Raw genomic sequence first — 46,965 nt, 5'->3', positions numbered from 1 at the left:
AGGTGTATAGAGAATAACTCGATTCAGGATAAATACTAATTAGGTCGGGGATAACTCCGGCCATTTTGTGATGAAAGAAAACCTGCTATTAAGAGTCAGATTTTTGCTTGACTTTTCTTAGCAGGTTTTAGTGCCTGGAATTGATCGTATTTTTGGAATTTGGGCAGGGAAATCGGCAGTCGCATGTATCAAAGATAAAACCGGAGAGATCATCAATTTTAATCCATTTGAAAATTTTAAGGTTGTGTGTATCACACGTCAAATCCATCTCTGTTTGCTCTTACGTTTGGAAAAGTGTATAAAGTGATGGGTCGAGATAGTGAAAAGCGGCAGCGGGATTTTCTCAGGGATGTTGCAAAATTCTAAAGTCGGGAGCAAAGAACAGCGATAATATATGGGAAATTTTTTAAAGTTCCACTTTTTCTGCAAGATGCGCGGGGATTCGCTATAATAAAGACAAGAACAATTGGGGGGCAACCATGGCAAGCAATTTTGATTTTTTAGGGGATCAACAGGATTTAAAACATTACGAGGCGTCGGCAAAGAATCTGGAGCAGCTTTACGGCATCGGTGCCTATGCCGCGGTGCTCACCGAGTCACGCACAATTGCGGAAAATCTCGCGAAGGAGATGCTTGAGCGGGCGCGGATTCCGGTGGGCGAGCGGGCCACATTTAACGACAATCTGAAGGCGCTGCGCGGGACGAACACGCCGAAAAAAGTCATAGATGTGTTTTTCGCCGTCAAAGGGTGGGGGAATAAAGCAGCCCACACTCTCGATCAAAGGACACAAGCCGAGGCGCTCAAGGCGATTCGAGCGATTTATGCGCTGCTGGGCTGGCAGTTTGTGGCCCGCGGTGGCGATCGCGCGGCGATTGCGCGTTTTGAGCCGCCGCATGCGTTGTATCAAACGGCGGAGCGCAAGCTGATTTACGTGCAGACGGCGGACAATGTAGACGGCCGGTGGCCGGCCTACGACGGCGCGGAGAAAATCGGCGAGGCTTCTGTGCCGGAGGGCGATTTCGAGGCGAATTGGGAACCCGGCAGCGATTATCTGCTGGGCGTGGCCCAAAGACGCATCAACCAATACATGACAACGGCCGGGGTGCCCGGGGTGGCGCAGTGGAGTGAGTTGGCCTACCGCAAGCAGGATAAAAGCTGGTTTCGCGATCACGATGTGCATCGGGTGCTCGACCGTTCGGGGATTAGGCACCAGCCGGGGCTCACGGGCAATGAATGGTATCATATGGATCTGGCGACGGCCAAGCGCGCCATTGCCGCCGTGAAGGCGGGGCAGGCCGCCATCGATCAGCCGGCGAAAGCCGCGGCGATTGCCCTGCGTCCGGAGCAGCGGGCGGCCATCGATCAAACGAAGAAGGTCTTTAAAAAAACCGACAAAATGCTCTGGAATGCCAAGATGCGCTTCGGCAAAACCATCACGGCGCTGCAGCTCATCAAGGAGGCGCGGTATCCCCATGTGCTGATCATGACCCATCGGCCGGTGGTGGATGACGGCTGGTTCGACGATTTTAAAAAGTTAGACCTTGCGGCGGCCGGCTATCATTATGGTTCGAAAAAATCCAGCGAGCCCTTCGACCATCTGGCCAGCGGCGGCGGGCCTTTTGTTTATTTTGCAAGCCTGCAGGATCTGCGCGGGTCCGAGAGGGTCGGCGGCAAGGCGGGAAGCAAAAATGAGATGCTTTTTGCCACGGATTGGGATTTGGTGATTGTGGACGAGGCCCACGAGGGCACCCAGACGGAACTGGCCCAAAATGTGCTGGGTCAGGTGGTGCGGCCCGGGGCGACCCGTGTGCTCACGCTTTCCGGCACGCCCTTTAATCTGCTGGATCAATACGAGAAGGAGCAGGTCTACACCTGGGATTATGTGATGGAGCAGCAGGCCAAGGCGGACTGGAGCCAGGCGCATCCGGATTTGCCCAATCCCTATGAAGGGCTCCCCCAGGTTAGCATGTTCACCTTTGAAATGAGCCGCCAGTTTAAGGATGCCCTTTTTCAAAGTGACGACAAGCGGGCCTTTAATTTCAAGGCGTTTTTTGAAGTGAATGCGGCCGGCCGTTTTGTGCACGAGGCCAAGGTGAAACAATTTCTCGACAACATCACCACACCGGACCCGGCCACGAACTATCCCTTTTCGACCCCGGCCTTTCGGGACTGTCTGCGCCACACGCTGTGGATTTTGCCCGGGGTGAAGGAAGCCTCTGCGCTGGAGCGGCTGCTCAAGGGGCATCCGGTTTTCGGCATGGATTACAAGATTGTGAATGTGGTGGCCCAGGGGGATAACGGCGGCGTCGCGTCGGAGGGCGATGTGGCCCAGGTGAAGGCGGCCATAGGCGAGGATCCCGCGGCCACCAAAACCATCACCCTGACTGTGCGCAAGCTCACCACCGGGGTGACCATTGCCCCCTGGACGGGGGTGCTCTTTTTGGCCAACACCACCAGCGCCATGCAATACCTGCAGGCGGCCTTTCGCGCTCAGACGCCCTATGCCAGCGAGACCTTTGGCCAAAAGACCCGGTGCTATATCTTCGACTTTGCGCCGGATCGGGCGCTCACCGTGATGACCGAGGCCACAAGACTCGGCACCGGCGCCCAGCGCGACAAGATGGCCCAGCTCATGAATTTTCTGCCCATCATCGGGGAGGGCGGACAGGGCATGCGGCCCTACTGCTGACCCGGCTCAAGCGGGTCTATGCCGAAAAGGCCGTGAAGAGCGGCTTCGACGACGATTCGCTCTACAGCGACGAGCTGCTCATGCTCAGGGCCGGCGATCTTTTGGCGTTTAACGATTTAAAGGCCATTGTGGGCACCACCAAAAAAGACAAACGCCCCATGGTGATCGACGTGAACCATCAGGGGCTCACCGATGAACAATACGACAAAGCCACGGCCGCCGAGCAAAAGCCCCGCCGCGCCCGCACCGCCGAGGAGCAGGCCGCCATCGACCAGATGAATGCGCTCAAAAAACAGCGCAAGACCATGATTTCGATTCTGCGGGGGATCTCCATTCGCATTCCGCTGATGCTTTACGGGCTGGATGTGCCTGTTGGTGATGACGTGCGCGTGGAGAAATTTGTGGATGCGGTGGACGACGCCTCCTGGGCCGAGTTCATGCCGGCGGGGGTGACCAAGGCATTGTTTCGGAAGTTCACCAAATATTACGATGCGGAGGTCTTTGTCGAGGCCGGGCGCATCATTCGGCGCCAGGTGAAGGCGCTGGACGATCTGCCCCCGATCGAGCGGGCCGAGGCCCTCGTGCCCATTTTGGCCACCTTCTGCAACCCGGATAAAGAAACGGTGCTCACGCCCTGGCGGGTGGTGAACCTGCAGCTGGGCCAAACCATCGGCGGGCTCTCTTTTTATGACGAGGCCTACGAACACCAGACGGTGGCCGGCCGGCCAGCGCGCCACTGGATCCAAACGCCGGTCAGCTCCCGGGTCTATCACTGGGACACAAGGATTTTGGAGATTAACGCGAAAACGGGCCTCTACCCGCTTTATGCCGCGCTGTCGTGTTTTGATGAGGGGCGGCGGCGGCTTGCGGGCTCCTTGCCCGCGGCCGAGCAGATCAAACTTTGGCAGCAGGTGCTCGCGAAAAATATTTTTGTGGTGGCGAAGACCCCCATGGCCGCCGCCATTGCCAGACGCACCCTGGCCGGCTATCACCCTTGGAAGACGCAGATTGTTTATGTCGATGGCCTGGTGGCCCTCGCCCGGGCGGATGCCGCGGCCGCCGCCGAAAGGATTGGAAGGGAATTTGGAAAGATGAAATTTGATGTGGTGATCGGCAACCCGCCGTATCAAGAGGAAGTGGCAAAGAAAGAAACGGATAACGGCCAAAAGCGCGTGACAAATATATTTCACTACTTTCAAATTTTAGCAGATAAATTAGCGAAAGATTGTACCGCACTTATTTATCCCGGTGGGCGGTGGATCCAAAGATCGGGCAAAGGTATGAGCAAATTTGGCTTAGAACAAATTAACGATCCACATTTGTCAAAATTGATTTATTTTGATGACGCAAGGGATGTATTTGATCAAGTGGAAATTTCGGATGGAATTTCTATTGTCCTCAAAGAAATGAAAAAAACAAATAAAGTTTTTGACTATGAATTTATCAAAGATGGCAAATCCCAATGCATTAAATTGGCAGCGCCTGGTGAGAAAATTTTAGTTTTGAATCCGCTTGAGGGAAAAATAACTCAAAAGATTGATCAATTTGTTGAGAAAAATGGTTTGAAATATATTGCTGACAGTGAAGCAATCAATCAAAAACTTTTTAGAATCGAGAGTGATTTTGTAGAAAAGAATCCGGAAAAAGTAGAATTATTAGAAGAGAGTGAAAGCATCGATTATTCAAAATATATCAAACTCTTTACAAATGATAAAGCGGGAAAAACAGGTAGGGCAAAATGGTATGTTGTAAAAAGAGAAGTGATTAAATATAATGCTGATTTTATAGATAAATGGAAAGTAACGGTATCAAGTGCAAATGCCGGTGGACAAAAAAGGGATAATCAAATCTCTGTAATGGACAATCATTCAGCATTTGGAAGATCGCGCATCGCCCTTAAGACATTCAAGACACAACAAGAGGCTAAAAACTTTTTAAAATATGCAAAAAGTAAATTTATTCGCTTTGCATTTTTGCTGACAGACGAATCTCTTACATCTTTGGGAAAAGAAGTTCCGGATATTCTTGAATATCATAATGAAAATGCTTTGATTGATTTTTCACAAAACATAGATCAACAGTTGGCTGAGTTGCTGGAGTTGACTGAGGAAGAAATAAAATATATTAGCAATCGTATTGAAAGTTTAAGATAATGAAAAAAGGCTTAATCAAATCCAAAGCCCGGGTGCAGCAACACGGCGAGGTGTTCACCCCGGCGGCCGTGGTCGAGCGGATGCTCGACCTGCCCGGGGTGCGCGCGGCCTGCGAGACGCTCACGGCCACCTTTCTGGAGCCTTCCGCCGGAGAGGGCGCCTTTCTCGTGGCGATTTTGCGGCGCAAGCTCGCCGCCGCCCGGCGGGAGAGCACAAGCGCTGCGGCTTGGCATCAAAAGGCCCTTTTCGCGCTCACCACGCTCTATGGCATCGAACTCTTGGAAGACAATGTGGAGATGCTCGTGATGAACCTGATGGAGGCCTTTCGCACCGGCTATGAAGCGGGGCTGGCCGATTTTGACGCCGCGCCCGATCCCCGGGTGACGGCGGCCGCCCGGGTCATCATCCAACGCAATATGATCCAGGGCAACGCCCTGACCGGCGTTACCGGTGCCGGCGAGCCCATCGTCTTTACCCAGTGGCGCCTGCTGCCCCCTGATGCGGCCGATCTCGAAACCCTGTGCGTGGCCGTGAGCCACCACGAAATGGACGAGCTGCTTGCAGCCGAAGAAGAAGATGCGGCGCTTGCGCCCGAAACGGAGGAGCAGGTAGCCATGGACCTTTCCGCACTCATGCCGGGGGCGGCCGCCGGGGCGCCTGACGAGAGGGTGGTGCCGATTTTATCGATTGGGGAAAGAGCATCACCGCAGTGAAAATCCAATCTGCCAGCTTTTGCTCAATCCCAAAAGTTGGCTGATTTTTTTGTGTAATGGATCTTTTCCTATATTCGCGAACGTTTCATCAAACAAGATATTTCAAGCAATCGGATTAAAATGAACACCTCCGGTGCATCAACAAGTTGAGACTTCCTATTAAATAGGGTATAATATCCTCGAAAAAGGAACCGCCAATGAACAGCAGAACATTTATCCAAACATTTGAATTTATCAAGCAGTGGAAAAGATTGGGATTTGATGATGAGGATTTGCGCAGGCTTGAACTTGAAATTATGCGCCATCCCGAGGCGGCGTCGATCATGGAAGGAACCGGTGGTCTCAGAAAGATGCGATTTGCTTTTGACGGACTTGGAAAAAGCGACAGCTCGCGCGTTTGCTATGTGGATTTCTTGCTATATAAAACGGTCTATCTGGTTACGGCCTATCCCAAAAATAAGAAAGAAAATCTGACAAAGCACGAAAGAAATGAGATCAAAAAGGTTATCGCGTTGCTCGAAGAACAGATCAGAGAGAAGGTCGGAGGTGAAGGTGATGAGTGAACTTTACAACAGCATTATGGCAGGATTAAATGAGGCGGCCAAAGACGCACAGGGGAAAACGTCTTTAAAGCGAAATACGGTGACGGTCGTTCCGGTTAAACGATATTCTGCGGAAGAGGTAAAAAATATTCGAAAAGATACAGGCATGTCTCAACGCGTTTTTGCTGAATATATGGGTGTCTCTAACAAAACGGTGGAAGCGTGGGAAGCTGGAAAAAACCACCCGTCTGGTGCAGCAAGCCGCATTTTGAGCATGATGGAAATCAATCATCAGCTGATTAAGGAATATCCGTTTGTGACGATGGGGTAAAAAGTGTCATGGGGGACCTTTGGTTTGAGCACATATCAACGGCGGGTTTAGCGTCAAAAAGGATTCGCGCAAAGGAAAGGCAATATCACGCAAAAGTTCACCATCAACAAGAGGTTGTGGCCGATTCCGGGCGAACGGGCGTTTCCGGCGGGGCTGGCGCCGAAAATGTCGGCGGCAGCTCCGGTGATGGATCCGGCAGCACGGAATAAAAAATTCAAGCCATCAAAAAAGGACCTTTGCGGTCCTTTTTTGGTGCCCGGCTACCTTCGAATAAAATGGGTGGCGTGGCCGCGTTCCATTTCAGGGGCGGCCAGGTGATGCTTTTGTCCGAGTTCGATGCATTTGAGCAGCCAAGCCATGTTGCGGCCGAGATTGCGCAGGGTCTGCAGGCCCTCGGCGTCCTGCTCCACGTCTGCGGCGGTGAAGCCATGGACCTCGTTCCAATAGGACGAGCCCACAACGGGCATATTAAACAAGCCGTAATAATGGTTCATCTGGTCGAGGGTGGAGACATCCCTGGCCCTTCGGCAGGAAGCGACCGAGGCTACGGGCTTGTGATCGAAAATGCCGTTCTTCGCGTTGTAGCAGCTGTAGAACACGCGGTCCATGAAGGCCGTCATCTGGCCCGAGGCCGAGGCGAAATACACCGGCGAACCGAAGACAAAGCCGTCGAAAAACTTGGCGACGTTCACAAAGTGATTGATGAGATCGTCGTAGACACAGCGGCCCTTTTTCCGGCAGACGCCGCAGGCCAGACAGCCGGGCACCGGTTTGTTTTCGATCCAGAAAAAATCCGTACTCACGCCGCCGGCTTCAAGCGCCGCGGCCACTTCCCGAAGTGCGCGGTCGGTGCAGCCGTGGGCGTGCGGGCTCCCGTTGACCAGTAAAACTTTCATTTTTCCCCTCCTCCTTGCCATTGGCCATTGAATTTATTATAGAAAGGGCGCGGGGCGCGCGCCAAAAAAGAAATTTGTGCAGATGTGCGAAAATTCGCGCGCAAAACCGGCCGGTGCCGTTTGGGGCATCGGCCGGGCAGAGGGGGCCATAAGATCAGGCGTAGAAATCAGAGACGGCTTTAAAAAAGGCGTCGATGTTTTCCCAGGGGGAAAGCGGCGGCACGTCGCAGCCCGAAGAGATCACAAAATTTTTGTAGCCGCTGCATTTTTTGAGCAGTTCGGTGGTCGCCTCGTAAACGCCGTCCGGCGTGCCGTTTCTGAACTGGCTGGCCGGGTCGACATTGCCCATGGCCACGCAGTTTTCCGGAATCAGCGGCATCATTTCGGCCATGTCGATGGCATTGCCGAAATGGAACATCCGGCAGCCGTTGTTGACGATGGTGTCGATGGTCTGGATCGCGGAGTTGCCGCAGTTGTGATACACCACGAGGAAGTTTTCATCCTGAACCGCGTCGACGATCTGCTTCACATAAGTTTCGGAGAATTCCTCGGCGAGATCGTCCGATAGCAGACCGGCCAGCGGTTCGGCCATGACGACGCCGTTGGCGCCGGCTTCTTTAAAGGCTTCGATATAGGCGATTTGGAATTCCGTGACCTTTTTCAGCGTTTCATGCACCAGTTCCGGCTCGTCAAAGCAGAGCATCAGCGAGGTGGAGACGTCCAACAGGCGGCCGGCCAAAGAATAGGGCCCGATGACTCCGGCTAAAATCGGCCGGTCGGTAATGAGATCGGCGGCCAGGCGGATGGCCTTCACGCAGACGCCGGTTCTCGCGTCGCCGACCACCGGCACGTTCAGCGCCTTGGCGTCGTCCATGGTTTCGACGATGGAGCCCACGACCGTCGGCACGTCTTCGTCGGAATAGCGCACGTCGGAGCCGAAGGCTTCCGCTTCCACTGAAAGATCCATATAGCTTAGGGACGCGGCGCAGGGGGTGAGATCGGCGATGGTCTTCATCCCCTTGGCCTGCAGCTCGCTGCTGCGAACCAGATCGTTTACCGTGACGCCCATCTTCTGAACGGAGGGGAAGGACAACACCGGCAGGGCGGTCTTCTTGTCCGCGGCGATCATCGCATCGACCCAGTCAAACATATTCATTTCTCGATTCTCCTTTTTCTAAAGTAGTGCTTATAGTATAAAGGGTTGCATGCCTCTGCTTTGGTAAAAGTCTGATATTATTGGTATTTTATTTTGATATTTTTGGAGGAGAAGCGGCGGGAGCACGAGATTTATTTTAAAAATACGTGGTGTTTTGACCGTCTGCGGCGGATGGGATGGGGCCTTTTCGGGCGGCGGGCGGCCAAAAATTTCAGATTTTCATAAAACAATGACCAAAAACGCCAACGGGAGCATTGGACGGCCACGGCAGATGCGAAGGCCTGCGGCGATGAGGCCGATTGAATCGCTGAGAGAAAAAGCAGGACCACGGCGCGAGGGACATCCGTTGGCTTTGGAACAAAAATTATATTATGTATCGGCCAAATACATTCGGCCGTTGCTCGAACAAGGGTTTTTGCAAATGACCATTCCGGATAAACCCAAAAGCCGAAATCAACGGTATTATGCGCGCCGCTAAAAGCATCGGCAAAACCTCTAAATTTTTATGCCAATACAACCGTGGCGCCCGATCCGCCGTGTTATAATAAGCGAAAAGCAATTCCTTCAAATCAGGGATGATGTTCATACGAGTTCAAAATCAGAAGGCACTTATGCAATTTTATTGTCCGGTTAAACTTTATGAAGGGGAAAATGTGGTGCGCGCCCACGCGTCCGAGCTTGCGGCGCTCGGCACCAAAGCGCTGATTGTGACGGGGCGCCACTCGGCAAAGGCCTGCGGCGCTTATGACGACGTGGTCGCGGCGCTGGAGAATGCCGGCATCGGGCACGCGCTGTTTGACGCGGTGGAAGAAAATCCCTCGGTGGAAACGGTGATGGACGGCCGCGACCTGGGGGTGGCCGAAGGGGCGGACTTCGTCATCGGCATCGGGGGCGGCTCGCCGCTCGACGCCTGCAAGGCCATCGCGCTGATGATCCGCCACGCAGATCAAGACGCGGCCTATCTCTATGATGGGGCGGCGTCCTCGGACGCGCTGCCCGTCGTTTGTGTGCCCACCACCTGCGGCACCGGATCCGAGGTCACGGCCATCTCCGTGCTGACGCGCCACGATCTGAAGGTCAAGGGCTCGATTCCCCACCGTATTTTCGCGCGGCTGGCCCTGCTGGACGGGCGCTATCTCGCGGCGGCGCCCCGGCATATCCTGGCCAACACCGGGGTGGATGCCTTCGGTCATATGGTGGAAAGCGTGGTGAACGCCCAGGCCGACGATTACAGTCGGATGTTTGCCTTTGCGGGGCTTAAGCTCTGGCAGAAGAGCAAGGCCGTGTTCGCCGGGGAGCGGGCGGCCACGGCGGCGGATTATGAAAATATGATTAACGCCTCGGCGATGGGCGGCATGGCCATCGCGCATACCGGCACCACCCTGCCCCACGGCTTAAGCTATGCATTGACCTATCACCTCGGGATGGCCCACGGCGCGGCCATCGGCTATTTTGAGGCCCGCTATCTCGACGCGGCCCCGGCGGATCAGCGGGAGGCGGTGCTCGAGGCGTCCGGCTTCGCTTCGACGGCAGAGCTGCAGGCGTTTTACGATGCGGTGTGTGACAGCAGCATGGTCACGTCGGAAATTTTGACCCGGGCGGTGGACGAGCTGATGCAAAGCGAAAAGAAGCTCGCTTTGGCGCCCTTTGACGCGAGCCGGGACGTGGTAGAGCGCATTGCCGGGCTGCGATAATGTTGCGAATTTTTATAGGACGCCGGCCGGCGTCCTTTTTTAATGGAAAAAGCCCGCTGAAGCGGGCTTAAAAACGGCAGGCTATGACCTAATGGAACGCAGCAGACAGGTAAAGGTGATGACGCCGTCCTTCCAGCGGGCAGTGATGCGGCCGTGATATTTGCGGCAGAGACTTTCGGCCAGGGAAAGGCCGATGCCGTAGCCGGCTTGCTCCGGCCCGTCGACGTGATGGGTCGCATCGCCCCGATAAAAACGGTCGAAAAAGCGCTGATAGTCGACACCGGCGCCATCGGCGTAATCGTTGGCGACACTGAGCAGAACTGTTTCCCGGCGGAGGCGGCTCTGGTAGCATTTCAGCCGCAGGCGGATGGTGCCGCCGTCGTCACAGTATTTGACGGCGTTGTCCAGCAGGACGGAAACGAGCTTGTGCATATCGCCTTCGCCGCCGGTCAGGGTGATGTCGGATTGAATATCCGTCTCAAGATGTTTGCCGCTTTGCCGGGCCAGACCGCTCAAGGCCTCGGCCGTCTCGCGCGTTACAGCCGAAAGATCCACGGGGACGATGCCTTGGGCGTTTTGTTTTTCGTCGGAGCGGGTGATGAGCACAAGCTCCTTTACCAGTTCGTCCATGCGGGCTACCTGTTTGAGGGTGGAGCGTGTCCATTCGTTTTCGCCGCCGAGCATCTCGGAAAATTCCGTATTGGAGCGGATCACGGCCAGGGGCGTTTTGAGCTCGTGGCTGGCATTGGTGATGAATTGTTTTTGACGCTCGGCGTTTTGGATCATTGGGCGGATGGCCAGCCGGGAAAAAGAGCGCACCAGCCAGTAAATGATGAACATTCCGGTCAGACAGATGACGACGGTGATGGCCGCCAGGCGATAGGCGGCGTAGATGCCGTTTTGATAATCGAGGGCGGCGATGACTATGCTGCCGTCGGGCCGCTTTTGGTATTGGTAAAAATAGGTGCCGTATTGCCCGAAGGGCTTTTTCCGGGCGAGCATTTTTTTGGCCAGGATTAGGACGTCGGCCTTTTGGAGGTTATCGGTGCGCACCAGCAGAACGTCCGCCGCGCGTTTTTTGTTCAAGATGACCGTGAAATAAGAGATGCCGGAGAGGTACTCGATGTCAAAAAAATTGAAGCCATCAAAGGGACTGATGGCCGTTTCCCCGTTGGTGCTTTCTTTGGCGTCGGCACTTTTGAGACGGCCGCGATCATCGATGATGGCGCTGAGGGTGTGGCGGATCTGATAGCGGGCGGAGATGGTCTGGGCGATGTTGAGCAAAGAGCCGATGCCCACCATCACCAAAAGGACGGAGAGCATGGTGACCCGGATAAAACGGCTGCGCAGTGCTGTGATTTCGCGTGTTTCCATGGTGATTCTCCGGCGATCAGGACGCCATGATTCGATAACGGCCCGGCTCGGGCTCGGCGATATGCACCCGAGAGGCCACAGCGGCAAGCTTGGCCCGAAGATAAGAGAGGTAGAGGGTGAGGGCCTCGCGGGTCGGAGACGTGTCGTGGCGCCAGACGTGATCCAAAAGATAATCGGCGGGCAGGGCGGTGTCCGGATGCAGGATCAACAGCCGCAGCAGGGCGCATTCCCGCTGAGAAAGGGTGACGGAGTTTTCGGCGGTGAGGGTTTGGGTGTCGGTATCGAGACTCAGATCGCCGAATTCAAGTCGGGGCGACTGCGTCGTTTCCCGGCCGCGAATCATGGCCTTGACCCGGGCTATCAGCTCCTTCAGGGCGAAGGGCTTGGGCAGGTAATCGTCGGCACCTGCTTCGAGCCCGGTCACCCGGTCGTCCACCTCGGCCTTGGCCGTCAGCAGCAAAATCGGGATGGTATCTCCGGCGGCGCGGATCTGCTCGGTCACGACAAGGCCGGAGAGTCCCGGCATCATGATGTCGAGAATCGCCGCGTCGTAAATCTGGGTTTGCAAATGGGATAACGCTTTTTGCCCGTCCATCACGCTGTCGACTTCATAGCCGGCGTGGACGAGTGCCATGGTGACGACGCGGTTGAGATCGGTGGTGTCTTCTGCAAATAATAATTTCATAAAAGATTCTCCTCGTTTTCGGCCGGCGTCATGGACCCAATCATCTCGCGGATGGTCTGCATCAAGATGTCGGCGGCGGCCAATTCGTCGGCACAGCGCTTGAGCTCGCCGGCGATCAATTCGGTGTTGGCAGAGAAGGCGCGCTTATACTGCAGTTTATGCTCCAGCGCGGCCCAGGTATCCATCGAAATGGTGCGCAGCTGGATCTCGGCATCGTAGCCGTCAACGCGCACAATGAGGTGATAGCTGCGGTAGCCGTTGGGCTTGGCGTGGCGGATGTAGTCCTTCTCTTCGACGATGGTGAACTGGTCCGAAGCGGCAATGTAATCCCGGATGAGGAAGACATCGCTTAAAAAGGGACAGACCACCCGCAGACCGACGAGATCGTGCAGCTGGGTCATGACGCTGTCAGTGGTTTCGGGGATGCCCTTGCGCCGGCATTTCTCCCGGGCACTGGCCTCGGACTTGATGCGTGTCAGCAGATGATCGATGGGATCGTCGCCGGTTTCAGCAATGGTCTGCGCCCGCAGCGTTTCAAGGCTTTCAAGCAGGCGATTTCGGGTGGCGGCCAGCGCTTCGGCGTGGCGGCCGTAAAGGGATGATTTTTCAGGCATGATTTTTTCCTTACCCATAAAATAATGATGATGCGCGCGGCGAACGCGCATTTGACGCGGATGGTAGTTAAGTATAGCCGGTCTTTCCGCAAAATGGCTTAAGCCTTCGATGCTTAAGAGGCGAGGCAGGGCTTAGCCATCCATTAGAAAGGACCTTATTCGTCTTGAATGCAGCGGCCTTCTTTCCGGGAGACGCTGAAGCGCCCAAGGAAAGCGGCGGCTTCTTTCAGTGCGCGGAGAATGCAGCCGTGCGCGGGCGGCCCCCGCTAACCGGCAAAACTTTTATTTTTTTCTCCTCACAGACGAACGGATTTTTAATTCATATATAAAAAGGTGGCGCGGCGAGCATCAAGCAGATAAAGTTATGCGTTGGCTGGATTTTGCGTCGGAGCTTTTGGGAAAAGGCGGCTGGTCTGTGGTATACTGAAGGCAAAGCGTGAAAGGAGGCGAAGGGAAGCATCATGAAAGAAAGACGGTGGCTGATCGCGGTTTTGGTGATACTGGCTCTAGGGTTTACCGGCTGCGCTGACTGGACGGCCGAGCGAAACGCGGGAGAGATCGCCCAGTCCAGGGCCAAAAAGCTCATGGACACCCGTGAGGACGTGCGGGTGGTGGACGTGCGCACCGAAGCGGAATATGCCGCGGGCCACATCCGTGGGGCCGTTTCCATCCCGTTGGGGCGCATCACTGGCCGGGCTAGCGTGGCCAAGGCGCTGCCTGATCGGAAGCAATGGATCCTGATCTATTGTCACAGCGGACGCCGCGCCCGGATCGCTGCGGGCAAGCTGGCCGAGCTGGGTTATACAAAGGTTAGAAGCTTCGGCGGCATCACCACCTGGCCCTATGCATTGGTGACGGATCAGGGGGGACAAAAGCGTTCGGAGGAAAACCGATGAACATGACGGATGCGTTGGTGCGCCTCCCTTTTTGGGAGCTTTTGACGGTGAAAGAACAAAAGGTGCTGGCTGTTCGGGCGGTGATTCGCTGGGACGGACCGGGGCAGATTGTCTACGGGGGACAGCACGATTGCCCGGGCTTGTTTTTGGCGCTTTCCGGGGAGCTGCGGGCCGCCATGCTCTCGGAGGCAGGCCGGGAGATCACCCTTTACCGGGTGGGCGCCGGGGAATTTTGTGTGCTTTCGGCCTCCTGCGTCATCAGTCAGATCACTTTTGATACGCAAATCACAGCCGACTCGTCCTGTGAGCGCCTGGTGATCGACACCGTCGCCATCGACGGCCTCGCCGGGAAAAACCTCGCCCTGCGCTGCGCCCTTTATGAGCAGGCCCTCTGCCGATTCTCGGAGGTGATGTGGATCATGCAGCAGATTCTTTTCACGGGGGTGGATTGCCGGCTGGCCACCTTTTTAATAGGGGAAGCCGACCGAATCGACGCCCTCGAGATTGCCATGACCCACGAACAGATCGCCCGGCATATCAGCTCGGCCAGGGAGGTGGTGGCTCGCATGCTTAAGCGCTTTGCCGCTGGGTGCAGCTGCACCGGGGGCGCGTCGCCGTGACGGATCCCGGCGCCCTGCGCCGTCTGGCGGCTGTCGAAAATTAAAAAATGAAAAATGAGACGTGGTCACAGAAGGCCCTATCTTTTTTGATACACTAAGCTCAAACGGCAAAATAACCGGCCCTTGGCCGGGCACCGAAAGGAGATATCATGGGTTTATTGGATTTTTTAAAGGGCTCTGACATTAACGCCGGCGTGGCGGCGTTTAAACAGACGGCGCAGGCGGTGCTTTTGGACGTGCGCACCCCGGAAGAATACCGGCGAGGTCGGATCCCCGGCGCGGTGAACCTGCCTCTGCAGCAGATTGCTTCAGTGGAAAAAAAGGTGGCGGACAAGGAAACCCCGTTGTTCGTGTATTGCCTCAGCGGGGCGCGCAGCGGGCGGGCCGTGGCCAGGCTTAGGGCCATGGGCTACACGCAGGTGCGCAATATCGGCGGGATCAACGGTTACCGCGGTTCCCTCGAAGGATGAGAAAGGAAAAGGTGATCAGATGAAAGTTGTGATTGTGGGCCGGCCAACCGGCGGGCGCGCATCGCGGCGGATAATATCTGCGGCGGCGACAGCCGCTACGACGCCTTCTGGAGATTGTCGATCATCAAGTTTTTCGACCGGACGGGCGGCCGCATCCTTGGCGCACAAATTGTAGGCTTTGAAGGGGTGGACAAGTGCATTGACGTATTGGCCGCGGCTATTCAGGCGGGGATGACCGCCGCCGGGATCAAGGCTCTCGATCTGGCCTACGCCTCGTCCTATTCCTCGGCCGAGGATCCGGTGAACACGGCCGGCTTTATGATTGAGAATCTGCTGACAGGCAAGGCGGAGCAATACCACAGTGACGATGTAGCGGCGCTTCCTCGGGATGGCAGCGTGACCCTGCTGGATACCCGCCCCCAGAGGAATACGCCCGGGGCCATGCAGTGGGATTTATCAATATCCTCCTGAACGATCTGCGGGAGCATCCCGGGGAAATCCCTGCCAACCATCCGGTTTATGTCATATGCCGGAGCGGGCCGCGCAGCTACCTGGCCCGTCGAATTCTTGAACAGGAAGGCTTTGACAGTTGGCATTTAACTGGGACTACGGCTTTTACGCTGCGGTGACCGCTGGCACCCCCGCCGCCCGGGCGGCAGCTATGAAGCCGCCATGAAGATCGTCGCCACCTAGCCGGCACCCCCGCCGCCCGGGCGGCGGGGGACTGCGGACTGGTGCGGGCCTGATACTTGCCGTCGGGTGATGCCGTCGGTTTTTTATGCCTGCGGACCGGCCGGTTTGCAATGGCATCAAGGCCTTTCGAGAAACAGTTACGGATTGAAAACAAAAGCGAGAGGGCATTTAAAGAAATTTAAAATGAAATTTGGATGAAAATAACGGAAAGTGGCTGAAAAAGGCATCAAGATAAGCGATAGTGAATAAAAATGACGGAAAATGCTTGACATTAATCATTAATGCCACTATACTGATATTAAAAGTGAGGAGACCTATGTTAACAAAAGGCAGACAAAAAATTATTCTTCACGTGTTGCAGGAACGGGGATCAGTGACGGTGTCGGAGCTGACGGCGCTTCTGGACAGTTCAGAATCGACCATTCGCCGGGATCTGCACGCGATGGACAGCGAGGGCTTGCTTAACAAGGTGCACGGCGGTGCGACAGCCATTGAGTCTGTCCCCTTTTCCACCCGCGAGAACACCATTGGTCTCAAGCGCACTCAGCAATTAGAGGAGAAACAGGCAATTGGAAAGCTGGCAGCCGGGCTTGTCGGGCGGGAGGATTTCGTCTTTGTGGATTCCGGCTCGACCACCGAAGCGCTGGCGGCAGCCATTGCGAATCCGGCGGCGCTTTCGGCGATCTATGTCACCAATGGCCTCATCCAGGCGGAGCTGCTCCTTCGCAAGGGCTGCACGGTGTATGTACTTGAAGGGCGGCTGCGTGCCGAGACCGAGGCTATCGTCGGCTCCGGGGCTATGCTCAGCCTTGAGAAATACCAGTTTACGATGGGCTTTTTCGGCACCAACGGCATCGATCTCGAGCGGGGCTACACCACACCGGATGTTGAAGAGTCCCAGATCAAAACCTCAGCCTTTGCCCGCTGTGAAAAGCCCTTTGTGCTGGCCGACGCTTCCAAATTTAACCAGATTACGCCGGTGACCTTTGGCGATCTTGCCGGCGCTGCCATCATCACCGATCGCCTGCCGGATGCCCGCTATGGGCGCTACACCACCATTATGGAGGCCAACAAATGATTTATACGGTAACCTTTAATCCTTCGCTGGATTATATTGTCGATGTGGAGCACTTTACGCTGGGGCAGGTCAACCGCACCACGGCAGAGCTGATGTTCCCCGGGGGCAAGGGCATCAACGTGTCCATCGTGCTCAAGAACCTGGGCATCGGCTCGGTGGCTTTGGGCTTTATGGCCGGCTTTACCGGGCGGGAAATCGCCGCCAGGCTCACGGATTATGGCGTGGTCAGCGATTTTATCACCATTAAACACGGCCTGAGCCGCATCAATTTAAAACTGCGCAGCGACGAGGAATCGGAGATTAACGGCATGGGGCCGGCGATTGCCGACGCGGATATCGCGAAGCTTTACGATAAACTGGATGCGCTGAAGGCAGGGGATACCCTGGTGCTTGCAGGCAGCATCCCGGCGAGCATGCCCGGCGATGTGTACGAAAAGATTATGGCGAGGCTGGCAGACCGCGGCATTGCCATCGCGGTGGATGCCACGAAAGATCTGCTGCTCAACGTGCTGCCCTACCATCCTTTTCTCATCAAACCCAATAACCACGAGCTGGGTGAGATGTTCGGCGTCGTGCTGAAAACCGACGATGAGATCGCGGCTTATGCGAAAAAACTGCAGGCGGGAGGCGCCCGCAACGTGCTGGTCTCGATGGCGGGAGACGGGGCGATTTTCGTGCCGGAAGACGGCCCGGTGCTCAAGTCCGCGGCGCCGAAGGGCGTGGTGAAAAATTCCGTGGGCGCCGGCGATTCGATGGTTGCCGGATTTTTGACCGGCTACACCCGAAGCGGCGGCGACATGACGGCCGCCTTTAAAATGGGGCTGGCTACCGGCAGCGCCAGCGCCTTTTCCGATCAGCTGGCCACTGAGGCCGAAGTGAAAAAAGTATTCGATACGATTCCGGCGATCCAAACACTCAGTTAAGAACGTTCCGAAATCACGGCATTATCCAAATTTAAACGCAGGGGGAAACAATGCGCATAACGGATTTACTCAAAAAGGAAGGGATCGAGCTCAATGGGCCGTCCGCTTCCAAAGAAGCGACCATCGCGAAGATGGTTGATCTGATGGCGGCCACCGGTAATTTAAGCGATCCCGAAGGCTACAAAGCCGCGGTGACCAAACGCGAAGGCGAAGGCACCACCGGCATCGGCGACGGCATTGCGATTCCACACGGTAAAACCGCTGCGGTGAAAAGCGCCGGCCTGGCCTGCATGGTCTGCAAGGACGGCACGGAATACGAGGCGATGGACGGTGCGCCCGTCAATTTGATCTTCGCCATCGCGGTGCCGGACAATTCCGACGATACCCATCTTGAGCTGCTATCAAGGCTGTCGATGATGCTGATGGACGAGGGCTTCCGCAAGGATCTGATCGCCTGTACCGACAAGGATCAGTTCCGCGCGATTATCGACGCCAAGGAAACGGAAAAATTCGGCCCGGCCGAACCGAAAGCCGAAGAGACGGCGGCCAAAGCCGGCTACGACATTCTGGCCGTGACCGCCTGTCCCACGGGCATCGCCCACACCTATATGGCGGCGGAAGCTCTGGAAGAAAAGGCGAAGCAGCTGGGTTATACCGTGAAGGTGGAGACCAACGGCTCCGGCGGGATTAAAAACGAACTGTCCGACGAAGACATTGCGAATGCCCGGGGCATCATTGTCGCGGCGGACAAGAAAGTGCCGATGAACCGCTTCGACGGCAAGCGCGTGCTCATCACCAAGGTGGCGGACGGCATCAACAAGCCGGAAACGCTGATTAACGACGCGCTGTCGGGCAAGGCGCCGGTGTTTCACGCGGAAGGCGCAGCCGAAGTGTCTGTCGGCGACGACAGTCAGGAAGAATCCGCCGGACGCGAGATCTATAAAGATCTGATGAACGGCGTTTCCCACATGCTGCCCTTTGTCATCGGCGGCGGGATCATGATGGCGCTGTCCTTCCTGCTTGACGCGGGCAACGCCGGCGCCTCCTTCGGGACGGGCAATTGGTATGCGGCGTTCTTCAATCAGGTGGGCAACGGGGCCTTCGCCTTCATGCTGCCGGTGCTCGCCGGCTACATCGCCATGTCCATTGCGGACCGTCCCGGTCTCGCAGTCGGCTTTGTCGGCGGCTGGCTCGCCAAAGAAGGCATCGTCTTCGGCACCTACAAGGGCCATTTTGCTCTGCTGTATTCCGGGCTTGACGGCGTGACGCTCGTTTCCGCCGGCTTCCTCGGGGCCATGGCCGCCGGTTTTATCGCCGGTTACCTGGTGCTCGGCCTCAAAAAGCTCTGCTCGCATCTGCCCGAATCTCTGGAGGGCATCAAGCCGACGCTGATTTATCCCTTTGTCGGCATCTTGCTCATCGGCATCGTGATGACGATTATCAACGTACCGCTGTCGGCGCTGAACAAAGTGTTATACACCGCCCTTGAAAGCATGGGCAATAGTTCGAAGGTCGTGCTCGGTCTGATCCTCGGCGGGATGATGGCCATTGACATGGGCGGCCCTTTCAACAAAGCGGCTTATCTCTTCGGCACCGGCATGCTTGCCTCCAACAACTTCTCGGTGATGGCGGCCGTTATGATCGGCGGGATGGTGCCGCCGCTGGGCATCGCTCTGGCGACCACCTTCTTCAAGAGCCGTTTCACCAAGCGGGAACGCCAGTCCGGGATCTCCTGCTATGTGATGGGCCTGTCTTTCATCACCGAAGGGGCGATTCCCTTTGCGGCGTCGGATCCGGGCCGCGTGATTCCCAGCTGCATCGTGGGCTCGGCGGCAGCCGGCGCGCTCTCAATGGCGTTTAACTGCACCCTGCGTGCCCCCCACGGCGGCATCTTCGTCTTCCCAGTGGTCGGCAACTGGCCGATGTATCTGGTGGCGCTGCTGGCGGGATCGGTGATCACGATGGCTTTGCTCGGCATCCTCAAAAAGCCGCTGCCGCCGGAAGAATCCGGCCTTGGCCAGTAATCGGATATCGGCCACTCCCCGCGCCTAAAGGGTGGGGAAGTGAACAGAAATAAAAGTGTGCTGATTTTTAAATGTATCAGTTGAAAAACTCTGAAAAAAATTGAAAAAAGATTGGCATTTATTCAGGCACGTGGTAAAATAATGCCAGAACAACACCTTATCGTTTCGAATAATTAAAGTTTAAGGAGAACAACGATGAAAGAATTTACGTACACCATCACAGATCCGGCAGGGATTCACGCACGTCCGGCAGGCATTCTGGTCAAAAAGGCGCAGCCTTACGCATCCGAAATTACCATCGACAAGGACGACAAACAGGCGAATGCCAAAAGCATGCTCTCTGTGATGGGTCTGGGTGCTAAAAACGGCGATGTGATTGTCGTCAAGGCGGACGGGGCCGATGAAGCGGACGCTGCTGCCGATCTGGAAACTTTCTTCAAAGAAAATCTTTAAGCCGATAATCGTCGGAGCTCAGGCTCCGAGATTCACACAGCGCTGAGCGGAAATTATTTCGCCAGCGTTGTTTTTGATTGCAAGAAATACAGAGCATATAAAAACAGGCAGAAGACGTTTTTTTTCCCGTTAGCAGAGCCGAGCTTATGTTACAATAAAGGCTACAAACTCGAGCTGCGGGCAAAATGCGAACACAAAGGGGGGAGAGTCATGCCGAATTCATTTTCATCAGACGGCGACGCCGCGGCGCAAGCCGACATCATGCGGGCGTTGGCGCGGGCGGCCAACCCCGACGGCGCCCGAAACGGCGATGAATACGAACGCATCAAGGCTGAAAAGGCCAATCAGAATCCCGATTCGAAAAAGGAGGCGGAGCAAATCATGGCGGATAAACGGGAGCAGAGAAGACCAACGACGGTGCTGGCCAGCGGGCGCACAGCAGATGAAGTATCGCCGCGCCCCGGCCATATGAGCGGCGCCAGGCACACACGCCTGGCCGGTCAGCCCGGAGACGGCGAACAGAGGACGCCGGACTCCCGGCCGGCTGCCGGCGTGAATCAGCGCATCCGCCGGACGGGGACGACCTTGGCCAGCGGCCGCACGGCGGATGAAGTATCGCCGCGTCCGGAGCATTTGTCAGATTCATCCCATACGCAGCTGGGCAATGCGCCGGCGACCGAAACGCAGCCGGCCGCCGCTCCGCCCCGTCGCCGGCGGCGGAGCGGCACGGTGCTGGCCAGCGGTCACACCCCGGATGAAGTGTCGCCGCAGCCCGGCCATCTGCCCGGCGGCTCGGTCTATACCAATTTGGGCAGCGGCAGCGATGAAGACGATGCGTCGGCGGCGGATGACGGTTATGTCGAAATGCCTTCGCGTCAGGCGGGCATCAAGCGTACGAAAACCGTCCTCTCTTCCGGGCATTCCTTTGCCGAGGTCTATACCCAGGAAGGCGTCTCGCCGGACCTCGACCAATTCCTCACCACGGATCAGGCGGTGAAGGCGGCGGAAGAAGGTCTGGAAGCGGTGGCCCAGGAAGTGATGGGGGATGCGGCGACGGAATCGCAGACGGCAGCGCCTGAATCGCCGGATGACGTCCCGGAAGCCGTGCCGGATGAGGACCCGGAAGAAGTGTCCGACGCCGTTTTGGAAGCAGCGCCGGAAGTGAATGACGCGGCGCCGGCGGCCGAAGACGCCGAAATAGCAACTGAGGAACCGGAAGCATCAGAGCCGGCAATCGGCGTTGCCGCCCCGGCGGGAGCAGATGAAATGGCCGGGGAACCGGCGGCAGCCGAATCGGCAGCAACCTCAGTGGTGCCCCAGAGCGGGCTCAGCTTTTCAGAACAGATTGTGGCGGCGGGGGGATCGGTGCCCGGCGCAGCGGAGCTGGCCGCAGTTCAAAAGGGCAGCGGCCGCATTGACGATACCTGGTCGACCTTGTCGGATTACGAGGTGAAATGCATGACCGACAAGATGATTTTCACCGATGGCAAAGTGCGCGTGCCGGATGTCCTCATCGATTTTTTTGGCGCCGAATACCGGGAAAAGCGTGTGGTTTTTCTTTTCGAGGGGCGGGAATTTCCGTCTTATCTCGAAAGCGCGAGCGGCGAAGGTGCCTATACCCTCACCTTCAGCCGGGCACTCAGCCGTAAGCTCATGGGAATCTTTCCCCAGTATGACGATTTCTTTGCCCAGGTGCCTTCGGCCGAGAAAGACGCGGCCTGGCCCTATCTGGTGATTGAAAAACTGGATGAAGGCGAGTTTGCGGCCAAGCTCATCATGCCGGCCGATGAAGCGCTGATGCGCAAGCAGAAGCTCTTTGATTTTATCGGGCCGGGCAAATCCCTGGCCGGCTTTGCCGATTCTTACGAACTGCTCTTCTTCAAGCAGTATTTGGCGCAGGCCGACAATTTGTGGCGGGCCGATGTCTTTATGGTGGCCGGTGCGGTGCAGCAGTTTTACAAAGAGCGGATTGCGTCGGGCAAAGCCCAGGATCCCAAGGCGGTCCAAACGCTGGATACCATGGCCGATGCAGGCCTCGATGCGGTGCTCGACTTTTTGATGGACGGCCCCTATCAGACCTATGCGGCGGACGGGTTTATTCAGACCAGCCAGGAGGGCGAGCATTTTTACTTTGCGATGGACCGCGACCTGATGGATGAGCTGTCGATGGACGACAAGAATACGATGGCTGCCCTGCTCGGCGAGAAAATCGATTATTATTTCGGGCGCCTGGATGGCCCCAGTCTTCAGGAAAATCTGAACACCTGGCTCGATGGCTACGCCGACTATTTCGAGCGCGATTTCCGTTATTCTTTTAAAGATGTGATCACCGAGCAGATCCCCGGCAGCATCGAGGGTCTCGGCATCATCGATAGCCGCCGCTACAAGGTGGTGGGCTTTGCCGGCGAGGAGGACTGGGCCGAAGTGCCCTGGGTGGAGATCCTCGACAAGCAAATCGCCCGTTTGCCCAACACGGCGGTGGCGGTGAAATATCTGCTGAGCAAGGACAGCCGCAAGCTTTATCTCGCGCTGACCGTGGGCACAAAACAAATCCAAAACGCCATTGTCAAGGCCGGTCAGCTCGATCCGGATGAGAATTGCAAGGCTTTCGAAATGGCCGTCAGCGACGAAGTGGCCCCCCAGGTGGCGCAGCTGCGCAGTTTGATCAATCCGGAAACCTTTAGCGCTGACACCGACGCCATCGACTTCGATGATCTGCAGTTTAAGGACGCCGTGGTTTTCTATCGGGAATACGACGGCGCCGTGCCGGCGGAGGCTATTTTGGAAAGCGATTTGGAGGCTATGCTTGCGGTCTACGACACCTATCTGCACCGCTGTGTGCTGAAGGACGAAGCGGTGCCCGGGCCGGAAGTATCGGCCGAACCGCCGGCAAAAAAAGAAGTGACGCCGGATGTGCAGGCGCCCGACGATTCAGAAGAAACAGACGTGCCGGACGATGCCCTTGACGCGTTGGATGATGACGGCATCGATTTCGATGATTTGGGCGACTTGGATGCGCTCGACGATCTGGAAGACTTGGATGATTTAGATTTAGCGGATGAGGACGAGCTCGACGATGCAGACACATTCGAAGTGACGGCGGAATCTGAGACGGTGCGTGCGGCACCGGCTTCTGAAACGAGCGAGCCGGCAGAAGCCGACATAATAGAAGCGGTGCCGCAAACGAGCGATGAAGCATCGGCGGAACAGCCTGTGTCAGCGGAAGACGCGGCGCCGGCGGCATCCGGATTGCCGGCTGACGGGGAAGTGCCGGCCAATCCCTTCGATCACGTTATTTCCGATGTGATGGCGGCGGCGATCAACGGCAAAGACAGCGAAGAGGAAACCCATTCTATCGCGGCGCATTATGAAGCTCAGGTGCAGCAGGCCCAAACCGTCGCAAAGCCGACAGAGCCCGGCCTGAATGAAGCGCCAGACGTCAAAGCGCCGGAGTCTCATCCGGCAATGGCGGCACAGCCTGAAGCGTCCCGGCCATCGCCGGCTGTCGAATCTGAGGCCGGTGTGATACAGTCCCCAGTGCAGATGGCGGGCACCCCGCAGGCGGCCGTCCCGGGGCAGCCGGTGGTGAATGCGGCGGCCGGGCCGGTGCCCGGCGGTCAGACGCCCTATGCCCAGGCGGCGGTGCAGGTGGTGGCAAGCGGCAGCGGGCTCACGAAGGAAGACCTGATCGCCGTGCAAAAGGCGATGCTTCAAGCTCAGCTCAAGGCACAGAAGGCCATGCTCAAGGCTGAGCGCCGGCGGCAGCTTGCCGCGGAAAAACGGGCGAAGGCTCTGGCGCCGGCGCCCCGGAGCCGGGCGGATCTGCGCACTGATGAAGTCATGCAGGAAACACCCCTGGATATGGCGGGGCTCATGCGGCAGATCACCCACTACATCTCGGTCGGCGGTTTTCAGTGCGATGCGGGCGATGTGGCCGATCTCTTCCTCGCATTGAAAGCCGGATCTCTGGCGTTAATCACCGGCGGGGCCGGCATCGACAAGGCGGCCTTTGTGCGCCTCTTTGCCGAGGCCGTGGGGGCGAACGCGACCAACGGCCGTTTTAAGCTTGTGCCGGTGCGGCCGGGTTGGGAGAACGGCGACGGGCTGCTCGGCGCGTTGGGCGAGGGCGGCAAGTTTGTGCCCGGGGCCATCACCGATGTGGTGGCTGCCGCGACGGAGAATCCGGATAAACCCTACTTTATCGGCCTGGACGAGATGACCCTGGCGCCCACCGAAAAATATTTCTCCGAGATGCTCTCGGTGATGAACAGCGCGCGGCCGCAAAACGGCCGCCTGGTGACGGATCCCTTGCTGGGAGCCGAGGCCTTTGGTGGCGACACCGAGGCCCGGGACTATTATGGCGATTTGACCCTGCCGGACAATCTCTTTTTCATCGGAACCGTCAGCAATGAAGAAGCGCGCCGCGGCGTCAGCAAGCGGCTGATCGAGCGCGCGGCGGTGATCGAGCTCGGCCAGCAGGATCTGTCGCTGGTGCCGCCGCCGGCCACCGTGCCCCAGCCCTACTGTTTGAACAGCGATTGCTTTCGCCGGGATATCTTTTCCCTCTCGGCGGTGGTCAATCATCGCAAGACCATCACGGACATGGTGACCCTGCTCAATGTGATTAACGGGATTTTGCGCCGGGCCGATGCCCAAATCGGATTCCGAGTGCGGGACGAAATCTGTTTCTTCTTGTATTACAATGCGGAATACGGCCTGATGGCGCCGGAAACCGCCATTGATGACACCATTGCCCAGAAGATGATCCCTCGGATTGCCGGGACGGCGGCGGAAATCGAAACGGTGCTGCGGGAATTGTTTAAGATCTGCGCCGGCACCCAGGACGACGACGCGATTGATGAGCCGTTTGATCCGGCATCGGGGCTTTTCCCCAAAAGCGCAACTAAACTGGCCGAGATGGCTGTTCAGCTGAGCGTGTCGGACAAGGCCTCTTATTGGAAATTGGCTTAACGCTTAGCGTCAAAGCTTAAGGCAATCATAACCCGAGGCGTTTTTTCGGGTGATGATTGCTTTTTTTAAGGATTCTGCTTTAGACTAGGAGCATATCAAAAATCAATTTAAGGAGTTTTTTAAAATATGGAAACAAAAGTGGCAAAGAAGAAAAGCTGGAAGCCGATCGTGCTGAATATTCTTGGTATTATTTTCGCCGTGGCCTTTTTCTACGGTATTTTTTATTCAGTGCAGTCCGTTGCATCCACGGTCGCCCAGTATAAAGCCATGGGAACGAATATTCCCGGAAGTTACGTCGTGCAGCAAATTATTTCCGCGATTATGAACGTGGCGTTGCCGTCGTTGTTTTTTAGTGCGGGGTCGTTTTCGATGGCGTATTTGGTCGGCAAAGCGGAACAGGGCGTGGCTCCTGCCGCCGATGAAACAGCGGCAGAACCGATTAAAGCCGCGAAAGCAGTAGTGGAAGAAAACGCTGCAGACGAAGCGGAAAAAGCCGACGATAATGAAGTAGCTAACGAAGCAATCGAAGCAGAAGCAAAAGAAGACGCTGCAGAATAAATAATCAAACGTAATGAAAAGGCGATGCCGTGGGCATCGTCTTTTTTGTTTGTCTTAAAGTTAATAGCTAAACAGGCAAGCCCCAAGGCGCGCCATTCTCTCTGGCGTCTGTTGGGGTTAACGGTATTTTTTACGGAACCCGCTGGGGGAGATCCCGTATTTTTGGTGAAATATCTTGCCAAAATAGCTGCTGCTGTTAAAACCACAGCATTTCCCGATTTCTGTGATCGATTTTGTGGTATTGAGCAGTAGATTACAGGCTTGTTGTAGGCGAATCAGCCGCAAATAGGCAAGCGGTGTGGTGTGCATCTGTATCTGGAACACGCGGTTGCATTCACGGATGCTGCACTGGGCGGCATCCGCAAGCTCTTTTAGGGAAAACTCTTCGCCGAAATGGGCATTGAGAAAGATGACCATGGTTTTAAGTCGGTCAGACGAAGGTTTCTCCTGAATGTTTTTCCTACAATCCTGGGAAGCATCCAAAAATTCTATCCATAATCTGGAAATCTTTTCTCTGATGTAGATCTCAAAATAGGGTTTGCACGTTGTGTAGAGTTCAAAGGCTTCCCGCATGCATGTAGCGGCTCTTTTGGAAGCTTCTGAATTCTGTTCAAACTTGTAGATATATAAATTCCCGTTTGTTACGATCGGCCGCACGTATTTGTCCATGATGTTCGTGTTGATGACGCCGCCGAGAAAAGACGGTTGAAAGAGGTGCTCTTCAAATAGGCAGCGGCTGCCGGGAACGCCCTTGACCATATGGGCGGTATTCGCATTAATAAAGCCCACATCATTTTTCTCAAACCGGTATATGGCACCGGGGACAGAATAATCCAGCGCGCCTCGGATGATGCGAAAAAACTGCAGGGCACTATGCCAGTGCCATGGATATAGGCTATCCGGGTAAGCTTCTAGTCTGCACAAATCCGAAAAATAAGAAAATTTTTCCGTATTCAACTGACTGGTTTCCTCCATAGTCGAAGGATTAATGCTTAAATGACTCAGCTTTCCGAACTCCTGCTCATTGGCAAAATTGTCATAGTTGGTGGCCGATTTATTATTTTGAACGGAAAATCCGGCCAAATCCTTATAATTTTTGTCTGTTTGCATATATCTCCCCACCTTTCATAGCCCTATAATACAAGCATAAACAAACGGTTACAAAAATCAAGCGAAAAATTGTCCACAGCACACAGGGCCCTCCGTGCAGAGAAAGAGAATTGGTCTTGATCAACTTTGAAAGGGGAAGCGCGGTTTGGAGGTGAATCATCAAAAAACAATTATTTGTTGAGCGGTCAATGTGGAGGAGGTTATTTATGGAGAGTGATATGGAGAGGAAAAAAATTAACAAAATTGCCTTTTGGCCGGCAATTATCATTCTGCTCTGTTTTATTGCTGTCGGAATTATTTGGACGGAGCAGGTAGGGGCAATCATGACAAGGCTGTTGTATGGAATGGCCAATTTCTTTGGCGCCTATATCAATATTTTGGCGTTGGTATTTATTATTCTTGCGGTTGTATTTTTGATTGGCAGATATGGCGACGTGGTGATTGGAGGCAAGGATGCAAAACCGGAATACAGTATGCCAGCATGGTGTGCCATGTCGATCTGTTCCGGGATTGGGACCGGGCTCTTGTTTTGGGCAATGGGAGAACCGATCTTTCACTATATGACAACACCCGCGGCGATTGCGGCGGCGGGATCCAGACGAGCGGGGATCTTCGCGGTATCCCAGGCGATGTGGGACTGGAGTTTCGTTCAGTACTGTATGTATGCGATTTGTGGAGCGGCCTTTGCCATTATCTGTTTTAATCGCAAGCGCAGCCTGTCGTTCGCGTCCCTGCTTGAATGTGCGACGGGCAAGAGAAATAAGCATTTGAATACGCTGATTACAGCGGTTGTGATTTTCTGCCTGATGGGGGCGACATCCAATTCTATGGGAGTCGGGCTGATGCAAATTGGTGCCGGCCTGGAAGCGGCGTTCGGGATTCCGCAGTCAAGCATCACCTGGCTGATCGCGGCGGTAGGCATCACCATCGTTTTCGTCCTTTCCTGTGTATCCGGAATCGGCAAGGGACTAAAATATATTTCCACCGCCTGTATGTATTTCTTTATCTTCCTGCTTGTTTATGTCTTCATCTGTGGAAATACAGAGTTTATCACCAAGATCACATCAGAGTCCATCGGATTTATGGTGGATAACTTTGGCACCATGACGACCATGATGAATGCCATGGCTCCAAAAGATAAATGGTTTGCGGATTGGATCGTGCAGTACTGGTCGTCTTTTATCGTATACGCGCCGGTCATTGGTTTATTCCTTGCCCGCATGGGAAAAGGGAGGACGATCCGAACCTTCATGCTGGTGCAGATCCTGGTTCCTTCAATCTTTTGTATTTTGTGGATCGGTATTTTCGGCGGGCAGACCATATTCCTGCAGACATCAGGAACGCTTAGCATCTGGGAAGCGGTTAACATATCCGGTATGCAGGCGACGGTATTTCAGATTTTGGGAACCTTGCCGGGGAGTAAACTGATCATCGTCATGTTCCTCATCACGGTGACCCTGAGCTTTTGCACGCTGGCGGATCCAATGGCATCCGTTGCCGCGACGCTTTCTGTTGATGGTATGAACGCAGATGATGAAGCACCGAGGAAGCAAAAGATCTTGGTTGGCTGTATTCTGGGCGGAACGGCCTATACGCTGGTTGCCACGGGAGGTATTAATTCCGTAAGAGGGATGTTTACCTTGGTGGGACTGCTGCAAAGCGTTGCCCTGATCTTATGCGCGGTTGTATTATTTAGATACGCCAAACGATGTTACAGATTGCCTAATTGCGGCTGTTTGAAAAAAAGTGAGGCGGAGATGACGGAAGAGGAAATAGAAACAGAGGAAGCGGTAATCAAGAAAAATGAATCGATGAGCATCCGATAGCGGCAGGGCGGCTTCGTATCTAGTCTGATATTTATAGGTTTTATTCAATAAAAATAGCTAAATGGAATGAGGAGGCAAATAATGAGTTTTAAAAGAGTGATTAATGTCGTTGAAACACATGACGGGGAACCGATGAGAGTTGTAACCGGTGGCGTTGGACACATTCCGGGGGATTCGGTTTATGAAATGGAAGAGTATCTGCGCACGAAATCGGACGGTCTGCGTAAATTCCTGCTTCGCGAACCCAGAGGATATCCGCCGCTTTGCTGCAATATACTCGTTCCGCCGAAGGACCCTAAGGCCGATGCCGGCTTCATCATCATGGAGCAAACGGAATATCCGATGATGTCCGGCGGTAACGTCATCTCTGTGGCAACGGTGCTGATTGAGACGGGCATCCTTCCGACGAAAGAGGGAATCAATACGTTTACGCTGGAGGCGCCTGCCGGGCTGATCGGCATCACAGCTAAGGTAGAGAATGGAAAAGCAACGGCGGTAACATTTAAAAACGTTCCGGCTTTCGCGGTTTATACAGACAAAGAGATTGAAGTACCTCATATCGGGCATGGGGTCGAAAAGGTTAAAGTTGACGTGGCCTGGGGCGGTATGTTCTATGCAATGGCAGATGTGCGCCAGTTCCCGTGGATAGAGTTAAAACCGGAAAACGGCAGAGAGATCACCAGGGTGTCCTCTCTAATTCTTAAAGCGGCGCAGGATCAGCTGCCGGTTGCTCACCCGAATTATCCGGGCGTAGGCATCACGATTTCACAGCTGTTCGGGCCATCCGCGCATCCGGAGAAATCCGATGTTCAGAATGCGGTGATGGTTGCCAGTGGCGCGGTTGATTTCGATAATCCTTCCACATGGATCGGAGCGCTGGACCGCTGCCCGTGCGGAACAGGAACCTGCGCAAGAATGGCGGCGATGTATGCCAAAGGAGAGCTTGACCTGAATCAGTCATTCCGCCACGAAGGTTTGCTTGGGGTTGTTTATGAGGGTCATTTGATCGAAAAGACAAAGATTGGTGATTATGCCGCAGTGGTACCGACAATTACCGGTCAGTCTTGGATTTATGGCTATGGCAATTTGGTGCTTGATCCGACGGATCCATTTGAAGAAGGATTTACCATCGGAGATATTTGGGCATAAAGCGACGGCTAAACGCGGATAACAAAGCGACCTCTCCCGGCGTTCCGAGAGAGGTCGCGGATGCTGGGACGAAAAAGGAGGAGGAAAAAACAAATGGCGAAGGCAAAAGCAGATACAGATCTCTGTAAGGGATGCCGCTTGTGTGTTGGTGTATGCCCGGTAAAAGCGATTGAGCCTTTAATAGAAGTAAACAAAAAGGGCTATGAGATTATTAGAATTGATGAAAAAGTCTGTATCGGATGCGGACAGTGCTATGTGATGTGCCCGGATTATGTGTTCACAGTCGAATAATCAGTCAAGAGGAAAACAATGAGCAGAGATTATAAATTGATGAAGGGAAACGAGGCGATCGCGGAAGCGGCGCTGCGTGCAGGCTGTCGGTTTTATGCCGGGTATCCGATTACGCCACAAAGCGAGATTTTGGAATATATGTCAGCCCATATGGCCGATAGAGGCGGCACGTTCATCCAGGGAGAAAGCGAGATCGCCAGCATGAGCATGCTTTGGGGGGCGGCGGCCTGTGGGGAAAGGGTTATGTCCAGTTCATCCGGCCCAGGATACGATCTCAAGCAGGAGGGAATTTCCTATCTTTCTTCTTATAACCTGCCGGCTGCCGGCGGTCATTGCGGACGTGATGCGCTACGGGGTCGGCGATGGCGAAATCACAGAAGGTCAGGATTCTTATTGGCTGGCTACAAAAGGCGGCGGCCATGGGGATTCCAGACAGATCGTTTTATATCCGGCTTCTGTTCAGGAATGCGCGGATCTGACCTATCTCGCCTTTGATCTGGCAGAAAAATATCGGACCGTGGTTATCCTGCTAAGTGACGGCGGGATCAGCCAGATGATCGAAAAGGTGGTGTTTCCGGAGGCGAAAGAGCACGATAAGACCAAATTTGATTGGGCCATTAAATCTTATAAAAAGGCAGAGGAGCCAAAGGTAAAGGTTACAAATCTAGACCGGTCCATGGATGATGACGCATATGACCAGATGATGCGCGATAAATTTGCCGCGATGCATGATGCGGAGCAGCGATGGGAAAGCGTGCAGACAGAAGATGCGGAGTTAATCCTGGTTGCCTGCGGTATCTCATCAAGAGTTTGTCAGTCCGCCGTTCGCCAGGCAAGGGCGCAGGGAATAAAGCTGGGGTTGATCCGGCCGATTTCTTGCTGGCCGTATCTTAAAAAAGCATTTGCGGACCTTCCGGAAGGTTTGAAAGGCTTTGTGACCGTTGAGATGAGCCTTTCGGCACAGATGGGCCAGGATCTGATGCTTGCGACGAAATGCCAGTATCCGGTCTATGGATACCTGACCAGCAAATATGTTGCAAAGACAACCGAATTGGTGACGTATTGCAAAAGTGTGCTCGCTGGCAACGAGAAAGAACTGGGGGTGCTTTAAAGTGGCAATTGCAAGAAAAAAACCAGCAATGATTGGACGGCAGGTTGGCTGGTGCGGCGGCTGTGGCCACGGAATCATCCAAAGATTGATTGCAGAGTGCTGTGAGGAACTTGGTTTGGCAAAGAAAACGGTTCAGGTGGTGGACATTGCCTGTGCCTACTGGTCGATTGATGCGTTGAATGTTGATGGGATTGCAGGTCCTCACGGCAGATGCGCCGCCGTGGCGACCGGGATTAAAAAAATCCTTCCCGATGCGAATGTCTATGTTCATGCCGGTGATGGATGCTCCTATGTGATCGGCTTGTCAGAGACTTGTTTTGCAGCGGAGAGGGATATCCCGATCACGATGATCGTCGTCAACAACGGTATTTTTGGGATGACCGGAGGTCAGATGTGTCCAGCGACCACATTGATCGGGGACAAGACGGTTTCATCAAAAAAGGGACGCGACAAAGACATCAACGGTAAGCCTTTTGACATGCTAAACATTATCTCTAATTACGATATTGCCTATGCGGCAAGGGGGGGCCTCTATGATCCAAAGCACATCAATGAGACTAAGAAAATGATTAAAAAGGGATTTGAATATCAACGGGATAAGAAAGGATTTTCAATCATCGAAGTCCTTTCGACATGTCCGACAAATTGGAAACTCAGTCCTGTTGACGCAATGGCGAAAGTCAAAAATGAAAACGAAAAAATTTTCCCGGTGAAAATCTATGTGGATAATGGAGGAAATAGATAATGGCTGATGTAATGTTTGCCGGTATCGGTGGCCAGGGCGTCTTAACGGCTGGAAAAATGCTTATCCAGATCGCTGCGGAAGAAGGCAAAAATGTGTGCTGGACAAGTGAATATTCCGCAGAGATGCGCGGAGGTAGCGCACTTTGCAGAGTGGTTGTGGAAGATGGAGAAGAAACGATTGGAAGTCCTTACCCGGACCGTCTGGATATCTTGTGCTGCATGACAGAGCATGCCTATGACACCTATTGTGACCAGCTCAGAGATGGCGGACTGGTGGTTGTCAACACGACGCTGTTTGGCGAGCGGCAATATCCGGATAATGTGAAGGTGCTTGGAATTGACACGCAGGCGGTAACGGAATCAGTCGGCAATGCGCGTGGGGCAAACCTGGCTTTGCTTGGGGCCATGGCAAAAGGCTGTGACCTGATTGATGTGTCAAACGAGGAACTATTGCTCGGTTGTCTGAATAAAAAGTTTAAAGGCAACTATGAATGCTTTAAGGGCGGATACGATCGGGCGATAAAGATCAAATAAAGAACAGGAGCAGGCGGGGAAGAACGGGATATGAAAGATAAGACGTTTTTGAGAAACGAATTAAAAAACATCTTTAAAATAATGATAGGATGCTTTATCTACTCGCTCTCGGTTGTGCTGTTTATTGATCCGGCACATATCATTCCCGGATCGGTCACAGGAATCGGGGTCGTCGTCAAAGCCCTCACGGGTTTTCCGATTGGAATGTTGAACCTGATCGTCAATATTCCGCTGGTCATTTGGGCTACGGTCATATTGGGGAAAAGAATTTTGATTTATACCGGCCTGACGGTACTGCTTAATTCCCTGATGATGGATGGGTTAGCGTTTTTGCCCGCTTTTACCAATAATGTTTTGTTGGCGTCAATTTTTGGCGGCGTTGTGATGGGCGTGGGCCTTGGCATGCTTTTAGACGCTGGCGGCAGCACTGGCGGAACAACGATTATCGGGCACATTGTCAATCATAAACGGCCGGATATTCCGATGGGAAATATTCTGATGGTGGGCGATTTTATCATTATCACGATCGGTTCCTTTTTCCTTAAGGATTGGGATCTTCTGCTTTATTCACTGATAGACCTGTACGTGTGTGTCGTCGTGATCAACCTGGTGATGTACAGCGGCAAGGTGCAGAGCATAGCGGTGATCTGTTCTGAGAAGGTTTCCGAGATCGTTAATGAGATTCATGGAGCGGTAAATGGAGATGTGATCGCGGAGGATTCGGAGAAAGTCATTGTGGTAGCCAGAAAACAGGATATCAGCAAAATTCAGCATGCTGTAGAAGCAACGGATCAGAAGGCCACCTGCCTAGCATTTTATGCGGATCATGCCTTTGGCAGGTTTTATAAAAATCTCGCGGCAGCGCCACAAACAGATAGGGAAGACCAGACAGGCGTTGCTCCTGATACGCGGCGAGCGAAGGAATTAAAGGAGAGTAAAAAATCATGACTTACGTAGAGAAACCTTTGGCGGGCGTAAAGGTATTGGATCTGACCCAGGCTTACAGCGGACCGTTTGCAACCATGCATCTGGCCGATCATGGTGCGGATGTCATCAAGGTAGAGGTTCCCGGAAGGGGCGACCAGACCAGGGACTGGTCGCCACTTCGCAACGGCGCCAGCGGATATTTCGGCTATATCAACCGCAATAAAAAAGGAATTACCCTTAATCTGAAATCGGAGGAAGGAAAGGAAATATTTAAGGATTTGGTCAGAAAGATCGACGTAGTTTGTGAAAATTTCCGCGTGGATACAATGGAAAAACTGGGACTGGGCTACGAGGTGCTTAAGGAGGTTAATCCGGGTCTGATCTATGCCTCTATTTCCGGATTCGGGTTGGAAGGGCCAATGGCGAAGCTGCCCTGCTATGATGTTGTGGCACAGGCGGAAGGCGGTATGATCAGCATGACGGGCTTCCCCGGCGAGCCGGTGAAGGTGGGGCCGGCGATCGCGGATAATTACTCCGGGACCTATCTTGCTTTGGGAATAATTATGGCTCTTTACCAAAAACAAAAAACAGGAATGGGGCGCCGCTTGGATGTATCGATGGTTGATACAATCTTTTCGATACTGGAAAGCGGTGTGGTAGAGTATACGGTCAATGACAACGTGATAGGCCCATCCGGGAATCGGGATCCGAGTATCGCGCCATTTGATTCCTTCCCGGCCGAGGATGGGGAATTTGTAATGGCATGCGGAACAGACAAATTTTGGAAACGACTCTGTGAGGTAATGGAGAAACCAGAATTGGCAGAAGATGAACGTTACAATTCGAATGCCCAGCGTTTAGCTAATTGTGCAGAACTGAAGAAAGAAATCGTATCCTGGTCGGAAAGATTTACAGTCGGTGAAGTTGAAGAGCAGATCGTCGGGGCAGGGATTCCTTTCGGGCGGATCAAAAACATGCAGCAGGTCTGCGAGTCAGAGCTGGTTAAGAGTCGGAATATGCTCTGGGCAGTGCATGACCATGGAATCGGAGAGAACATCCGAATCCCGGGCACACCAATCAAATTCCATGGCAGCGAAGATGAAGTTCGCTTCTCGGCACCGATTCTGGGCGAAAATACCAAAGAGGTCTTGACTGATCTTGTGGGATACTCAGAGGAAAAGATTAAGAAATTGCAGAAAGATGCTGTGATCTAAAGATGTTGATTTTTTCTGAGGTTTGGTGTTGCGTGGCCCGATTGTTTGCTCACAGCGTCTATGAAAAAGAGTTAGAGGATGATATCATCAGTGTTATTGATCGAATTAAAATAATCGGCATATAGGTTGTACAAAAAAACATCTCAAAAGAGATGTTTTTTTGCGTATGATCTATGATGGCTTTCCCCAAACGGCTTCCGTCGCGTGGATGGTGCGCGCCATCAGCTCGCGTTCCCGCGCGGTGTCGCCGGTGAGACTCAAGTAGCCGAAGAGCGCCTCAAGTCCCGTGGCATAGCGGTAATCCATCTTATCCGCATGCTTCGGGGGAATGCTCTTGGTGTTGCGCCCCCGGCGGATCAGATCCTGTTCCGACTCGGTTAGAATCGGCAGCAGCTGGCGGATGGCCGCGGCCTGGGCGCTGGCCCGCACATAGCGCGCCGCCAGACGGGTCAGGTGGTTGACGTTTTGCAGGCCCCGGGCGATCAGGTAGCGGCGGATATAATCCGAATAGACCGCGTCGCCGATATAGGCCAGGGTTAATGGACTCAGCCGGCGGGCCTCTTCGGGGGCGTAAATCCGAGTGAGGTGCGCCGCGATATCGGTTCTCTCGCTTACACCTTGTGCCATTTGACACCTTCCCGGGTATCCTCCAGAACGATGCCGCGGGCGGCAAGCTCGTTGCGGATGGCGTCGGCACGGGCAAAGTCTTTGGCCCTGCGAGCGGCCTGCCGCTCGTCAATGAGCGCCTCCACTTTGCTTTCGAGATTGCTGTCCGGTTCCTTTTCGGCCAGGCCGATCACGCCGGCAAGCTCCCGGAAAAGCCCGAGGGCGGCAGTGACGGCGCTTCTGGGCGAGGCTTCTGACAGGGCGGTGTTGGCCGCGCGCACCAGCTCAAACATGGCGGCGATGGCGTCGGCAGTATTGAGGTCGTCGTTCATCGCGGCGATAAAGCCGTCTTTGTATTGGGCAAGGCCTTGGATCCAGGCGGCTTCGTCGGGGGAGGGCTTGCGGTTTTTGGTGTGGTCCGTCAGATAAATCATCTGGTTCTTCGCGTTGTAAAGGCGCTCGAGGGCGTTTTGCGCCGAGGCCAAAAGCGCGTCGGAGAAGTTGACCGGGCTGCGGTAGTGGGCCATCAGCATGAACATGCGCACCGCCTCGAGGTCGTATTTGGCAGCAATGTCTCGAACGGTGAAGAAATTGCCCTTGGACTTGGACATTTTTTCGTTGTTGATGTTGATGTAGCCGTTATGCACCCAGTAACGGGCGAATTCGCAGCCGCAGCTTCCTTCGGACTGGGCGATCTCGTTTTCGTGGTGGGGAAAGATCAGATCCTGGCCGCCGCCGTGGATATCGATGGTTTCCCCCAGAAATTTGCGGCTCATGGCCGAGCATTCGATGTGCCAGCCCGGCCGGCCCTGGCCCCAGGGGCTGTCCCAATAGGGCTCGCCCGGCTTGGCCTTCTTCCACAGGGCGAAGTCGAGAGGGCTGTGCTTTTCATCGTTGACGTCGATGCGGGCGCCGGCCTCGAGATCGGCGACGTTTTGCCCCGAGAGCTTGCCGTAATCCGGGAAGCGGTCCACCGCGTAATACACATTGCCGCCGATGTTATAGGCCAGGCCCTTGTCTTCGAGGGTCTTGACCATCGCGATGATCTCCGGCATCGTGTCGGAGACCCGGGGATGCACCGTCGCGCGGTGAATGCCCAGGGCGTCGGCATCCTTGAAATATTCGGCGATGTATTTATCGGCGATCTCCCTGGCGGTGCAGTTTTCTTCGTGGCTGCGGTGAATGATTTTGTCGTCCACGTCGGTGAAATTCTGCACGAAGGTCACATCGTAGCCGATGTATTCGAGAAAGCGGCGCAGCACGTCAAAAACGATGAAGGGGCGGGCGTTGCCGATGTGAAAATAATTGTAGACCGTGGGCCCGCAGGAATACATGCGGACCTTGCCCGGCTCGATGGGCACGAAAGTTTCCTTTCGTTGGGTCATCGTGTTGTATAATTTCATTGAGTGCTCCTAAAAATAAATTCGAAGGCGCAGCGGGCAAACGCTTGCCGAGGCAGCGCCGATCGTCAGCCTGATGCGCGGCGGATGAGCACCAGCGCGTTCGGCGGCTGAATTTTTTTTATTATAACATAAGGCCGGGGCATTCCCACGACAAATCCAGAGAAAAACGGTTTAACTTGTGACAGTGAAGTGGTATAATAGTAAATATTTTTAATTGTGAAGAAACAGAGGTAAGTTTATGGAAGTCAAAAGAGAGGCTCTGGTGCAGGCGCTTTTATCGATAGAGGATGCGCAGATGGCAAATGATCTGCTTGACGACATGTGCACGATCAAGGAAATTGAGGACATGGCCAATCGGCTGACCATCGCCGAGCTTTTGGCAGCCGGCAAAACCTTTATCGATGTGGAAAAAGCCACCGGCGCGAGCTCGGCCACCATCAGCCGCGTCAACAAGTGCCTCAAGCACGGCCGGGGCTATCGCCGGGTGATCGACCGCATGAACAAAGCCGAACCTTGCGAGTGATCGGCGCGCATCGCAGGCAGATCAATGATCAGAACAATCGTCCAATAAAGCCAGATGGAACCATATTAGGATCGTTATAGAAAGAAGTCAGTCAATTATGAGAAAATTTTATAAATCCCACAAGCTGGACAACGTGTGCTACGATATTCGCGGACCGGTGGTGGAGGAAGCCAACCGGATGATGCGCGACGGCATCGACATCGTGATGCTCAACACCGGCAACCCGCCGTCCTTCCAGATGAACGCCCCGGACGAAGTGATTCGCGACGTGCGCCTGCATTTAAAGGATTCCGAGCCCTATTGTCATTCCAAGGGGCTGTTTCCGGCGCGCAAGGCCATCGTGCAGTATTATCAAACTGAAGGCCTCATGGACCTCACCGAAGAGGATGTGTATATCGGCAACGGCTCCAGCGAATTGGTGACCATGTGCATGCAGGGACTGCTCGACGACGGGGACGAAATGCTCATCCCCACGCCGGACTATCCGCTGTGGACGGCCTCGACAGCGTTGTCCGGTGGCAAACCGGTGCACTATTTGTGTGATGAAGCCAGCAATTGGTATCCGGATCTCGACGATATCCGCGCCAAGATCACGCCGAAGACCAAGGGCATTGTCGTCATCAACCCGAACAACCCCACCGGGGCGGTCTATCCCAAGGAGATCCTTGAGGATATCGTGAAGATTGCCGTGGAAAATGATCTGATTATTTTTTCCGATGAAATTTACGATCACATTATCTACGACGACAAGCCTTTTTATCATCTGGGCAATATGACCGACGAAACCTTGGTGGTCACCCTCAACGGGCTCTCCAAGAGTCACCGGGTGCCGGGCTTTCGCGTGGGGTGGATGGTGCTCTCCGGGAATCGTGACGACGCCAGAGATTATATCGAGGGCATCGACATTCTCACCTCGATGCGGCTGTGTGCCAACGTGCCGGCGCAGTACGCGATTCAAACCTCGCTGGGCGGCTACCAAAGCGTGGGGGATCTGGTGGCGCCGGAAGGCCGACTGCACCAGCAGCGGGACATTGTTTACGAAGGGATCAACGCGATTCCGGGGCTGTCCTGTGTGAAGCCCGACGGCGCGATGTATGCTTTTGTGAAGATCGACACGCCGCGCTTTAATATCACTGATGACGTGCAGTTTGCCCTGGATCTGCTCAAGCGGGAAAAGGTACTCATCGTGCAGGGCTCCGGGTTTAACTGGCCGGAACCCGATCATTTCCGCATCGTATTTCTGCCGAGTCCCATCCAGCTCAAGGACACCATGGGCCGCATCGGGCACTTCATGGGCCACTACATTCAGGAGTGACCCATGCGCCGCTTCAAGGGGCTGCACCGCAACCGCGAGCAGGGTGTTTTGACCGGTGTGTGTCAGGGGCTCGGAGAGTACTTTGATATTTCTCCCTGGCTCATCCGGCTGGTGTTCGTCGTGGTGACGCTGCCCTGGGTGCTCAATGTGGCATCGACGGTGGCGGCGATCGCTGTTTATATCGCTTTGTCGTTTATCATACCGAGCGGCCGCAAAGATCCGCCGGGGGATGGCGGCCGCCACAACACGGTGGACGCAGATTACACGGTGATCGACGAAGACGATCCGACAGATGGCAAAGCCGTGTGAAAAAGAATGCTCTGTTTGAGAAAAGAACGGGGAATCAAAATTTCGTGAGAGTTTATGGAAAAATTTTTTAAAACCACATCGCCGGAAGCGACGGCCGATTTGGGCGAAGTCCTGGGCCGCGCACTGACGGGCAGGAACGGACTGGTGTATCTCACCGGGGATTTGGGCGCCGGCAAAACCACGTTGATGCGGGGCATTGCATCGGGGCTTGGGCTTGACGTCCGGGTGACCAGTCCGACCTTTGCCCTGGTGAACGCATACGGCCGTGATGAGGATGCGGTGTATCATATGGATCTGTATCGGCTGGAGGATATGGACGAGTTGATGGAGATCGGCTTTGAGGATTTTCTGGCAGATGAAACCCTGATCTTTGTGGAATGGCCGGATCTGCTGCTCAATGAAGGCTACGCACCGCTGGCGGCCATTGACCTGCGCCGGGATCCGGCGGATGCCGCGAATCGAATCATTTGCTTTGAGACGGCAGATGCCTCTTTAACAGAAAGGGTGGCCAAATTTGAAAGCTGAGCGCGTTGAAAATACGGCAAGGGCTGGAACGGCAGACGGCAAGCGGCATTTTATCACGGCAGTGATTCCCGCTGCAGGGCAGGGAAGCCGCATGAAGGCCGCGATGAACAAGCAATATCTGACCCTTGCCGGAAAGCCGATCCTCTCTTACGCGATCGATGCCTTCGAGGCCTGTGAACTGGTGAACGAAATTGTCGTCGTCATCAACGCGAACGAGCGGGATATTTTTCGCCGGGAGGTCATGGCGAGACGGCGTTACCGAAAACTAAAGACCGTGGTCGGCGGAGACTGCCGTCAAGCATCGGTGCTCAACGGGCTTAAGGGAGCGGACCCTCGCTGCGATCTCGTGATGATCCACGACGGGGCGCGCCCGCTGATCAGCCAGCAGCTCATTTTGAAGTGCATTGCAGAGACGCTGCGCACCAAAGCGACGGTGGTGGCGGTGCCAGCCAAAAACACCATCAAGGTGGTGCGTCGGGAGAATGACACAGCGGTTGTGGATCACACCCCGGACCGGGAAACCCTTTACGAGGTGCAGACTCCGCAGTCCTTTGATTATGCACTCATCATGGCGGCCTATGCCAAGGCCGCAGCCGACGGGGTGGCCGCAACAGACGATGCATCTTTGGTCGAGCATTACGGCGAGCCGGTAACCATCGTCCGCGGCTATTACAATAACATCAAAATCACGACGCCGGAGGATCTGATGATCGCTGGCGCCGTGTTGGCCGTTCGGCCATAGCTCTGACGCGACAGGCTCAGGCATATCCAACAACGCAATGCGCAATGCGCAGCGAATCAGTGAACAAGACAGTCATACGACAGTCAATGGGAGGTCCTGCTATGGAATTAAATGAAGAATTATTGGCGAGAATGGATTACCGCATGAACCAGGTGCGGTTCTTTGAAGAGAAAATCCGGGAATTGGTGGCTGACGGCGCTTTAAACGGCTCGGTGCATCTGGCCATCGGACAGGAAGCCTCGGACATCGGCGCGTGCCTGGCGCTGGATGCCGGCGACTGGGTAACGATGACCCATCGCTGTCACGGACAGGCCATCGCCTCTGGGATGGAGGTGCGCAGGATGATGGCCGAGGTGCTGGGCAAAAAGAGCGGTCTCTGCGGCGGCAAAGCCGGCTCGCTTCACCTGGCGGATGCCTCGGTGCGGAATCTGGGCGCGGCGGATGTGCCGGGTCAGGGATTTAGCGTGGCCTGCGGCGCGGCGCTAACCCAGAAACTTCAGAAAACCGGCAACGCCGTGCTCTGTTTTGGCGGAGACGGGGCAGCCGATGAAGGCAGTTTTCACGAAGCGCTCAATCTCGCGGCGGTGTGGCAGCTGCCGGTGATCTTCTTCATCGAAAATAATTTTTACAGCGGAACCACCGCCATTGAAGACCATATGAAAGGTGAACACATTGCCGACCGCGCCCATGCCTATGGCATGCCCGGCATTACTGTGGACGGCAATGATGTGGTGGCGGTGTTTACCGCAGTGGATCAGGCGCGGGCCCATGTGAAAGAAGGCAACGGCCCGGCGCTGATCGAAGCGCAGACCTATCGCCTTTGCGGCCACGACACGGCGGACCTCCAGCTTTACCGCCCCAAGGAAGAAGTGGAAGCCTGGGTGGAGAACGACCCCATTGTCCGATTTGAAGAACAGCTGCAGTCGGATTTTCAAATGGCCCCTGAAGTGATTGATCAGCTTAAGAAAAACGCCAAGCGTTCGGTGGAGGAAGCAGCGGATTTTGCAAAAAATGCCGATGAACCGACGGTGAGCGAAGTGATCACAGATGTTTTCGCATAAGGAGGCAGGACGATGGAACTCAAAGAAATGACCTATAAAGAAGCGCTGAAATTGGCGCTGAAAGAAGTGATGACTGCTGACGACGCCGTGGTGATCTTTGGTGAAGATGTGCGCCAAGGCGGCGGTGTGACGCTGGGGCTCGTTCAGGAATTCGGCGAAGCTCGAGTGATGGATACCCCGGTCAGCGAATCGGCAATGGTGGGTTGTGCCGTGGGGGCGGCCATGACGGGGCTGATCCCGGTGGTGGCGCTGCGCTCGATGGATCAGGCAGCGCTGGCATTGGGCGAAATCATTGACGCAGCCGCGCGCACCGCTTATACCTCTGGCGGCCAGTATCATGTGCCGCTGACATTGCTCATTCCGGCGGGGCTTGGCGACGGCGTGCGTCAGGCCGGTCAGACCTTGGAAGGGCTTCTCGCGCAGATCCCCGGGCTTAAAATCGTGGCGGCCTCGACGCCGGCCCAGGCCAAGGGGCTGCTCAAATCGGCGATTGCCGACCCTAATCCGGTTGTATTTTTGATGAATCAGGACTTAATGGCCCTTAAAAGTCAGGTGCCGGCCAATGCGGATTATACCCTGCCGCTGGAAACGGCCTATGTGGAACATTCCGGTGACGACATGACCATTGTGACCTGGGGCGCCTCGCTGGTGACGGTGCTCAAAGCGATGGCTGAGCGGGACGATGTTTCGGCGGAAGTAATCAATCCGATGACCCTTGCGCCGATGGATATCGGCGCGGTGCTCGCCTCGGTGAAGCGGACTGGGCACTTGCTGATCGTGCACGAAGGCAGTAAGACGGGCGGTATTGGCGCGGAAATAGCGGCGTCGGTGATCGAAAGCGACACCTTCGACTATCTCGAGGCGCCCATTATCCGCCTGTGTGGTCTCGATACGCCAATGCCCTACAACCGCAGACTGCAGGATGTGGTTGCCCCTCAAAAAGAAGATGTGCTTCAGGCCATTGACGACCTGTTGGATTTATAAACTGCGGGAAGGAGCGAAGCATGACAGATCAAAATCAGCCGAAGGGCAATGAACGGCTTTCTTTGAGAAATCTCGGGCAGCGTAAACGGGATGTTCATTCTCGTGAAAACAATCTGCGCTCAACCCCGGCGGCCCGCCGCTACGCCCGGGAAAAGGGCATCGATCTCAGCAAACTGGATGGTTTTTTCGGGAATCGGCGCATCACCGAGAAAGACATTGATCTTTACCTTGAAAAAAAACGCATAGTCCAAAAGCGGGTGCACAAAGATCAGGCACGTGAAGTGCGTGAAAGCCTGCCGGAGGAGCCGACCGCCGAAGAAGATGAAGGCATTTCGCCTCTGGCACGAAAACTGGCCGAAAAGCTGCACGTGGATTATCATAAGATTGAAAGCGGCAGCGGTCCCGAGGGGCGCATCCTGCGCCGCGATATCAGGGAGGCGGCACAAAAGGCCGCGGCGGACGGCGCTGAGCCGGAAAGCGACGCGGCAAATGCGGTTGAAAGATTAAAGGCATCGGCCGAGTCGGAAGCGCTACCAGAAGAATCAATCGATGAAACGGCGATGGCGGATGGGCCGACCGCCAAAGCAGATTCGGCAGACGAAGCGGGCACAGGTGCGCCGAACGGCGTCGAAATGCCGGATGCCACTGCCGGAAGCGATAAAGCGTCTGCAGCGGCAGCGGATTTAGTGAGAAGCCGGGATCGAAGGAGACTTGCCGCCAAGGTGTCGGCAGATGTATTGGCGTCGGCCGATTTTAATCCGGAGATGGCCCCGGACTATACCAAGATCATCAATCTTGGCGTGGCGGCCAAGGCCGACCCGGATTCCGAACGGGATTTTGATGTTGTCGTGCTGGGCGGCGGTGCGGCCGGCATTGCCGCGGCGATTGCGGCCGGCCGCAAGGGCTTTAAAACCGCGCTGGTCGCGGAAAATTTCGGCGGCGGATTTTTGTACGGCGGCGCGGTGGAGGCGCGATTCCTTTACGAAAACGCTAAACTGATCCGATCCTGCATCGGCGCAAGGCGCAACAAGGGCATTGTTGTTGACAAGCTGTCCCTGGACATGCAGGTAATGGGGAGTGAAAAGCAGCGTGCGGTGGATTACGAATCGGCGGTGTTGCGCAGCGATTTGATGGATGCCGGCGTGCGCGTGTTTGAAGGCGCGGGCCGCCCACTGGCACCGGGCTTTATCGACGTGAAGGACGAGAGAGGCCACCAGGGGCGCCTCAACTGGCGAAAGCTTATCGTGGCGACGGGCACTCTGCCCCAGCCGGCGGCTTTTACGGAAGATTATGACGAGTTGATCACCGACAAGACGATCTTCAATCTCGACCAGATCCCCCAAGAGCTGACGATCATCGGCGACGGCCCTATCGTTTGCGAGGTGGCCTCGATTTACGCGACGATGGGCTCCCGGGTGTCCATCATCACCGCGGCGGACAATGTTTTAAAGGGCCTCGACGCTCAGATCATCAACCGCCTGGAAGAACAGATGAAGCGCAGCGGCATCGGCGTGCACACCCGGTCGAAGCCCGTGGATATCTATAAAGATTCTCTGGGCACCATTCACATTGAACTGGCGGACACCGACGCGAAGCCGGCGGCAAACGGCCGCTATCCCAAAATCACCACGGTGATCTCGTCGGCGATTTACGTCGCCTCGGAATACCGCGTGAACACCCGTGGTCTTGATGCTCTGCGTCTCGATATCGACGGGGGGCGCATCGTCATTGATGAATTTGGCAGAACCTCGGTGCCTAATGTGTATGCCATTGGAGAAGCGACGGGCCGGTGCATCCTGGCGCATCAGGGGCGGGCCATGGCCCAGATGGTGGTGGACAACATCGCCCTCGAAGCAGAAGGCAGCGAACCGCGCGCCATCGATTTCACGCAGGTGCCGGTTTGCATTCATGCGTTTCCGGAGGTGGCGACCATCGGTCTCGACACCCGCCGGGCCGGCGCGGCCCATGAGGATGTGCGCTTCGGCCTTGCGCCGCTGGGCAGCGAGCCCGGCAGTCTCTTTGACGAGGATAAGCAGGGCTTCGTGAAGGTTATCGTCGATGGGGAAACCCGGGAAATTCTCGGGGTGCACATCATCGGCGAAGAGGCCTGCGGTCTCCTCGGGCAGGTGCAGGCGCTGATGGCGATGCGGGGCACCGACGCCGATATGGCGCGGATCGTCAATCCGGCGCCGAGTTTGGCGCAAGCCGTTCAAAACGCCTTTGACAAAATTGACGCATGACCGACATTAAAGGAGACGAGCATTCATGACAAACCAATCCCATTCCGAACGGGAAACTATTGTCGTTCTCGATTTCGGCGGCCAGTACAAGCAGCTGATCGCCAGGCGCGTGCGGGAATGCCATGTGTACTGCGAAATCCATTCGTATCAAACCAGCCTCGAAACGCTCAAGGCGATGAATCCCAAGGGCATCATCCTGACCGGCGGACCCAACAGCGTTTACGATCCGGCCTCCCCGACCTATCCCCAGGAACTCTTTAAAGTCGGCATTCCGATCCTCGGCATCTGCTACGGCTCGCAGCTGATGGCCTATCAATGCGGCGGCCGGGTAGAGACGGCACCCGCCAGTGAATACGGCCGCACCGATGTGACCATCGACGGCGCCGGAAGCCGCTTATTTGCCGATGTGATGCCGGAAACGACCTGCTGGATGAGCCATACCGATTATATTGCGGCGCCGCCGAAGGGATTTGCGGTGACTGCCCACACGGCGAATTCTCCGGTGGCGGCGATGGAGGATCCGGCGCGAAATCTCTACGCGGTGCAGTTTCATCCGGAGGTGGTGCACACCCCGGAGGGCACAAAGATGCTGCGCAACTTTGTGATCGATATCTGCGGCTGTGCCGGCAGTTGGCAGATGGATGCCTTTGTGGACAGCACCGTCGCGGCGCTGCGGGGAAAAATCGGAGGCGATCGGGTGCTGCTCGGCCTGTCCGGCGGGGTGGACTCCACCGTGGCGGCGGTGCTGCTCTCCCGGGCCATCGGCAAGCAGCTGACCTGCGTCTTTGTGGATCACGGCCTGATGCGCAAGAACGAGGGCGACGAGGTTGAGGCCGTGTTCGGGCCGGAAGGCGATTTCGATTTGAACTTCATTCGGGTGAACGCCGGCGATCAGTATTTTAAAGCCTTAAAAGGAGTCATTGATCCGGAACAGAAACGCAAGATCATCGGGACGCTCTTTGTGGAAATTTTTGGCGCGGAAGCGAAAAAGCTGGCCGATCAGGGCGGTTTTAAATACATGGCCCAGGGGACGATCTATCCCGATGTGGTGGAAAGCGGCGTCGGCAGCGGCGGCGCGGTGATCAAATCCCATCACAATGTCGGCGGCCTGCCCGAGGAAATGGTGGTGGACCTCGGCTTTGAAGCGGCGCCGATCGAACCGCTGCGCGATCTTTTTAAAGACGAAGTGCGCAGGGCCGGATTGGAGCTGGGCATTCCGGCGCATCTGGTGTATCGCCAGCCCTTCCCGGGGCCGGGTCTCGGCGTGCGCGTCGTGGGCGAAGTGACGCCGGAAAAGGTGGCCATCACCCAGGAGGCGGATGCGATCTTCCGCGAGGAGCTCGCCCATGCGGGCATTGACACCGGCAAGGGGCAGTTTTTTGCGGCGCTTTCCAACCTGCGGTCGGTGGGCGTGATGGGCGACGGCCGGACTTACGACTATGCTGTGGTGCTGCGCGGGGTGCTCACCGCCGACTTTATGACGGCCGAGGCCGCGGAAATTCCGTGGCCCGTGCTGCAAACCTGCATGAACCGGATTATCAACGAGGTGAAGGGCGTCAACCGCGTGATGTACGACCTGACGTCCAAGCCCCCGGGAACGATTGAGTTTGAATAGGAGATATTTTGCTAAAAATGGCTTATTTTCAAGGGTTATAGCCCGTTCGAATGAACAACTGGGACAAAATTGGGTAAAGATTTCAAAAAGAATAAATTGAGTAATAGCTCCCAGTGGCTTTACAAGAAAATACAAAAAAATGAGACCGTAGCTTAGTTGTTACGGTCTTTTTGTGTCTATTTGTGTTTTTTCAAGAAACGAGATTTCTTAGGAAAAGACAACTTCCAATCTTCAAATTCTTCGTCTGTAATTTCCCCGTTATAGTGTTTCTTTCTCATTTCATCCCATTCGACTAAAAAGTCATCAAAATGTGGATTGTGGGATAAAAGAGCAGTAGTCTCACCATTTCCTGCAAGGGGACGGAATTTCATTTCCTTTTCGTAGTCGAAGATGATATGCATGATTTCAAAAATAGAATTCGGTTCATGGTCGATTAATGCAGAAATATCACAGTTAAGTGCATCTGCTATTTTTCTTAATTGTTCCTTGTTTGGAGATCTATTTCCTAATTCATAATTACGAATTGCAGCATCAGTCAGTCCGGACATGATGGCAAGTTCTTTCTGTGTTAGTTTCCTAAACAAACGAATTTGTTTTAATTTCTTACCGGAAATCATTTTAGGACTCCTCTCTTAAAAATTTCTTTTACATTTTATCATAAATAATCATAAAACACAACATAAGTGTTCTGTTTGATATTTTAAATAACGCCTTAATATTAGGAAGCATAAAAGAAAATATTTTATAATAAGTCTTGACAGAACGAAAATGAACTATTATAATACGGATATACAGTTCAAATACGAACTTTTAAAACGCAAGATATTTAGATTGACGCTCGTCCTATCTCAAGACATGGATGCAGAACCTTGCAAAAACTATGAATTGAAAGGAGGGCTAAAAATGCAAAAGATATTCATGACAGCAAAAGAAGTTCAAGATTTTTTGGAAGTCAGTAGAACAACTGCATATCAGCTAATAAACGAAATGAATCAAGAACTTACAAAGCTCGGCTATCGAGTACAAAGAGGCAAAGTGAATCGACAGTATTTCATGGAAAAGTATTGCTATGGAAATGAAGCTTGAATTTATAATCTAAGTGCAACAAATAAATAATGACTCATAGCCTTGGTATAATGGTGTTTGCAAAGACATCCAATATTCAAGGAGAAACTATGAGTCACTACAAACATCTTACACCA

The 46,965-nt window shown here is 54.6% G+C and carries 46 protein-coding genes and 1 pseudogene; 38 read left to right on the top strand and 9 right to left on the bottom strand.

The features are described 5' to 3' along the window. The first annotated feature begins 479 nt into the window (after positions 1 to 479). The 5 genes from V3C63_RS09685 to V3C63_RS09665 all read left to right on the top strand — a co-directional run bounded on the left by V3C63_RS09685 (position 480) and on the right by V3C63_RS09665 (position 6,429). Positions 480 to 2,690: a DEAD/DEAH box helicase gene (locus tag V3C63_RS09685; protein WP_329887574.1), complete on the top strand. Its 2,211-nt coding sequence runs from the start codon at positions 480 to 482 to the stop codon at positions 2,688 to 2,690. 32 nt (positions 2,691 to 2,722) lie between these two features. Next, the gene (locus V3C63_RS09680; RefSeq protein ID WP_329887573.1) at positions 2,723 to 4,843 is read left to right on the top strand and encodes an Eco57I restriction-modification methylase domain-containing protein; all 2,121 of its coding nucleotides are present in this window, start codon (positions 2,723 to 2,725) and stop codon (positions 4,841 to 4,843) included. Further along, positions 4,843 to 5,556 carry a DNA methyltransferase family protein gene (locus tag V3C63_RS09675; RefSeq protein WP_329887572.1) on the top strand — a complete coding sequence of 238 codons (714 nt, stop codon included), beginning with the start codon at positions 4,843 to 4,845 and terminating at the stop codon, positions 5,554 to 5,556. Before V3C63_RS09680 ends, V3C63_RS09675 begins: the two co-directional genes overlap by 1 nt. A gap of 197 nt (positions 5,557 to 5,753) precedes the next feature. Further along, a complete protein-coding gene (locus V3C63_RS09670; RefSeq protein WP_329887571.1) occupies positions 5,754 to 6,119 on the top strand; it encodes an addiction module toxin RelE in 366 nt (121 codons plus the stop codon). Further along, positions 6,112 to 6,429, top strand: coding sequence for a helix-turn-helix domain-containing protein (locus V3C63_RS09665; protein ID WP_329887570.1), 318 nt, complete (start codon positions 6,112 to 6,114; stop codon positions 6,427 to 6,429). The genes V3C63_RS09670 and V3C63_RS09665 overlap by 8 nt, the downstream gene beginning before the upstream one ends. Positions 6,430 to 6,689: 260 nt before the next feature. Here V3C63_RS09665 and V3C63_RS09660 read toward each other — a convergent pair whose 3' ends face one another. Continuing rightward, positions 6,690 to 7,325, bottom strand: a complete 636-nt coding sequence (locus tag V3C63_RS09660) for a flavodoxin family protein (RefSeq protein ID WP_329887569.1) — start codon at positions 7,323 to 7,325, stop codon at positions 6,690 to 6,692. Positions 7,326 to 7,479: 154 nt separating this feature from the next. Next, on the bottom strand, positions 7,480 to 8,481 hold the full coding sequence (locus V3C63_RS09655; RefSeq protein ID WP_329887568.1) for a uroporphyrinogen decarboxylase family protein: 1,002 nt from the start codon (positions 8,479 to 8,481) through the stop codon (positions 7,480 to 7,482). A gap of 229 nt (positions 8,482 to 8,710) precedes the next feature. On the opposite strand from V3C63_RS09655, the gene V3C63_RS09650 reads away from it, so the two are divergent. Then, complete coding sequence (locus tag V3C63_RS09650; RefSeq protein WP_329887567.1) at positions 8,711 to 8,959, top strand: Fic family protein; 249 nt, start codon at positions 8,711 to 8,713, stop codon at positions 8,957 to 8,959. 133 nt (positions 8,960 to 9,092) lie between these two features. Beyond that, positions 9,093 to 10,175, top strand: a complete 1,083-nt coding sequence (locus V3C63_RS09645) for an iron-containing alcohol dehydrogenase family protein (protein WP_329887566.1) — start codon at positions 9,093 to 9,095, stop codon at positions 10,173 to 10,175. A gap of 81 nt (positions 10,176 to 10,256) precedes the next feature. Here the strand turns inward: V3C63_RS09645 and V3C63_RS09640 are convergent, their stop codons facing one another. From V3C63_RS09640 to V3C63_RS09630, 3 genes are read right to left on the bottom strand one after another with little or no spacing between them, the layout of a single operon-like run. After that, on the bottom strand, positions 10,257 to 11,549 hold the full coding sequence (locus V3C63_RS09640; protein WP_329887565.1) for a sensor histidine kinase: 1,293 nt from the start codon (positions 11,547 to 11,549) through the stop codon (positions 10,257 to 10,259). A gap of 16 nt (positions 11,550 to 11,565) precedes the next feature. Then, positions 11,566 to 12,234 (bottom strand): response regulator transcription factor, encoded by a 669-nt coding sequence (locus V3C63_RS09635; RefSeq protein ID WP_329887564.1) that lies wholly within the window; start codon positions 12,232 to 12,234, stop codon positions 11,566 to 11,568. Beyond that, positions 12,231 to 12,848, bottom strand: coding sequence for a GTP pyrophosphokinase (locus tag V3C63_RS09630; protein ID WP_329887563.1), 618 nt, complete (start codon positions 12,846 to 12,848; stop codon positions 12,231 to 12,233). The genes V3C63_RS09635 and V3C63_RS09630 overlap by 4 nt, the downstream gene beginning before the upstream one ends. Before the next feature lie 461 nt (positions 12,849 to 13,309). On the opposite strand from V3C63_RS09630, the gene V3C63_RS09625 reads away from it, so the two are divergent. The 11 genes from V3C63_RS09625 to V3C63_RS09575 all read left to right on the top strand — a co-directional run bounded on the left by V3C63_RS09625 (position 13,310) and on the right by V3C63_RS09575 (position 25,534). Beyond that, positions 13,310 to 13,744, top strand: a complete 435-nt coding sequence (locus tag V3C63_RS09625; RefSeq protein WP_329887562.1) for a rhodanese-like domain-containing protein — start codon at positions 13,310 to 13,312, stop codon at positions 13,742 to 13,744. Beyond that, complete coding sequence (locus tag V3C63_RS09620) at positions 13,741 to 14,364, top strand: Crp/Fnr family transcriptional regulator (RefSeq protein ID WP_329887561.1); 624 nt, start codon at positions 13,741 to 13,743, stop codon at positions 14,362 to 14,364. Before V3C63_RS09625 ends, V3C63_RS09620 begins: the two co-directional genes overlap by 4 nt. A gap of 149 nt (positions 14,365 to 14,513) precedes the next feature. Then, on the top strand, positions 14,514 to 14,834 hold the full coding sequence (locus tag V3C63_RS09615; RefSeq protein ID WP_314605227.1) for a rhodanese-like domain-containing protein: 321 nt from the start codon (positions 14,514 to 14,516) through the stop codon (positions 14,832 to 14,834). A 114-nt stretch (positions 14,835 to 14,948) separates the two neighbouring features. Continuing rightward, a complete protein-coding gene (locus V3C63_RS09610) occupies positions 14,949 to 15,305 on the top strand; it encodes a hypothetical protein (protein ID WP_329887560.1) in 357 nt (118 codons plus the stop codon). Next, a complete protein-coding gene (locus V3C63_RS09605) occupies positions 15,281 to 15,463 on the top strand; it encodes a rhodanese-like domain-containing protein (protein ID WP_329887559.1) in 183 nt (60 codons plus the stop codon). Before V3C63_RS09610 ends, V3C63_RS09605 begins: the two co-directional genes overlap by 25 nt. 380 nt (positions 15,464 to 15,843) lie before the next feature. After that, entirely contained in the window at positions 15,844 to 16,605 is a 762-nt protein-coding gene (locus V3C63_RS09600) for a DeoR/GlpR family DNA-binding transcription regulator (protein WP_329887558.1), read from the top strand. Beyond that, positions 16,602 to 17,528 (top strand): 1-phosphofructokinase, encoded by a 927-nt coding sequence (pfkB, locus tag V3C63_RS09595; protein ID WP_329887557.1) that lies wholly within the window; start codon positions 16,602 to 16,604, stop codon positions 17,526 to 17,528. The genes V3C63_RS09600 and pfkB overlap by 4 nt, the downstream gene beginning before the upstream one ends. 50 nt (positions 17,529 to 17,578) lie before the next feature. Next, complete coding sequence (locus V3C63_RS09590; RefSeq protein ID WP_329887556.1) at positions 17,579 to 19,552, top strand: PTS fructose transporter subunit IIABC; 1,974 nt, start codon at positions 17,579 to 17,581, stop codon at positions 19,550 to 19,552. Between the two features lie 195 nt (positions 19,553 to 19,747). After that, entirely contained in the window at positions 19,748 to 20,005 is a 258-nt protein-coding gene (locus V3C63_RS09585) for an HPr family phosphocarrier protein (protein WP_006597448.1), read from the top strand. A 210-nt stretch (positions 20,006 to 20,215) separates the two neighbouring features. Beyond that, positions 20,216 to 24,976, top strand: a complete 4,761-nt coding sequence (locus V3C63_RS09580) for an MrcB family domain-containing protein (RefSeq protein WP_329887555.1) — start codon at positions 20,216 to 20,218, stop codon at positions 24,974 to 24,976. 126 nt (positions 24,977 to 25,102) lie between these two features. Then, on the top strand, positions 25,103 to 25,534 hold the full coding sequence (locus V3C63_RS09575) for a hypothetical protein (protein WP_329887554.1): 432 nt from the start codon (positions 25,103 to 25,105) through the stop codon (positions 25,532 to 25,534). A 117-nt stretch (positions 25,535 to 25,651) separates the two neighbouring features. Here the strand turns inward: V3C63_RS09575 and V3C63_RS09570 are convergent, their stop codons facing one another. Beyond that, on the bottom strand, positions 25,652 to 26,617 hold the full coding sequence (locus tag V3C63_RS09570) for an AraC family transcriptional regulator (protein WP_329887553.1): 966 nt from the start codon (positions 26,615 to 26,617) through the stop codon (positions 25,652 to 25,654). Between the two features lie 233 nt (positions 26,618 to 26,850). On the opposite strand from V3C63_RS09570, the gene V3C63_RS09565 reads away from it, so the two are divergent. From V3C63_RS09565 to V3C63_RS09525, 10 genes and pseudogenes are all read left to right on the top strand, one after another. Further along, positions 26,851 to 28,470 (top strand): BCCT family transporter, encoded by a 1,620-nt coding sequence (locus V3C63_RS09565; protein WP_329887552.1) that lies wholly within the window; start codon positions 26,851 to 26,853, stop codon positions 28,468 to 28,470. Between the two features lie 81 nt (positions 28,471 to 28,551). Beyond that, entirely contained in the window at positions 28,552 to 29,619 is a 1,068-nt protein-coding gene (locus V3C63_RS09560) for a proline racemase family protein (protein ID WP_329887551.1), read from the top strand. 93 nt (positions 29,620 to 29,712) lie between these two features. Continuing rightward, positions 29,713 to 29,910 carry a 4Fe-4S binding protein gene (locus tag V3C63_RS09555; protein ID WP_329887550.1) on the top strand — a complete coding sequence of 66 codons (198 nt, stop codon included), beginning with the start codon at positions 29,713 to 29,715 and terminating at the stop codon, positions 29,908 to 29,910. Between the two features lie 18 nt (positions 29,911 to 29,928). After that, positions 29,929 to 30,405, top strand: coding sequence for a hypothetical protein (locus V3C63_RS11850; protein WP_425355378.1), 477 nt, complete (start codon positions 29,929 to 29,931; stop codon positions 30,403 to 30,405). Then, a pseudogene (locus V3C63_RS11845) lies at positions 30,299 to 30,607 on the top strand (3-methyl-2-oxobutanoate dehydrogenase subunit beta); the annotation flags it as partial. The gene V3C63_RS11850 and the pseudogene V3C63_RS11845, both read left to right, overlap by 107 nt. Beyond that, positions 30,587 to 31,021, top strand: coding sequence for a hypothetical protein (locus V3C63_RS11840; protein ID WP_425355379.1), 435 nt, complete (start codon positions 30,587 to 30,589; stop codon positions 31,019 to 31,021). The pseudogene V3C63_RS11845 and the gene V3C63_RS11840, both read left to right, overlap by 21 nt. Before the next feature lies 1 nt (position 31,022). Beyond that, on the top strand, positions 31,023 to 31,766 hold the full coding sequence (locus tag V3C63_RS09540; RefSeq protein WP_329887549.1) for a thiamine pyrophosphate-dependent enzyme: 744 nt from the start codon (positions 31,023 to 31,025) through the stop codon (positions 31,764 to 31,766). Further along, positions 31,766 to 32,299, top strand: a complete 534-nt coding sequence (locus tag V3C63_RS09535; RefSeq protein WP_329887548.1) for a 2-oxoacid:ferredoxin oxidoreductase subunit gamma family protein — start codon at positions 31,766 to 31,768, stop codon at positions 32,297 to 32,299. Before V3C63_RS09540 ends, V3C63_RS09535 begins: the two co-directional genes overlap by 1 nt. Positions 32,300 to 32,329: 30 nt before the next feature. After that, entirely contained in the window at positions 32,330 to 33,247 is a 918-nt protein-coding gene (locus tag V3C63_RS09530) for a YitT family protein (RefSeq protein WP_329887547.1), read from the top strand. Beyond that, the gene (locus V3C63_RS09525) at positions 33,244 to 34,440 is read left to right on the top strand and encodes a CaiB/BaiF CoA transferase family protein (RefSeq protein ID WP_329887546.1); all 1,197 of its coding nucleotides are present in this window, start codon (positions 33,244 to 33,246) and stop codon (positions 34,438 to 34,440) included. Before V3C63_RS09530 ends, V3C63_RS09525 begins: the two co-directional genes overlap by 4 nt. Positions 34,441 to 34,611: 171 nt before the next feature. Here V3C63_RS09525 and V3C63_RS09520 read toward each other — a convergent pair whose 3' ends face one another. Then, positions 34,612 to 35,067 carry a Mini-ribonuclease 3 gene (locus tag V3C63_RS09520; protein ID WP_329887545.1) on the bottom strand — a complete coding sequence of 152 codons (456 nt, stop codon included), beginning with the start codon at positions 35,065 to 35,067 and terminating at the stop codon, positions 34,612 to 34,614. Further along, positions 35,052 to 36,449 carry a cysteine--tRNA ligase gene (gene cysS, locus V3C63_RS09515; protein ID WP_329887544.1) on the bottom strand — a complete coding sequence of 466 codons (1,398 nt, stop codon included), beginning with the start codon at positions 36,447 to 36,449 and terminating at the stop codon, positions 35,052 to 35,054. Before cysS ends, V3C63_RS09520 begins: the two co-directional genes overlap by 16 nt. A gap of 238 nt (positions 36,450 to 36,687) precedes the next feature. Between cysS and V3C63_RS09510 the strand changes: the two genes are divergently transcribed. The 9 genes from V3C63_RS09510 to guaA all read left to right on the top strand — a co-directional run bounded on the left by V3C63_RS09510 (position 36,688) and on the right by guaA (position 45,763). Further along, positions 36,688 to 36,972, top strand: coding sequence for a YerC/YecD family TrpR-related protein (locus tag V3C63_RS09510; RefSeq protein WP_329887543.1), 285 nt, complete (start codon positions 36,688 to 36,690; stop codon positions 36,970 to 36,972). Between the two features lie 97 nt (positions 36,973 to 37,069). Beyond that, a complete protein-coding gene (locus V3C63_RS09505) occupies positions 37,070 to 38,287 on the top strand; it encodes a pyridoxal phosphate-dependent aminotransferase (protein WP_329887542.1) in 1,218 nt (405 codons plus the stop codon). A 3-nt stretch (positions 38,288 to 38,290) separates the two neighbouring features. Continuing rightward, entirely contained in the window at positions 38,291 to 38,596 is a 306-nt protein-coding gene (locus V3C63_RS09500; protein WP_329887541.1) for a PspC domain-containing protein, read from the top strand. Between the two features lie 54 nt (positions 38,597 to 38,650). Then, positions 38,651 to 39,121: a tRNA (adenosine(37)-N6)-threonylcarbamoyltransferase complex ATPase subunit type 1 TsaE gene (gene tsaE / locus V3C63_RS09495; RefSeq protein ID WP_329887540.1), complete on the top strand. Its 471-nt coding sequence runs from the start codon at positions 38,651 to 38,653 to the stop codon at positions 39,119 to 39,121. Then, complete coding sequence (ispD, locus tag V3C63_RS09490; RefSeq protein ID WP_329887539.1) at positions 39,111 to 39,863, top strand: 2-C-methyl-D-erythritol 4-phosphate cytidylyltransferase; 753 nt, start codon at positions 39,111 to 39,113, stop codon at positions 39,861 to 39,863. Before tsaE ends, ispD begins: the two co-directional genes overlap by 11 nt. Positions 39,864 to 39,964: 101 nt before the next feature. Beyond that, positions 39,965 to 40,924: a thiamine pyrophosphate-dependent dehydrogenase E1 component subunit alpha gene (locus V3C63_RS09485; protein ID WP_329887538.1), complete on the top strand. Its 960-nt coding sequence runs from the start codon at positions 39,965 to 39,967 to the stop codon at positions 40,922 to 40,924. A 12-nt stretch (positions 40,925 to 40,936) separates the two neighbouring features. Continuing rightward, positions 40,937 to 41,908 carry an alpha-ketoacid dehydrogenase subunit beta gene (locus tag V3C63_RS09480; RefSeq protein ID WP_329887537.1) on the top strand — a complete coding sequence of 324 codons (972 nt, stop codon included), beginning with the start codon at positions 40,937 to 40,939 and terminating at the stop codon, positions 41,906 to 41,908. A 20-nt stretch (positions 41,909 to 41,928) separates the two neighbouring features. Continuing rightward, positions 41,929 to 44,148 carry an FAD-dependent oxidoreductase gene (locus V3C63_RS09475; RefSeq protein WP_329887536.1) on the top strand — a complete coding sequence of 740 codons (2,220 nt, stop codon included), beginning with the start codon at positions 41,929 to 41,931 and terminating at the stop codon, positions 44,146 to 44,148. Between the two features lie 25 nt (positions 44,149 to 44,173). After that, the gene (gene guaA, locus V3C63_RS09470) at positions 44,174 to 45,763 is read left to right on the top strand and encodes a glutamine-hydrolyzing GMP synthase (RefSeq protein ID WP_329887535.1); all 1,590 of its coding nucleotides are present in this window, start codon (positions 44,174 to 44,176) and stop codon (positions 45,761 to 45,763) included. Between the two features lie 176 nt (positions 45,764 to 45,939). Here guaA and V3C63_RS09465 read toward each other — a convergent pair whose 3' ends face one another. Next, positions 45,940 to 46,380, bottom strand: a complete 441-nt coding sequence (locus V3C63_RS09465; RefSeq protein ID WP_329887534.1) for a helix-turn-helix domain-containing protein — start codon at positions 46,378 to 46,380, stop codon at positions 45,940 to 45,942. A 286-nt stretch (positions 46,381 to 46,666) separates the two neighbouring features. Here V3C63_RS09465 and V3C63_RS09460 point away from each other — a divergent pair, with 286 nt between their 5' ends. After that, the gene (locus V3C63_RS09460) at positions 46,667 to 46,849 is read left to right on the top strand and encodes a DNA-binding protein (RefSeq protein WP_329887533.1); all 183 of its coding nucleotides are present in this window, start codon (positions 46,667 to 46,669) and stop codon (positions 46,847 to 46,849) included. Positions 46,850 to 46,965: the final 116 nt, after the last annotated feature.

The sequence above is a fragment of the Pseudoramibacter faecis genome, from assembly GCF_036289405.1.
Lineage (GTDB): Bacteria > Bacillota > Clostridia > Eubacteriales > Eubacteriaceae > Pseudoramibacter > Pseudoramibacter faecis.
This window is presented reverse-complemented; position numbering and strand designations above follow the sequence as displayed.

Excerpts from the sequence above, each read along its gene's own strand:
- V3C63_RS11840 (WP_425355379.1), top strand. The coding sequence starts at position 30,587 with ATGGATGATGACGCATATGACCAGATGATGCGCGATAAATTTGCCGCG.
- V3C63_RS09670 (WP_329887571.1), top strand. The coding sequence starts at position 5,754 with ATGAACAGCAGAACATTTATCCAAACATTTGAATTTATCAAGCAGTGG.
- V3C63_RS09460 (WP_329887533.1), top strand. The coding sequence starts at position 46,667 with ATGCAAAAGATATTCATGACAGCAAAAGAAGTTCAAGATTTTTTGGAA.
- tsaE (WP_329887540.1), top strand. The coding sequence starts at position 38,651 with ATGGAAAAATTTTTTAAAACCACATCGCCGGAAGCGACGGCCGATTTG.
- V3C63_RS09600 (WP_329887558.1), top strand. The coding sequence starts at position 15,844 with ATGTTAACAAAAGGCAGACAAAAAATTATTCTTCACGTGTTGCAGGAA.
- V3C63_RS09660 (WP_329887569.1), bottom strand. The coding sequence starts at position 7,325 with ATGAAAGTTTTACTGGTCAACGGGAGCCCGCACGCCCACGGCTGCACC.
- V3C63_RS09630 (WP_329887563.1), bottom strand. The coding sequence starts at position 12,848 with ATGCCTGAAAAATCATCCCTTTACGGCCGCCACGCCGAAGCGCTGGCC.
- V3C63_RS09685 (WP_329887574.1), top strand. The coding sequence starts at position 480 with ATGGCAAGCAATTTTGATTTTTTAGGGGATCAACAGGATTTAAAACAT.
- V3C63_RS09640 (WP_329887565.1), bottom strand. The coding sequence starts at position 11,549 with ATGGAAACACGCGAAATCACAGCACTGCGCAGCCGTTTTATCCGGGTC.
- V3C63_RS09560 (WP_329887551.1), top strand. The coding sequence starts at position 28,552 with ATGAGTTTTAAAAGAGTGATTAATGTCGTTGAAACACATGACGGGGAA.
- V3C63_RS09475 (WP_329887536.1), top strand. The coding sequence starts at position 41,929 with ATGACAGATCAAAATCAGCCGAAGGGCAATGAACGGCTTTCTTTGAGA.
- guaA (WP_329887535.1), top strand. The coding sequence starts at position 44,174 with ATGACAAACCAATCCCATTCCGAACGGGAAACTATTGTCGTTCTCGAT.
- V3C63_RS09525 (WP_329887546.1), top strand. The coding sequence starts at position 33,244 with ATGACTTACGTAGAGAAACCTTTGGCGGGCGTAAAGGTATTGGATCTG.
- V3C63_RS09555 (WP_329887550.1), top strand. The coding sequence starts at position 29,713 with ATGGCGAAGGCAAAAGCAGATACAGATCTCTGTAAGGGATGCCGCTTG.
- V3C63_RS09575 (WP_329887554.1), top strand. The coding sequence starts at position 25,103 with ATGGAAACAAAAGTGGCAAAGAAGAAAAGCTGGAAGCCGATCGTGCTG.
- cysS (WP_329887544.1), bottom strand. The coding sequence starts at position 36,449 with ATGAAATTATACAACACGATGACCCAACGAAAGGAAACTTTCGTGCCC.
- V3C63_RS09580 (WP_329887555.1), top strand. The coding sequence starts at position 20,216 with ATGCCGAATTCATTTTCATCAGACGGCGACGCCGCGGCGCAAGCCGAC.
- V3C63_RS09615 (WP_314605227.1), top strand. The coding sequence starts at position 14,514 with ATGGGTTTATTGGATTTTTTAAAGGGCTCTGACATTAACGCCGGCGTG.
- V3C63_RS09465 (WP_329887534.1), bottom strand. The coding sequence starts at position 46,380 with ATGATTTCCGGTAAGAAATTAAAACAAATTCGTTTGTTTAGGAAACTA.
- V3C63_RS09655 (WP_329887568.1), bottom strand. The coding sequence starts at position 8,481 with ATGAATATGTTTGACTGGGTCGATGCGATGATCGCCGCGGACAAGAAG.
- V3C63_RS09650 (WP_329887567.1), top strand. The coding sequence starts at position 8,711 with ATGACCAAAAACGCCAACGGGAGCATTGGACGGCCACGGCAGATGCGA.
- V3C63_RS11850 (WP_425355378.1), top strand. The coding sequence starts at position 29,929 with ATGAGCAGAGATTATAAATTGATGAAGGGAAACGAGGCGATCGCGGAA.
- V3C63_RS09675 (WP_329887572.1), top strand. The coding sequence starts at position 4,843 with ATGAAAAAAGGCTTAATCAAATCCAAAGCCCGGGTGCAGCAACACGGC.
- pfkB (WP_329887557.1), top strand. The coding sequence starts at position 16,602 with ATGATTTATACGGTAACCTTTAATCCTTCGCTGGATTATATTGTCGAT.
- V3C63_RS09645 (WP_329887566.1), top strand. The coding sequence starts at position 9,093 with ATGCAATTTTATTGTCCGGTTAAACTTTATGAAGGGGAAAATGTGGTG.
- V3C63_RS09535 (WP_329887548.1), top strand. The coding sequence starts at position 31,766 with ATGGCTGATGTAATGTTTGCCGGTATCGGTGGCCAGGGCGTCTTAACG.
- V3C63_RS09665 (WP_329887570.1), top strand. The coding sequence starts at position 6,112 with ATGAGTGAACTTTACAACAGCATTATGGCAGGATTAAATGAGGCGGCC.
- V3C63_RS09625 (WP_329887562.1), top strand. The coding sequence starts at position 13,310 with ATGAAAGAAAGACGGTGGCTGATCGCGGTTTTGGTGATACTGGCTCTA.
- V3C63_RS09480 (WP_329887537.1), top strand. The coding sequence starts at position 40,937 with ATGGAACTCAAAGAAATGACCTATAAAGAAGCGCTGAAATTGGCGCTG.
- V3C63_RS09500 (WP_329887541.1), top strand. The coding sequence starts at position 38,291 with ATGCGCCGCTTCAAGGGGCTGCACCGCAACCGCGAGCAGGGTGTTTTG.
- V3C63_RS09530 (WP_329887547.1), top strand. The coding sequence starts at position 32,330 with ATGAAAGATAAGACGTTTTTGAGAAACGAATTAAAAAACATCTTTAAA.
- V3C63_RS09520 (WP_329887545.1), bottom strand. The coding sequence starts at position 35,067 with ATGGCACAAGGTGTAAGCGAGAGAACCGATATCGCGGCGCACCTCACT.
- V3C63_RS09505 (WP_329887542.1), top strand. The coding sequence starts at position 37,070 with ATGAGAAAATTTTATAAATCCCACAAGCTGGACAACGTGTGCTACGAT.
- V3C63_RS09565 (WP_329887552.1), top strand. The coding sequence starts at position 26,851 with ATGGAGAGTGATATGGAGAGGAAAAAAATTAACAAAATTGCCTTTTGG.
- V3C63_RS09635 (WP_329887564.1), bottom strand. The coding sequence starts at position 12,234 with ATGAAATTATTATTTGCAGAAGACACCACCGATCTCAACCGCGTCGTC.
- V3C63_RS09585 (WP_006597448.1), top strand. The coding sequence starts at position 19,748 with ATGAAAGAATTTACGTACACCATCACAGATCCGGCAGGGATTCACGCA.
- V3C63_RS09590 (WP_329887556.1), top strand. The coding sequence starts at position 17,579 with ATGCGCATAACGGATTTACTCAAAAAGGAAGGGATCGAGCTCAATGGG.
- V3C63_RS09620 (WP_329887561.1), top strand. The coding sequence starts at position 13,741 with ATGAACATGACGGATGCGTTGGTGCGCCTCCCTTTTTGGGAGCTTTTG.
- V3C63_RS09510 (WP_329887543.1), top strand. The coding sequence starts at position 36,688 with ATGGAAGTCAAAAGAGAGGCTCTGGTGCAGGCGCTTTTATCGATAGAG.
- V3C63_RS09485 (WP_329887538.1), top strand. The coding sequence starts at position 39,965 with ATGGAATTAAATGAAGAATTATTGGCGAGAATGGATTACCGCATGAAC.